Origin of the sequence: Neobacillus sp. SAB-20_R2A (assembly GCF_049568635.1) — a bacterium.
Lineage (GTDB): Bacteria > Bacillota > Bacilli > Bacillales > Cytobacillaceae > Neobacillus > Neobacillus citreus.
The window spans coordinates 5722188-5779858 of the sequence record NZ_CP145895.1 but is presented as its reverse complement, the minus strand read 5'-3'; the positions used below and the strand labels follow the sequence as shown (position 1 = coordinate 5779858).

General features: G+C 46.9%; 57 protein-coding genes (2 of these 57 cut by a window edge). 49 read left to right on the top strand and 8 right to left on the bottom strand.

What is annotated here, in order from left to right:
* From V5M37_RS28230 to V5M37_RS28205, 6 genes are all read left to right on the top strand, one after another.
* Positions 1 to 272: the end of a molybdopterin biosynthesis protein gene (locus V5M37_RS28230; RefSeq protein WP_423802696.1), read on the top strand. The gene continues 1651 nt to the left of window position 1, outside the view; only the last 272 of its 1923 coding nucleotides appear in the window; its start codon lies off the left edge, out of view; it ends in the stop codon at positions 270 to 272.
* The gene (locus V5M37_RS28225) at positions 273 to 740 is read left to right on the top strand and encodes a molybdenum cofactor biosynthesis protein MoaE (protein ID WP_213147930.1); all 468 of its coding nucleotides are present in this window, start codon (positions 273 to 275) and stop codon (positions 738 to 740) included.
* Positions 733 to 966, top strand: coding sequence for a molybdopterin converting factor subunit 1 (moaD, locus tag V5M37_RS28220; protein WP_423800156.1), 234 nt, complete (start codon positions 733 to 735; stop codon positions 964 to 966). The genes V5M37_RS28225 and moaD overlap by 8 nt, the downstream gene beginning before the upstream one ends.
* Before the next feature lie 227 nt (positions 967 to 1193).
* Positions 1194 to 2213, top strand: coding sequence for a thiazole biosynthesis adenylyltransferase ThiF (locus tag V5M37_RS28215; RefSeq protein ID WP_423800155.1), 1020 nt, complete (start codon positions 1194 to 1196; stop codon positions 2211 to 2213).
* Positions 2214 to 2376: 163 nt separating this feature from the next.
* Entirely contained in the window at positions 2377 to 2706 is a 330-nt protein-coding gene (locus V5M37_RS28210; RefSeq protein ID WP_423800154.1) for a YwdI family protein, read from the top strand.
* An 18-nt stretch (positions 2707 to 2724) separates the two neighbouring features.
* On the top strand, positions 2725 to 3096 hold the full coding sequence (locus tag V5M37_RS28205; protein ID WP_213117082.1) for a DUF423 domain-containing protein: 372 nt from the start codon (positions 2725 to 2727) through the stop codon (positions 3094 to 3096).
* Positions 3097 to 3143: 47 nt separating this feature from the next.
* Here V5M37_RS28205 and gerQ read toward each other — a convergent pair whose 3' ends face one another.
* On the bottom strand, positions 3144 to 3611 hold the full coding sequence (gerQ, locus tag V5M37_RS28200; protein ID WP_423800153.1) for a spore coat protein GerQ: 468 nt from the start codon (positions 3609 to 3611) through the stop codon (positions 3144 to 3146).
* Positions 3612 to 3796: 185 nt separating this feature from the next.
* Positions 3797 to 4540, bottom strand: a complete 744-nt coding sequence (hemQ, locus tag V5M37_RS28195) for a hydrogen peroxide-dependent heme synthase (RefSeq protein ID WP_423800152.1) — start codon at positions 4538 to 4540, stop codon at positions 3797 to 3799.
* Positions 4541 to 4786: 246 nt separating this feature from the next.
* Between hemQ and pta the strand changes: the two genes are divergently transcribed.
* A complete protein-coding gene (gene pta, locus V5M37_RS28190; RefSeq protein ID WP_423800151.1) occupies positions 4787 to 5755 on the top strand; it encodes a phosphate acetyltransferase in 969 nt (322 codons plus the stop codon).
* Positions 5756 to 6012: 257 nt separating this feature from the next.
* Positions 6013 to 6843 (top strand): lipoate--protein ligase family protein, encoded by an 831-nt coding sequence (locus V5M37_RS28185; protein ID WP_423800150.1) that lies wholly within the window; start codon positions 6013 to 6015, stop codon positions 6841 to 6843.
* Positions 6844 to 7067: 224 nt separating this feature from the next.
* On the opposite strand, the gene V5M37_RS28180 is transcribed toward V5M37_RS28185, so the two are convergent.
* A complete protein-coding gene (locus V5M37_RS28180; RefSeq protein WP_213147938.1) occupies positions 7068 to 7829 on the bottom strand; it encodes an RsfA family transcriptional regulator in 762 nt (253 codons plus the stop codon).
* Positions 7830 to 8232: 403 nt separating this feature from the next.
* On the opposite strand from V5M37_RS28180, the gene V5M37_RS28175 reads away from it, so the two are divergent.
* The 3 genes from V5M37_RS28175 (at position 8233) to V5M37_RS28165 (ending at position 10485) form a co-directional block, all read left to right on the top strand.
* Positions 8233 to 8454 (top strand): DUF1450 domain-containing protein, encoded by a 222-nt coding sequence (locus tag V5M37_RS28175; protein WP_213147939.1) that lies wholly within the window; start codon positions 8233 to 8235, stop codon positions 8452 to 8454.
* Positions 8455 to 8650: 196 nt separating this feature from the next.
* Positions 8651 to 9946: an HD domain-containing protein gene (locus V5M37_RS28170; protein ID WP_423800149.1), complete on the top strand. Its 1296-nt coding sequence runs from the start codon at positions 8651 to 8653 to the stop codon at positions 9944 to 9946.
* 32 nt (positions 9947 to 9978) lie between these two features.
* A complete protein-coding gene (locus V5M37_RS28165; protein ID WP_423800148.1) occupies positions 9979 to 10485 on the top strand; it encodes a YwgA family protein in 507 nt (168 codons plus the stop codon).
* 115 nt (positions 10486 to 10600) lie between these two features.
* Here V5M37_RS28165 and V5M37_RS28160 read toward each other — a convergent pair whose 3' ends face one another.
* A complete protein-coding gene (locus tag V5M37_RS28160; protein WP_423800147.1) occupies positions 10601 to 10786 on the bottom strand; it encodes a 2-hydroxymuconate tautomerase in 186 nt (61 codons plus the stop codon).
* A 167-nt stretch (positions 10787 to 10953) separates the two neighbouring features.
* Between V5M37_RS28160 and V5M37_RS28155 the strand changes: the two genes are divergently transcribed.
* The gene (locus V5M37_RS28155) at positions 10954 to 11613 is read left to right on the top strand and encodes a site-2 protease family protein (RefSeq protein ID WP_423800146.1); all 660 of its coding nucleotides are present in this window, start codon (positions 10954 to 10956) and stop codon (positions 11611 to 11613) included.
* A gap of 18 nt (positions 11614 to 11631) precedes the next feature.
* Positions 11632 to 12141 carry a YwhD family protein gene (locus tag V5M37_RS28150; protein ID WP_423800145.1) on the top strand — a complete coding sequence of 170 codons (510 nt, stop codon included), beginning with the start codon at positions 11632 to 11634 and terminating at the stop codon, positions 12139 to 12141.
* A 261-nt stretch (positions 12142 to 12402) separates the two neighbouring features.
* Here V5M37_RS28150 and V5M37_RS28145 read toward each other — a convergent pair whose 3' ends face one another.
* Complete coding sequence (locus V5M37_RS28145) at positions 12403 to 14472, bottom strand: transglycosylase domain-containing protein (RefSeq protein ID WP_423800144.1); 2070 nt, start codon at positions 14470 to 14472, stop codon at positions 12403 to 12405.
* A gap of 225 nt (positions 14473 to 14697) precedes the next feature.
* Here V5M37_RS28145 and speE point away from each other — a divergent pair, with 225 nt between their 5' ends.
* The 5 genes from speE to V5M37_RS28120 all read left to right on the top strand — a co-directional run bounded on the left by speE (position 14698) and on the right by V5M37_RS28120 (position 19243).
* Positions 14698 to 15528, top strand: coding sequence for a spermidine synthase (gene speE / locus V5M37_RS28140; protein ID WP_423800143.1), 831 nt, complete (start codon positions 14698 to 14700; stop codon positions 15526 to 15528).
* A 54-nt stretch (positions 15529 to 15582) separates the two neighbouring features.
* Entirely contained in the window at positions 15583 to 16455 is an 873-nt protein-coding gene (gene speB, locus V5M37_RS28135) for an agmatinase (protein ID WP_423800142.1), read from the top strand.
* Between the two features lie 228 nt (positions 16456 to 16683).
* Positions 16684 to 17094, top strand: coding sequence for a DUF1934 domain-containing protein (locus V5M37_RS28130; RefSeq protein WP_423800141.1), 411 nt, complete (start codon positions 16684 to 16686; stop codon positions 17092 to 17094).
* A complete protein-coding gene (gene argS / locus V5M37_RS28125) occupies positions 17091 to 18761 on the top strand; it encodes an arginine--tRNA ligase (protein ID WP_423800140.1) in 1671 nt (556 codons plus the stop codon). The genes V5M37_RS28130 and argS overlap by 4 nt, the downstream gene beginning before the upstream one ends.
* Positions 18762 to 19063: 302 nt before the next feature.
* Positions 19064 to 19243, top strand: a complete 180-nt coding sequence (locus tag V5M37_RS28120; protein ID WP_423800139.1) for an H-type small acid-soluble spore protein — start codon at positions 19064 to 19066, stop codon at positions 19241 to 19243.
* 36 nt (positions 19244 to 19279) lie between these two features.
* On the opposite strand, the gene uvsE is transcribed toward V5M37_RS28120, so the two are convergent.
* Together uvsE and cls are read right to left on the bottom strand one after the other, a co-directional pair.
* Positions 19280 to 20239 carry a UV DNA damage repair endonuclease UvsE gene (gene uvsE / locus V5M37_RS28115; RefSeq protein ID WP_423800138.1) on the bottom strand — a complete coding sequence of 320 codons (960 nt, stop codon included), beginning with the start codon at positions 20237 to 20239 and terminating at the stop codon, positions 19280 to 19282.
* Positions 20240 to 20297: 58 nt separating this feature from the next.
* On the bottom strand, positions 20298 to 21500 hold the full coding sequence (gene cls / locus V5M37_RS28110; RefSeq protein ID WP_423800137.1) for a cardiolipin synthase: 1203 nt from the start codon (positions 21498 to 21500) through the stop codon (positions 20298 to 20300).
* A 185-nt stretch (positions 21501 to 21685) separates the two neighbouring features.
* Between cls and V5M37_RS28105 the strand changes: the two genes are divergently transcribed.
* The 10 genes from V5M37_RS28105 to V5M37_RS28060 all read left to right on the top strand — a co-directional run bounded on the left by V5M37_RS28105 (position 21686) and on the right by V5M37_RS28060 (position 36022).
* Positions 21686 to 23797: a heterodisulfide reductase-related iron-sulfur binding cluster gene (locus V5M37_RS28105; RefSeq protein WP_423800136.1), complete on the top strand. Its 2112-nt coding sequence runs from the start codon at positions 21686 to 21688 to the stop codon at positions 23795 to 23797.
* A gap of 324 nt (positions 23798 to 24121) precedes the next feature.
* On the top strand, positions 24122 to 25309 hold the full coding sequence (locus tag V5M37_RS28100) for an acetyl-CoA C-acetyltransferase (protein WP_423800135.1): 1188 nt from the start codon (positions 24122 to 24124) through the stop codon (positions 25307 to 25309).
* A gap of 251 nt (positions 25310 to 25560) precedes the next feature.
* Entirely contained in the window at positions 25561 to 26412 is an 852-nt protein-coding gene (locus V5M37_RS28095) for a 3-hydroxybutyryl-CoA dehydrogenase (protein ID WP_423800134.1), read from the top strand.
* Positions 26413 to 26613: 201 nt separating this feature from the next.
* Positions 26614 to 27744: an acyl-CoA dehydrogenase gene (locus V5M37_RS28090; RefSeq protein ID WP_423802695.1), complete on the top strand. Its 1131-nt coding sequence runs from the start codon at positions 26614 to 26616 to the stop codon at positions 27742 to 27744.
* A gap of 141 nt (positions 27745 to 27885) precedes the next feature.
* Entirely contained in the window at positions 27886 to 29025 is a 1140-nt protein-coding gene (locus V5M37_RS28085) for an acyl-CoA dehydrogenase (RefSeq protein ID WP_423800133.1), read from the top strand.
* A gap of 140 nt (positions 29026 to 29165) precedes the next feature.
* Positions 29166 to 29798 carry a TetR/AcrR family transcriptional regulator gene (locus V5M37_RS28080; protein ID WP_423800132.1) on the top strand — a complete coding sequence of 211 codons (633 nt, stop codon included), beginning with the start codon at positions 29166 to 29168 and terminating at the stop codon, positions 29796 to 29798.
* A gap of 45 nt (positions 29799 to 29843) precedes the next feature.
* On the top strand, positions 29844 to 33104 hold the full coding sequence (gene icmF / locus V5M37_RS28075; RefSeq protein WP_423800131.1) for a fused isobutyryl-CoA mutase/GTPase IcmF: 3261 nt from the start codon (positions 29844 to 29846) through the stop codon (positions 33102 to 33104).
* 135 nt (positions 33105 to 33239) lie between these two features.
* Positions 33240 to 33437, top strand: a complete 198-nt coding sequence (locus V5M37_RS28070) for a hypothetical protein (RefSeq protein ID WP_423800130.1) — start codon at positions 33240 to 33242, stop codon at positions 33435 to 33437.
* Between the two features lie 133 nt (positions 33438 to 33570).
* Positions 33571 to 34161 (top strand): DNA-directed RNA polymerase subunit delta, encoded by a 591-nt coding sequence (rpoE, locus tag V5M37_RS28065; RefSeq protein WP_423800129.1) that lies wholly within the window; start codon positions 33571 to 33573, stop codon positions 34159 to 34161.
* Between the two features lie 265 nt (positions 34162 to 34426).
* Entirely contained in the window at positions 34427 to 36022 is a 1596-nt protein-coding gene (locus V5M37_RS28060; protein ID WP_423800128.1) for a CTP synthase, read from the top strand.
* Positions 36023 to 36242: 220 nt separating this feature from the next.
* On the opposite strand, the gene V5M37_RS28055 is transcribed toward V5M37_RS28060, so the two are convergent.
* Positions 36243 to 36773 (bottom strand): DUF2529 domain-containing protein, encoded by a 531-nt coding sequence (locus tag V5M37_RS28055; protein ID WP_423800127.1) that lies wholly within the window; start codon positions 36771 to 36773, stop codon positions 36243 to 36245.
* A gap of 181 nt (positions 36774 to 36954) precedes the next feature.
* Between V5M37_RS28055 and V5M37_RS28050 the strand changes: the two genes are divergently transcribed.
* The 21 genes from V5M37_RS28050 to V5M37_RS27950 all read left to right on the top strand — a co-directional run.
* Entirely contained in the window at positions 36955 to 37326 is a 372-nt protein-coding gene (locus V5M37_RS28050) for a response regulator (RefSeq protein WP_213117113.1), read from the top strand.
* Positions 37327 to 37583: 257 nt separating this feature from the next.
* Positions 37584 to 38438 carry a class II fructose-bisphosphate aldolase gene (locus V5M37_RS28045; protein WP_423800126.1) on the top strand — a complete coding sequence of 285 codons (855 nt, stop codon included), beginning with the start codon at positions 37584 to 37586 and terminating at the stop codon, positions 38436 to 38438.
* 106 nt (positions 38439 to 38544) lie between these two features.
* Positions 38545 to 39195, top strand: a complete 651-nt coding sequence (gene fsa / locus V5M37_RS28040) for a fructose-6-phosphate aldolase (RefSeq protein WP_423800125.1) — start codon at positions 38545 to 38547, stop codon at positions 39193 to 39195.
* A 334-nt stretch (positions 39196 to 39529) separates the two neighbouring features.
* Entirely contained in the window at positions 39530 to 40816 is a 1287-nt protein-coding gene (locus tag V5M37_RS28035; protein ID WP_378586571.1) for a UDP-N-acetylglucosamine 1-carboxyvinyltransferase, read from the top strand.
* A gap of 58 nt (positions 40817 to 40874) precedes the next feature.
* The gene (gene glpX / locus V5M37_RS28030) at positions 40875 to 41834 is read left to right on the top strand and encodes a class II fructose-bisphosphatase (protein WP_213147961.1); all 960 of its coding nucleotides are present in this window, start codon (positions 40875 to 40877) and stop codon (positions 41832 to 41834) included.
* A 291-nt stretch (positions 41835 to 42125) separates the two neighbouring features.
* Positions 42126 to 43391, top strand: coding sequence for a transcription termination factor Rho (gene rho, locus V5M37_RS28025; protein WP_213147962.1), 1266 nt, complete (start codon positions 42126 to 42128; stop codon positions 43389 to 43391).
* Positions 43392 to 43593: 202 nt separating this feature from the next.
* Positions 43594 to 43803 (top strand): 50S ribosomal protein L31, encoded by a 210-nt coding sequence (gene rpmE / locus V5M37_RS28020; protein ID WP_423800124.1) that lies wholly within the window; start codon positions 43594 to 43596, stop codon positions 43801 to 43803.
* Positions 43804 to 43925: 122 nt separating this feature from the next.
* The gene (locus tag V5M37_RS28015; RefSeq protein WP_213147964.1) at positions 43926 to 44537 is read left to right on the top strand and encodes a thymidine kinase; all 612 of its coding nucleotides are present in this window, start codon (positions 43926 to 43928) and stop codon (positions 44535 to 44537) included.
* Positions 44538 to 44777: 240 nt separating this feature from the next.
* Positions 44778 to 45242, top strand: coding sequence for a hypothetical protein (locus tag V5M37_RS28010; RefSeq protein WP_423800123.1), 465 nt, complete (start codon positions 44778 to 44780; stop codon positions 45240 to 45242).
* A 628-nt stretch (positions 45243 to 45870) separates the two neighbouring features.
* Positions 45871 to 46944: a peptide chain release factor 1 gene (gene prfA / locus V5M37_RS28005; protein ID WP_423800122.1), complete on the top strand. Its 1074-nt coding sequence runs from the start codon at positions 45871 to 45873 to the stop codon at positions 46942 to 46944.
* Complete coding sequence (prmC, locus tag V5M37_RS28000; RefSeq protein WP_423800121.1) at positions 46937 to 47806, top strand: peptide chain release factor N(5)-glutamine methyltransferase; 870 nt, start codon at positions 46937 to 46939, stop codon at positions 47804 to 47806. The genes prfA and prmC overlap by 8 nt, the downstream gene beginning before the upstream one ends.
* Positions 47807 to 47911: 105 nt before the next feature.
* Positions 47912 to 48868: a stage II sporulation protein R gene (gene spoIIR, locus V5M37_RS27995; protein ID WP_423800120.1), complete on the top strand. Its 957-nt coding sequence runs from the start codon at positions 47912 to 47914 to the stop codon at positions 48866 to 48868.
* Positions 48869 to 49422: 554 nt separating this feature from the next.
* Positions 49423 to 49869 (top strand): GNAT family N-acetyltransferase, encoded by a 447-nt coding sequence (locus V5M37_RS27990; RefSeq protein WP_423800119.1) that lies wholly within the window; start codon positions 49423 to 49425, stop codon positions 49867 to 49869.
* Positions 49870 to 50055: 186 nt separating this feature from the next.
* On the top strand, positions 50056 to 51099 hold the full coding sequence (locus V5M37_RS27985) for an L-threonylcarbamoyladenylate synthase (RefSeq protein WP_423802694.1): 1044 nt from the start codon (positions 50056 to 50058) through the stop codon (positions 51097 to 51099).
* A gap of 144 nt (positions 51100 to 51243) precedes the next feature.
* Positions 51244 to 51801 carry a manganese efflux pump MntP family protein gene (locus tag V5M37_RS27980; protein WP_423800118.1) on the top strand — a complete coding sequence of 186 codons (558 nt, stop codon included), beginning with the start codon at positions 51244 to 51246 and terminating at the stop codon, positions 51799 to 51801.
* Positions 51802 to 51881: 80 nt separating this feature from the next.
* Entirely contained in the window at positions 51882 to 52322 is a 441-nt protein-coding gene (locus tag V5M37_RS27975) for a low molecular weight protein arginine phosphatase (RefSeq protein ID WP_423800117.1), read from the top strand.
* Between the two features lie 240 nt (positions 52323 to 52562).
* On the top strand, positions 52563 to 53009 hold the full coding sequence (gene rpiB / locus V5M37_RS27970; protein ID WP_423800116.1) for a ribose 5-phosphate isomerase B: 447 nt from the start codon (positions 52563 to 52565) through the stop codon (positions 53007 to 53009).
* Positions 53010 to 53117: 108 nt separating this feature from the next.
* Positions 53118 to 53684 carry a TIGR01440 family protein gene (locus V5M37_RS27965; protein ID WP_423800115.1) on the top strand — a complete coding sequence of 189 codons (567 nt, stop codon included), beginning with the start codon at positions 53118 to 53120 and terminating at the stop codon, positions 53682 to 53684.
* Positions 53685 to 53859: 175 nt separating this feature from the next.
* Entirely contained in the window at positions 53860 to 55101 is a 1242-nt protein-coding gene (glyA, locus tag V5M37_RS27960; RefSeq protein WP_423800114.1) for a serine hydroxymethyltransferase, read from the top strand.
* A 160-nt stretch (positions 55102 to 55261) separates the two neighbouring features.
* Entirely contained in the window at positions 55262 to 55891 is a 630-nt protein-coding gene (gene upp / locus V5M37_RS27955; RefSeq protein WP_423800113.1) for a uracil phosphoribosyltransferase, read from the top strand.
* 272 nt (positions 55892 to 56163) lie between these two features.
* Positions 56164 to 57671, top strand: the 5' portion of a protein-coding gene (locus tag V5M37_RS27950; RefSeq protein ID WP_423800112.1) for a S8 family serine peptidase. The gene runs 823 nt beyond the window's last position; the window shows 1508 of its 2331 coding nt (coding positions 1-1508); it begins with the start codon at positions 56164 to 56166; the stop codon falls past the right edge of the window.

The following is a 57671-nucleotide window of genomic DNA, read 5'->3' as shown; positions in this document are numbered from 1 at the left end:
ATTTAGCAGTTGCTGCGGAAGTGAACAGTGATGCTTATGGCGCTGGTCTCGGTATTTATCCGGCGGCAAAGGCAATGGGCTTGGAGTTCGTTCCGGTTTCCGACGAGGAATACGATTTAGTCATGACCAGAAGCTTTTACGAAAGTGAACAGTTCAAGCTGCTAGCGGAAATCATCCATTCCCCCGCCTTCAAGGCTCAGGTGGAGAATATCGGCGGTTATCAAGTGGTGGAAAACGCCGAGCCAAAGCGCTTGGCTGAAGAGGTGAAATAATTGAAGCTTTACGAGATTTCAAAAGAACCAATTAATATACAGGATGTTATCGACAAGGTGGTCCAGCGCGAAGCCGGCGCTATTACTACCTTCATCGGCACCGTCCGGGAATTGACCTATGGAAAAAAGACGTTATTTTTAATCTATGACGCATATGAAGCGATGGCTGTGAAAAAGCTGGAACAGATTGGCCGCGAGATTGAAGAGCGCTGGGCGGGTTCTCAAGTTGCAATTACTCATCGGGTCGGGCGCTTGGATATTACCGATGTGGCGGTAGTGATTGCGGTGTCGACGCCGCACCGGGCTGATGCCTATGAGGCGAACCGCTATGCGATTGAGCGGATTAAGGAAATTGTCCCAATTTGGAAAAAAGAGCACTGGGAGGACGGCGAGGAATGGGTCGGCAACCAGCTCGAAACGAAGGCTTATCCGAGCGGAAAGCCTGAGGAAGGTGATTTAAGTGAATAAAATTTTGTTTTTCGCCCATTTGCGCGATGCGGTTGGCGAGGAGTTCCTGAGGCTTGATGCCAGCGGCAAAACGGTGGCTGAATTGAAGGCGGAACTCTCTGAGAAGTACGATTTGCCGCGGATGGAAACGGTGATGACGGCGATAAATGAAGAGTTTGCTTCTAATGATGAAGTGATTAAGGATGGCGACGAAATCGCGTTTATCCCGCCGGTCAGCGGTGGCTGATTTTTTGATTCGCCGATAGAATGGTCAGATTCGCCAATAGAAAAGAGAAATTCGCCAATAGAACGTCCGAATTCGCCAATAGAATCTAAAAAACCGCCAATAGACAGTGAAATGAATCTGCAATTTAATAAAATGGAACATAGAAAAACAATTTTTCTTTAAAATTTGTAATTTAATGCCCTAAAAGCTCGCCACCAGGCGAGTTTTCTTCGAGAAAGGGGATCTTTATGAACGAACGCTATTCAAGGCAAGTCCTTTTTCCGGGAATCGGCAAGGAAGGCCAAGAAAAAATAAGAAAAAAGCATGTTTTGATTATCGGTGCCGGGGCCCTCGGCTCAGGTAATGCGGAAATCCTGACCCGGGCCGGCGTCGGCAGATTAACCATTGTCGATCGGGACTATGTCGAGGCCAGTAATCTGCAGCGCCAGCAGCTTTATACAGAAGAGGATGTGGCAGAAAAACTACCTAAGGCAGCAACAGCTAAAAAGCGTCTAAAAGCAATTAATTCAGATGTTGAAATTAACGCCATCATCGGCGACGCCACTCCGGAGCTACTCGAGGAGCTAGCTGCGGGGGTCGACCTGATGTTAGATGCGACTGACAATTTTGAAACGCGGATGGCGATGAACGACGTTTCCCAGAAATACAACATTCCTTGGATTTACGGGGCCTGCGTCGGCAGCTATGGGATGAGTTTTTCCATCATTCCGGGTAAAACACCGTGTTTAAATTGCCTGCTGCGGACGATTCCGCTTCAGGGGATGACCTGCGATACTGGCGGCATCATTTCTCCTGCCGTGCAAATGGTCATTGCCCACCAGACTGCGGAAGCGTTGAAGATGCTGGTAGAGGATTGGGATGCAGTCCGCCAGGCCTTTGTCAGCTTCGATTTATGGAGAAATCAATATACAAGCATGAAAATGTCAAAGGCCAAATACTCGGGCTGCCTATCGTGCGGCGAGGAGCGGACATATCCTTATCTCGACCGTGAAAATATGACAAAGACCACAGTCCTGTGCGGCCGCGATACTGTGCAAATCCGTCCTGCCACACCTGGGGAAATTTCGCTAGAAAGGCTCGCAGGCCAGCTTAGCTCGCTCGGCTATACTGTAAAAGGCAATCCATATTTAGTGTCAGTTGAAATGGGCGAGGAGCGGATGGTCATCTTCCAAGACGGCCGGGCCCTTATTCACGGGACAAAAGATTTGACCCATGCGAAAACAATCTATCAAAGGATATTAGGATAAACTAAGAAACCCGAATCTTTAAAGATGCGGGTTTTACATTTTTCAACAAGTTTCACGTGGAACATTTGAAATATGTCGAAAGCTTGTAAAAGACTATTTTTTCGAAAAAAAGCCGATACTCATGTAGAATAAAATAGAGACCGAAAATGAGGAGTATTTGAACGTGAATATATCTGTCCAAAAATTATTAGCCAAAATGGAAGAAGAACTGAATCAGGCACGGGCCAGCCATAAGGAAGAAAGCTTGCGCGAAAGGGTTTACTCTATTAAAATATTATGCGAATTGATATTGGAAGAAAAGCAGACCGGACGGGATGTGCAGCCTGCATCGGCCGTTATTCAGCAAGCAACAGCAACTCAAGTATTCCAGCAGGCGGCCTATCAGCCCGCTGTCTCGCAGCCGATTTTTCAACAGCCAACAGTCACTACACCACAGCCAAAAAAATTGGAACTGGACGATGAGGCTAATGGTGATTCACTGTTTGATTTTTAAAAAGGAGAGAATAATTACATGAAAACTTTTATTGTCATCGGTGCTATTAATGCCTTTTTGGCAGTCGCACTTGGTGCTTTTGGGGCACACGGGCTAAAGGACAGATTAGATGCTCATTATCTTGAGATTTGGAAAACCGGCGTTACCTATCAAATGTTTCATGCAACCGGTATTTTAATCATTGGCCTGCTGCTTGGAAAAGCTGCAACTAGCTCTTTGTTTACCTGGTCAGGCTGGTTAATGCTTGTTGGTATCATCTTATTCAGCGGCAGCTTGTATCTATTAAGCTTAACAAAAATCGGCCCGCTTGGCGCCATCACCCCAATCGGCGGCGTTTGCTTCCTAGCGGCTTGGGTATTGATGATTCTTGGAGCGGTAAAACAATTTTAATCATGAAAAAAAGCATTGAGACCTTATTGCTCAATGCTTTTCTCATATTATCTTGGCGGGTAAGTACCTAATTGCGGCCCTGCGCCGTACGGATATTCATACTCGATTTCTTCAGCAAATGTGATGTAGTCTACGGCTACCATTGGAATCAGGAAGCGGGTGCCTTTTTGCGGATCGCTTAAGATGACATGGTCACGGCCGGCTGCCTCGATAATTCCTCTAAATTCTTTGGCATTCCACTGTGTGTTGCCTTCAAATGTAGCAAATACAGATACGAGCTTGCCTTTGTTTAAGCGTAAAATATTCTCAATATATGATTGTTCAATTGGCAGCATGCCTGGAACGGAACTGCCTCCGGCAGGCGGCCTTGGCGGAACAGCTCCTGCACCTGGAGGAAATCCTCCCGACTGAGTGGGAACAAATCCCTGCCCGCCAGCGATTGGCTGGGCTCCCTGCATTCCGGCTGCACCACCAGTATAGGGCTGAAATCCTTGAGGATTATAATATTGGCTCATTTTTTTCCCTCCTAAAAATATAAATCAATAGCCCAACAATCTATACATACTCGGAAACCTATAATTGGTTCCTACTTCTCGCTGTTTTATTAGTATGAGGGAAAGTTCAGATATATGACTTTAGGACGAGGTGCAAATGAAAAAAGCTCCCAGCTTTTTGAGTTGGGAGCTTTTAAACGAACGAGTTATACGTGTAAGAACTTTGGAATGCGCTCTTCCTCTAACAGGTTGCCGACAAAGAATGCGCCGAATTCGCCGTAGCGGGCGCTGACTTCGTCAAAACGCATTTCATAAACAAGCTTTTTAAATTGCAACACATCTTCCGCGAACAGGGTGACGCCCCATTCGTAATCATCGAAACCGACAGACCCGGTGATGATTTGGCGGACCTTGCCAGCATATTGGCGGCCAATCATGCCGTGGCTGCGCATTAGATTGCGGCGCTCCTCCATCGGCAGCATGTACCAGTTATCATTGCCCTGGCGGCGCTTATCCATTGGGTAGAAGCAGACATACTGTGTTTTTGGCAGAGTAGGATACAGGCGTGCCAAAATTTGCGGGTTCTGGTACGGATCCTCTCCTGCAGGCAGGTAGTTGCTGAGCTCGACAACGGATACATAAGAATGGGCCGGCACAAGGAATTCGGCAAATTTGGTTTTGTTGAATTCGGTTTCAATTTGGTTCAGTTCTTCCATCGTCGGGCGCAGGATCATCATCATGAAATCTGCCTTTTGGCCTACGATTGTATATAAAGCATGGCTGCCTTCTTTGCGTTCTTGGGTGGTGTTCCATTTTTCAATCAGACTTAAAAACTCGTGAATCGCCGCTTGGCGCTCATCTTCAGAAAGCATCTTCCAGGTGGTCCAGTCCACAGTGCGGAAATCATGCAGGCAATACCAGCCGTCAAGCGTTTGTGCTGCTTCACTCATTAAAATCACTCCTATGTAATCATTCTTCTTAAACAACCATAACTATACCATAGTTTGACCAAGGTTTCCCCAAATAAACCTTTAGAGGATATTTTTATGAAAAAAAGAGAATAGTAAAAAGTAGAGTGTCATTTTTTGAAAAAATAAACTTTTCTGTGGAAACGCTGTCTGTGATGAACATCGCTTGAAAAATTAATTTGGTAAAGTATCCTGATTTAAAGGAGTTTTTTTAAAGGAGTGTTTGGTGTGGATTTGTTTGAAGGTTTGAAGAATAAAATTTCTGGACGCGGCTTGAAAATTGTTTTCCCGGAAGGATTGGATGAGCGGATTGTCAGAGCGGCCAGCCGTTTGGCGGAGGAAAATCTGCTTACACCAATTTTGGTTGGGAATATTGAGCAGGTTCAGGCAAAAGCGCAGGAGCTTGGTGTATCCTTGGATGCTGCGGAAATTTATGACCCGGCGAACTACGCGGGAATGGATGAGCTTGTGGCTGCGTTTGTGGAACGCCGCAATGGCAAAGCAACCGAAGAGGATGCCCGCAAGATTTTATTAGATGAAAACTACTTTGGTACGATGCTGGTATATACAAATAAAGCACATGGGCTTGTCAGCGGTGCTGCCCACTCAACTGCCGATACCGTCCGCCCGGCCTTGCAGATCATCAAGACAAAGGCTGGCGTGAAGAAAACCTCAGGCGTGTTCATTATGGTCCGCGATGACGAGAAATATGTGTTTGCGGATTGCGCGATTAACATTGCACCTGACAGCATGGATTTAGCGGAAATCGCGATTGAAAGTGCGAAAACGGCGGAGAAGTTTGATCTTGAGCCGCGTGTTGCGATGCTATCGTTCTCAACGAAGGGCTCTGCGAAGTCGGAAGAAACGGAGCGGGTTGTGGCCGCCGTTGAAGAGGCGAAGCGCCGTGAACCGTCGCTTGTGCTCGACGGGGAATTTCAGTTTGACGCTGCCTTTGTTCCTTCTGTAGCAAAAAGCAAAGCGCCTGGCTCCGTGCTGCAGGGTGATGCAAATGTATTTATCTTCCCTAGTTTGGAAGCGGGAAATATCGGTTACAAAATTGCCCAGCGCTTAGGCGGCTTTGAAGCCGTCGGCCCGATTCTTCAGGGCTTGAACGCGCCGGTGAACGACCTCTCCCGCGGCTGCAACGAAGAGGACGTTTATAAGCTGGCGTTGATTACGGCGGCGCAGGGATTGTAATAGTATTTTGAGGGCTGGTCCGAGGCTGGACTGGCTCTTTTTTTCAGGCTTGATTTGTGATTTGTAGATATCTGGTGGAAATTTGTAGATATAATTGAATTTGTGTAGATATCTTTCAGAAATTTGTCGATATATTTCATAAATACGTTGATATATCCCAAAATTTGTAGATATCTTCCTTCGAGAGGTCGCAAACTATTTTTTTATGAAGCATTTTGATAAAATAACTCCATCATACCGTACAAGGAGCAACCAAAATGGAAGGTTTATTGCGACAACCACAGTGGCGGATTATTGACCAGTCCTCGGTCGGGCCGCATTTTCAGGCGCTTCAGTCATTTGGCATCGATGACACACTTTGTGCCTCGGTCGGAGCGGGACAGGCTCCGGCAACAGCGCGCACGTGGGTGCATCACAACACGATTGTCCTCGGCATACAAGATACAAAACTGCCATTCTTACAGGAGGGCATTCAATTTTTACAAGAAAAGGGCTATCAGTCTATCGTCAGGAATTCCGGCGGACTTGCCGTGGTTCTCGATGAAGGGGTCCTTAACATCTCGTTGATTCTTCCGGAGGCGGAAAAAGGAATCGACATCAACCGCGGCTATGATGCGATGTGGGTGCTAATCCAGCGGATGTTTGCTGATTACACGCAGCAGATTGAAGCGAGGGAAATCGTCGGTTCCTACTGCCCTGGCAGCTATGACCTCAGCATCGGCGGAAAAAAATTTGCCGGCATTTCGCAGCGCCGTTTGAAAAAAGGGGTCGCAGTCCAGATTTATCTTTGTGTAAACGGGAGCGGGTCGGAGCGCGCTGAACTTGTTCGCGAATTTTACAGAAAAGCCAAACGAAATGAGCCAACCAAGTTCGTGTATCCCGAAATCGTCCCGGAAGTCATGGCCTCACTTTCAGAGCTGCTCGGAGTGGAACTTAGCATAGCCGACGTCATGCTTAGGCTCTTAACGGAGTTGAAAAATACCAGTGACCGGCTGTTTGCCGGCCCGTTAAATGAATACGAACTGGAGCTTTTGCCGGGCTACTACCAGAGAATTGTCGAGCGGAACGAAAAGCTGGCGGAGATGTAGCGAATCCGGCAAAGCCTGCTGACGTTACAGCTTTCCGCCAATTGGTGGGCCTTATCCGTAAGTTGGCAGGCCCTATCTGCAAGTTGGGACTGGCGTGGAGTGTATTCACGGAGCTAATTTTTCAAACCAAGCAAAAAAGCCGTTACATCCTTTGTAAAGGATGTCCGGCCTTTTTTGAATAAAGATGCTGTGCGTCTCTCTCCCACTGCTTTCTGTCTAGAGAATTATTCGGCTACCTTTTCGAGGTTCCCGTTGCGGTCCATTTTGAACTTTGTTGCCGGACGTTCCTCTTCCTCAAAAAGAACAAGCTTGCGGGCGCGGTTCATAATCTTCATGAGGGTCTCGTAATCTTCCTGCATCGTTTCGCGGTTATCCTCAAGATCCCTGACTTTCGAGCTCAATTCTTCATTCTGCTGTCTCAGGTCAGCAATTTCTCTTTTTAATCTTTCATTCTCAGTTTTTAATACATCATTTTGCAGATTGGAATGTTTAAAGTTTTCCAAGAAAGCAATGATGGTATCCATTGTGAGACCGGATGCTGATGTTGTCACGGCTGGCCTGTAGGTCTGTACCGGCGCTGTTTGCGCTTGCGTCTGCACCAATGCTTCTACTGCCATTTCAACCGTCATGTCCTGCATTTCAGCAGGGGCCTCAGGCATCACTTCACTCTGAACGTTTAAAACTCCTAAATCTTCGGAGACTGGAACCGGCGGATTGTAGAGAAGCTTTTTCTTGCCGCCCTGATCCTTTCCTAGGATTCTTTGTCTTTGTTTGCGCTGTTTTTTCGCTAATTGTAACGCTTTTTCATAGCGATGGCGGACAACGGCGTTCCATCTGAAACCGCAGGCTGCGGAGGTCCGGTTCAATTTGTCTCCTACCTCTTCAAATGCGTTCAGCTGGGTGCTGCCCTCCCTCACGTGTCTGAGGACGGTTTCAGCCAATAGCAAATCGTCTTCATCTGTCCATGCATCTTGACGAACTTTCATATGTTTTCATCTCCCTAACATAATTTCCAAATGATTTGCCGGGCAAATTCCGGCGAAATTATAAAAAGTTCTAGTCTTATGATGGACAAGTTTTCTAGGCTTTATACCAAAATGGTTAAAAGGATAATAGATTTTTTTGCTAATAGGTAAGTATAATGCAACTATTTTGGTGATTCGCTTTGGATGCCGATTGGCCGCGGTTTTATTGAGAAGTAGAACCCTAATTGCTAAACTTTGCAACTTGCATTGAAATCAGAGAAAATGTAAAATACGTTAGGAGTTAAATGTACGGCACTGAGGTTTTAAATTTTTTTCGAATTGTGATTTTTCTCATTGTAATTTCAATATGGTAGTTGGTTAAACTATTATTTATAGATTGTTTTTGTAGAAAGGGTTGTAATAAATGTCCAATGAATTTCGCGTTTGCGACGATTGTCAAGCCGTAAATTTAAAGACATTGATCCCTCGTCTGAAAGAGATTGACCCGAATGCCGAAATCAAAATCGGCTGCCAGTCTTACTGCGGACCCGGCCGAAAAAAGACGTTCGCCTTTGTCAATAACCGCCCGCTCGCGGCCCTGACAGAAGAGGAATTAATGGAGAAAATCAATAAAAAGCTAAAATAATCACCTTTGAACACTGGGCCAAGGTGATTTTTCTTTTGTGTGAACGGCAGATGTCCACCCGACGGACAATGTCCATGGGCGGTACCTAACACCACAGCCTTGTCGAAAAATACTGAAGAAAATTGTTGAATTTTGGATGATTTACCCTTTTAGTGGGGATATAATAGAAGCAAGAATATCAGGAAGAGGGAAATCAATGTTGTATTCGGCGGAAAAATTAAGCGAAGAAAAAGTGTTTAAGGACCCCGTCCATCGCTATGTCCACGTCCGCGACCGGGCAATTTGGGATTTGGTCGGGACGAAGGAGTTTCAGCGTTTAAGACGCATTAAGCAGCTAGGGACGACCTTTTTGACCTTTCACGGTGCAGAGCACAGCCGATTCAACCATTCCCTTGGCGTTTACGAAATTGTCCGCCGGATCATCGATGACGTGTTCGAAGGAAGGCCGGAATGGAACGACGATGACCGCCTTCTCACGCTTTGCGCAGCCTTGCTGCACGACCTCGGCCACGGTCCGTTTTCCCACGCCTTTGAGAAAGTGTTCGGCTTTGACCATGAGGACTTCACCCGTGCGATTATCCTCGGGAGCACAGAGGTAAACAGGGTCCTCCAAAGAGTCAGCCCGGAGTTTCCTGAGCAGGTAGCCGAAGTGATCGCGAAAACCTCGGAAAAGAAGATGGTCGTCAGCCTGATTTCCAGTCAAATAGACGCCGACCGGATGGATTATCTACAGCGCGATGCCTACTTTACTGGGGTAAGCTATGGGCAGTTTGACATGGAGCGGATTTTAAGGGTGATGCGCCCGCGCGAGGATCAGGTCGTCATTAAAAAGAGCGGCATGCATGCGGTCGAGGATTATATCATGAGCCGCTACCAAATGTACTGGCAGGTTTACTTCCACCCCGTCTCCCGCAGTGCAGAGGTTATTTTGACAAAAATCCTCCATCGCGCCAAGGAATTATTTAAGAAAAACTATTCTTTTAAACATGAACCGATTCACTTTATCTCTTTTTTCACGGAGCAAGTGACGTTAGAAGACTATTTAAAATTAGATGAATCTGTGATTATGTTTTATTTTCAGATCTGGCAGGAGGAGGCCGACCCCATTTTAAGCGACCTCTGCCAACGTTTTGTCAATCGGAATTTATTCAAGTATGCCGAATTTGATCCTGCCAAGGAATATAAGAAGCTCGCCGAATTAACGTTGCTTTTTGAAAAAGCAGGCATTGATCCCGAATATTACTTGGTGGTCGATTCTTCATCAGATCTGCCATATGACTTTTACCGTCCGGGTGAGGAAGAGGAACGGCTGCCGATTCATCTGTTGATGAAAAATGGGGACTTGCGGGAGCTTTCCCGCGAATCAGAAATCGTCGATGCGATTTCGGGAAAACGCAGAACGGACCACAAGCTTTACTATCCGGCTGATTTTCTTGAGGACACTGCCATTGGTACAGAGTGGAAAAAGAAAATTCGCGCCCTTTTACAATAAGTATTGTTAAATGGAGTAGGAGATGACGAACATTGCTGAAAGATCATGCCAAACTGATGCAGGCAATTCTAGTTTCCGGTGAAATAATCGGAAGAAAAAAGCTGCAGAAGATGATATATATTGCTAAAAAAATTGATTTTCCGTTTCAAGACCGCTTCCAATTTCACTTTTACGGCCCATACTCTGAGGAATTGACGACTCGCGTAGAGGAGCTTTGCAATATGGGGTTTCTTAATGAAGTGAAGGAGAAAAAGGGCGGATATTATCAATATCGCTATACATTGACCGATTCAGGCAAGGAGTTTTTAAGTCTAAACGAAGTGGACATGCCTTGTTTGGCGGATTGCCTGACCGATATGAATGACCAGAATGCTAGATTCCTTGAACTGGTTTCGACGGTTTTATATTTTGATAATCTTCCAAAGGAAGAGGTTGCCCAGAAGGTGTTCACCTTAAAAAGCAGCCAGCGCTACACGGATGAAGAAATCGATGAGGCGTATCGATATATTGAGGCATTAAAAGTCAAGGTAACGCAATAAAGGCAATCGTAAAAAAACCGCTTGAATCACGGCCGATTCTAAGCGGTTTTCTTTTGGACTGGATTGCTAGTGTCCACCTCAGGCGGACAAAAGTCCACATGCGGTGCCTGACACCTTATTTGTCGCTGAAGCGAACTCCTGCTCTTGCGTAGTGGTTTTTGCTCATTTCTTCGATGAAGATGGTGATGTTTTCTTTTGGTGCGCCGGTGGTTTCGCTGACAGCGTCGGTTACTTTTTCAACGAGCGCTTTCTTTTGATCCTCGGTGCGACCTTCAAGCATTTTAACAGTTACATATGGCATACTAACTTCCTCCTTTTAATGGGTCATGATTGTAGTGTTCCACAAACGGCCAAAATGTGCAAGAATCGTCGGCACATTTGGTTTTCTTTTTCCATGCGGTTTCATGTATACTTAAAGGAAACTAGAGAGATACCAAGCTGTTTTTTCACGAGAGAGGAGAAACCCATTTGGAAGGTTTTAGTCGCTTTTTCGCATACCCGTTGGAGCTGGTTCCCTACGTCGCGATTACGCTCGTGTTTGCTTTTACATTTCACGAATTTGCCCATGCTTACGTTGCCTATAAATTCGGCGACCACACTGCCCAAAAGCAAGGCCGCCTGACGTTAAATCCGCTGCAGCATCTTGATCCATTCGGGACCATTTTAATTTTTATCGCTGGCTTTGGCTGGGCCCGTCCTGTTCCGGTCAATCGCTTTTTCTTTAAGAAGCCGCGCCTTGCCGGAGTGCTTGTGTCAGCCGCGGGGCCGCTAAGCAATTTGGTGCTGGCTTGCCTCGGCTTTATTATCGCCTATGGGCTGAACCGGTTTGGGGTCAATGCACCAGATCGTTTATATGATTTTTTTGAAATCTTTATTCAGCTCAATGTGGTATTGTTTATTTTTAATCTTCTTCCCCTGCCGCCGCTTGACGGCTACCGGATTGTGGAAGATTTGGCGCCCAATGAAGTCCGGGCCAAAATGACACAATATGAACAGTATGGGATATTAATTTTTCTGATATTAGTCATCACACCGCTCGACAGCTATACGATTCAGCCGATATTTAATGTTGTCGTCCCGTGGGTGGCTGGTGGATTAAGCAATTTCTTTTATGGTTTGTTTTTTTAAAGGAGGTTTATAGCATCAATGGAAGAAAACAAGAAAAAACTAGGTTTTAATATTATTAAAAATGACCCGACAGACGGGCACAAGGGCTATGGCAAGGGGGCGTTGAGCCTTGATAATGTTTCGCCGGTCATTATTGACGTCAATGCCGGAGAAGCAGAGATTGATGTCGGTGCGATGCATGCCCGCAGCGTCGTTGAAAAAGGGATCAAATTCCTCCCGAATCAGGACGATGTGCCAAATGGCAAGCCGTATTGGCTTGTGTGGGTGACGGTTGACCGCAAGCCGGAAGGTCCTTATTATGCTGGAGTGACAGCCTGTTATATGACTGTTGACCGGGAAATTCGCCGCGGCTACAAGTCGCTGCCCGAGCACGTCAACCGCATGGATAAATCGCTGAAGCGCCACATTATCGTCGACCATATGGACGACAAATCGAAAAAGGTGCTAGCCGATTTTCTGCGCGGCCATAACGAAGATTTATGGAACAATTCGACCGATGAACTGAAAAACGGTTTGCAGGCTGATTAGAATATTTTAGGGAAAATCAAGCCCCTTTTAAACGCTAATTATGAACATTTTTTTACAAAAATAAAAGATGTCAAACTCTTGTAGTTTTTTTCAAAAATGGGTAGTATTATAAGAAGTGTGAAAACACTGTAAGACTAGGACAGGAAAAAGCTCCGGGGCTGAACCCGGAGCTTTTTCCGTTCATTTAGCTAATATGAAGGTATAAATTCAACTACGCCTCATGAACCGTCCTATCGGACTCGCCAATCGACGAGTTTTCATTTAACTCCATGGAAGAATGCGTTTGTACCATGGGGTTTTTTGGTCATCGCCATTCTTATCATGCTTTTTCGAACCGCCTTTGCCGATATGCTCGGTGCAATATTCGGTTGGTTCCGTGCCAGTCACGTAGTAGGTGAAGCGGCGGACTGGACAATCCCTGGTCGCCAGCTTGCCGTTCGTCGGGTCGACGTAAAGCCCGATGACACCCTCTTTTGGCGGCTTGAATGCTTTGACGGGCTTGCCGTCCAAAGCCTCCTCCATGAAATTCGCCCAAACGTTCTTCGCATACGTTTTTTCGGCAGTAACATCAAGCGGTTTGCCGATATCATAGCCTGCCCAAACGGCCGTTACCAGCTGTGGCGAGAAGCCGATCATCCAGCTGTCCGTTTCCGTCGAACCGGATTTTCCGGCATAGGGGCGGGTCAAGTCGTTGATGATAGTGCTTCCCGTAACCCTGGCATAGCCGCTTAGCTTTGGATCGAACACGCCGGTCATCATTTGCGTCATGACGAATGCTTTGGCCGGGTCCAACACCTTTTCCTCTTTATTTTCCTTTTCATAAATGACATTGCCATTAAAGTCTTCCACTCTCGTAATCAAGTTCGGGCTGACCTTTTTGCCGCCATTGGCGAACATGCTGTAGGCGTTCGCCATTTCAATCACCCGGACGCCTGAGGTGCCCAGCGCAAGTGACGGCACTTTCGACATTTTGGTCGACAGGCCGAATTTCTTCGCTGTATCAATTAACGTTTCTTCCCCTAAAAAGAGGTGGGTTTTTACGGCAAAAATATTATCAGAAACCGCAAGGGCCTGGGCAAGGGTAATCTCGCCGTCAGCATACTTATTGTTAAAATTATGCGGCGTATAATCGGCCTGGCCGTCATCAAACTGGAATTTTGTAAACTCGCTCCGCATCGTTGACGATGGCGTGAAGCCGTGCTCAAGGGCAGCGTAGTACAGGAGCGGCTTGATGGTCGAACCTGGCTGGCGGACCGCCTGGACGGCCCGGTTGAACGGACTTTTTTCATAATCCCGGCCGCCGACCATCGCCTTAACATTGCCGTTTTTCGGATCCATTGCGACAAGACCGACCTGAATTTCCGAGGATTTTGAGACATACCGATTGACCTGCTCCTCAGCCGCCTCCTGCTGCTTCATGTTCAGTGTCGTATAGACTTTTAGGCCGCCGAGGGCAATGGTCCGGTCATCGAGATGAAGCTGATTTTTCAAGGCTTTTTTGACCGCATCCTGAAAATAAGGGGCGGTCCTTGCTTTAACCGTCGGGTGTTCCCCCACGAAGACAAGGCGCTGCCCGGCCGCAATTTGGGCTGCATCTTTCTTGATGTATCCGTTTTTCACCATGCTTTGCAAAATAATGTTTTGCCGCGCCTTCGCGTTTTCGAAAGACCGGAGCGGTGAATAGATGCCCGGCCCCTTCGGAATGCCGGCGAGCAGGCTTGCTTCTGCCAGCGAGAGGTCGGTTGCTTTTTTACCATAATAATATTGACTGGCGGCTTCGACCCCATAAGCGCCGTTGCCGTAATAAATCGTATTTAAATAGCCTTCGAGAATTTGTTGTTTAGAATAGTTCATCTCGAGGCGGATCGCATAAAAGGCTTCGGTTAGCTTTCGAGTCCAAGTTTTGTCATGCTCGAGGAAAAGGTTTCGAGCGTATTGCTGGGTGATGGTACTTGCCCCCTGAACCTTGGAGAAGGCCTTGATATCGGCGAGAACTGCCCCGGCAATCCGCTTATAATCAAACCCATGATGCTCGTAAAAATTTTTATCCTCAATCGCGATGGTCGCATTGACGAGATCCGGAGAGATATCGTTAAGCTTTGCCCAGTAGCGTTTCTGGCCGTTATTGCTTTCGCCGATCAGCGTTCCGTCGTCAGCGAAGAATAAAGTCGACTGCGGAACGGCGAGCGGCGGCGGTCCTAGTATTTTCGCATAGGCGAGGACGCCGAGGAAAAGTACAAGCATACAAATCATGCCAATCAAGCTGATGATGATTAGAGCACGCAAATATTTAACTGTTTTTCGAAAACCGTGATTCGTCATGACTTCCATGCTAACTTCACCCCCTGTTTTTTTGTAATGCCGTTCTGACGGGAAATTTTGGATTTTGGAAAAAACCGATAGTAATAGTATTGAAAAAATAGACTCTTTTTAAACAATTTTTTGCAGGAATTTGAAACATTTTTGCTAGACTTTTTCATGTGTTTGTAATTCAATAGTTTGGGTAGTATAAATTTGAAGTGTTTATTAGAAAAAAGAGGAAAGGAAGATGGTTAGATGGGCGGACTTTGGTTTACGGAAAAGCAGACCGAGAACTTTGGGATTACGATGAAAGTGAATCAAACTTTACATACAGAACAAACCGAGTTTCAAATGCTGGAAATGGTGGAAACAGCCGAGTGGGGCAACATGCTCTTGCTGGACGGCATGGTCATGACTTCGGTAAAAGATGAGTTCGTTTACCATGAGATGGTCGCACATGTGCCGTTATTTACGCATCCGAATCCAGAGAATGTGCTGGTTGTCGGCGGCGGTGATGGCGGCGTCATCCGCGAGGTGTTGAAGCACCCAAGTGTGAAAAAGGCGACGCTTGTCGATATCGACGGGAAAGTAATCGAGTATTCGAAGAAGTTCCTGCCTGAGATTGCCGGCTGGCTGGACGACCCTCGTGTCGATGTCCGCGTCGATGACGGGTTTATGCACATTGCCAATAGTGAAAATGAATACGATGTCATTATGGTAGACTCGACTGAACCGGTTGGACCCGCCGTGAACCTGTTTACAAAGGGCTTCTATGCCGGGATTTCCAAGGCATTGAAGGAAGACGGAATCTTTGTGGCCCAGTCAGACAACCCGTGGTTTAAAGCGGAACTGATTCGCAATGTGCAGCGTGACGTCCGTGAAATTTTCCCGCTGACCAACCTTTATGTTGCCAACATCCCAACCTATCCAAGCGGCCTGTGGGCATTCACCATTGGATCGAAAAAATACGATCCGCTCGCAGTCGGCGACGACCGCTTCCACGACATCGAAACACGATACTACACAAAAGAACTCCACAAGGCAGCCTTTGTTCTGCCGAAATTTGTGGGGGATTTATTGAAATAAATTGATCCGGTGATGTATTGGGGGGCGTACCCCCGTTAGAAAGGGGAATAAATGATGCGTTTTGATGAAGCGTATTCGGGGAATGTGTACATTAAGAGCCACCCGAATTTTGAGGAGAGTCAGGTTGTATTATATGGAATGCCGATGGACTGGACGGTAAGCTACCGCCCGGGTTCCCGTTTCGGCCCGGCACGGATTCGCGAGGTGTCGATTGGGCTTGAGGAGTACAGCCCGTACCTCGACCGTGAGCTTGATGAAGTAAAATATTTCGATGCGGGCGATATTCCGCTTCCGTTTGGGAATGCCCAGAAGAGCCTTGATATTATTGAAGATTTCATTGACCAGGTATTGGCTGCCGAGAAGTTCCCGTTTGGCATGGGCGGGGAGCACCTAGTTTCCTGGCCGGTTATGAAGGCTGTTTTTAAAAAATACCCGGATTTGGCGATTATCCATATGGATGCTCATACCGACCTGCGTGAAAATTATGAGGGTGAGCCGTTATCACACTCTACACCAATTCGTAAAATCGCTGAGCATATTGGGCCGCACAATGTGTATTCTTTCGGCATCCGTTCCGGGATGAAGGAAGAATTCGAGTGGGCCAAACAAAACGGCATGCATATTTCCAAGTTTGAAGTGCTTGAGCCGTTAAAGGAAATTCTGCCGAAGCTTGCTGGTCGTCCGGTTTATGTCACAATCGATATCGACGTCCTCGATCCGGCGCATGCGCCAGGAACTGGTACCGTCGATGCGGGCGGAATCACCTCAAAAGAGCTGCTTGCTTCGATTCATGCGATTGCCCGTTCTGAGGTAAATGTGGTCGGCTGCGACCTTGTCGAAGTGGCGCCAATCTATGACCCATCCGAACAAACAGCCAATACTGCGAGCAAGCTAATTCGTGAAATGATGCTGGGATGGGTGAAATAACTAGTGGGGGTCATCTGGCTCCGATGATGTAACGCGTAAAAATAAAGGGGAACTGACCCCTACAGGATGCCTGCCCTAGTTTTGGGTAGGCTTCTTTTTGATTTGCAGGCTTTCCAAGTTTATAATAGGAAAAGTATGCGAAACGGCGTGTAAGTCAATGTTATAGACATGGACAGAGAAAAATGAGCTTATCAAAGTTCCTTTTTAAAAAGAAAAAGGAAGTGCAACATGGAGATTCCGGTAAAGGTTAATGTAAAGACGACGATTGATGAACAGGAGACGTTTGAACTGACGGTGTTTGGCCGTTACTTTCAAAAAGATCAGGCATCCTACCTGCAGTATGAGGAAGTGCTGGAGGAGGGGACGGTGCGCACGATTGTGAAAACATCACAAGACGAGGCCCTGATCCTAAGAAGCGGCCCTTTGAAGATGCGACTGCCCTTTCAACTGAATCGGAAGCTTCGCGGCAGTTATGAGCTGGCGTTTGGGACATTTGAGACAACGACAAAGGCGCGGAAGCTGGACTATTCATACGACAATGGCAGCGGACAAATCAGCATCCTATATGATTTTGCCATGCAGGGGACGCCTGCCGGTACATACCATTTAGAAATAAGTTTTCAGGAGGAACAAAAATGAATATTGTGGGACAAGTGCAGCAAAAGATTAAGGAGGAAATTCGGGCAGCAGTGCTGAAGGCAGGGCTTGCGTCCGAAGAGCAGATTCCGGATGTGATTCTCGAAACCCCGAAGGAGAAGGCACATGGCGATTATTCGACTAACATGGCGATGCAGCTGGCACGGGTGGCGAAGAAAGCACCGCGGATGATTGCCGAGGCCCTTGTGGAGAACTTCGACCGTTCCAAGGCTTCCATTGAAAAAATGGAAATCGCCGGGCCGGGGTTTATTAATTTTTACATGAATAATTCGTATTTGACTGAGCTGATTCCGACGATTTTGCAGGCTGGGGACAAGTATGGCGAGACGACAGTTGGCGGCGGCCAGAAAATCCAAGTGGAATTCGTGTCGGCGAATCCAACGGGCGACCTTCACTTAGGACATGCTCGCGGTGCGGCGGTCGGTGATTCTTTAAGCAACATTTTGGCCAAGGCTGGCTATGATGTGTCCCGTGAATATTACATCAATGATGCGGGAAATCAGATTAATAACTTGGCGCTTTCTGTTGAAGCGCGCTATTTCCAAGCGCTTGGTCTGGAAAAAGAAATGCCGGAGGACGGCTACCACGGTGCGGACATTGTGGGGATTGGCAAGCAGCTTGCGGAAGAGTTTGGCGATAAATATGTAAATGTCTCTGAAGAAGAGCGGTTTGAATTTTTCCGGGAGTATGGCTTGAAATATGAAATGAAAAAGCTCCAAAGGGACCTCGAGGACTTCCGTGTCCGTTTTGATGTGTGGTATTCGGAAACATCGCTTTATAAGAATGGGAAAATTGACACGGCGCTGGCGGCATTGCGGGAGAGCGGTTATATTTACGAGCAGGACGGCGCGACCTGGCTGCGTTCTACCGACCTCGGCGACGACAAGGACCGTGTTCTGATTAAGCAGGACGGCTCTTATACGTATTTGACGCCGGATGTTGCCTATCACAAGGACAAGCTTGAGCGCGGCTTTGAAAAATTGATTAACATTTGGGGTGCGGACCACCACGGTTATATTCCAAGGATGAAGGCGGCGATTCAGGCGCTCGGCTATGACCGCGAGGCGCTCGAGGTTGAGATCATCCAGCTTGTTCATTTGTATAAAAACGGCGAGAAGATGAAGATGTCGAAGCGGACTGGAAAGGCTGTAACAATGCGGGATCTGGTTGATGAGGTCGGCCTCGATGCGACGCGTTATTTCTTTGCGATGCGCAGCTCGGATACTCATATGGATTTTGATTTGGATTTGGCGGTATCGCAGTCGAATGAAAATCCGGTTTATTATGCGCAGTATGCTCATGCGCGGATTTGTTCAATTTTGCGGTCTGGCGAAGAACAGGGCTTTGCTGTTGATTCCGGCGCAGATTTTTCAATGGTGGCTTCTGAAAAGGAAATCGAATTGTTGAAAAAGTTGGGCGAGTTCCCGCATGCGGTTGGCGAAGCGGCGTTGAAGCGCGTGCCGCACCGGGTTACCAATTACATTTTTGAATTGGCTTCGACGTTCCACAGCTTTTATAATGCGGAAAAGGTGCTCGAGGCTGGTGAGCCTGAGCGGACTAAGGCACGCCTTGGATTGGTGAATGCTGTGCAGATTACGTTAAGGAATGCACTGGCGTTGATTGGGGTTTCGGCACCGGAAAAAATGTAGTATATATTATCAGATTTGAAATGCCTCCTTTTTTTAAGGGGGCATTTTTATTGGGGGTGGCGAGTAAAATGGGGATTTTGGCGAGTAAATGGATCAAACAGACGAGTAAATTTTGAAATTAGGCGAGTAATTTTAAAAAGTGGTCGAGTAAATCCCAGAAACTGACGAGTAAGCAAAAAATGACGCACAAAATTAGATTAACGGCCCTTGATTTTTATCAAATAGTCCCTAAAAATATGAATACCCTCCAAAAAAATGCAAATAGTAATAGTGTACTTATTTGTGAGGAGTGGACCGAACGCATGAATGTAGGCAGAGCGAAGGAAATTTTGGAATCCGCGGATATGATTAATGTGACCTATGAGGGAACGCCGGTCATTATCCAGCATGTGGATGAAGCATCGAAAATGGCGCGAATATATTCCAAGACGGAACCTGAACATGAGCAGGATGTTCCTGTCTTAAACTTAATTGAAGAATAAAAGAGTCTCCGGGGTCGGGGACTCTTTTTACTGGAGTTATTTAATTTCAAGCGCACCTCCGCTAATCCGTTTAAAGCCGCGAATCTTGCTTAAATCCTCCACCAATTTCAAACAGGCTTGATCCTTCGCTTTTGCCTCAATCATGAAATCAACATCCTGCCCAGCCTCTTTCAGCAATTTTAAAAATGGCATGATAAACTCCGGGTCGACGAAATCCGCATGGGAGCGGAATTCTTTTTCCGACTTGGGAGAGGAGATGTGTACCTTTGGCAAGAGGCTCGGCCGATGGGACCAGGTTTGGAAAATGCTTGATATCAGTTCCTCAAGCGGCTTGGCACAAGGATTGGCCATATGGTGATGGTAATCAAAAACGAACGGAATCGTCTCTTCTTCACATACAGCCAGCGTCTCTTCTGCGGTATACGTTTTGTCGTCATTTTCTAAGGTCATAATATTTTTTATATGAGCAGGCAAGGCTTTCAGGTTTTGATGAAATCGGGAAAGTGCCTGCTGTTTGTCACCATAAGCACCGCCGATATGGATGTTAATCAAGCTTTTCGCCGCAACTCCCATGGCATCCAGCATTTGAAAATGGTAGGTCATGTCGATCACTGCGTTCTCCGTAATTTGCGGCTTTGGCGAGGTAAACAAGGTAAATTGGTTCGGGTGAAAGCTGACCCTTAGGTTGTGCTCTTTCACAAGGTCGCCAATTTCCCGCCACTCGCTGCGAAATGGGGCGACGAAGTCCCAGCGCACCTCAGGATGGGTGGCAAGCGGAACAATCGAGCTGGAGAATCGATACAGCTCCAGCTCATGAGCCACATTATAATGGAGCATCCGCAGTGTGTGGTTCAGATTTTGTTTCGTAATCTCGCGGAGTTTGTCCGCCCGCTCCTCAGAGTTCAGCTGTTGATACCGCGCAAAGGTTAGCGTCTTGGCCGGAGAGGCATCCCACAAACTAATCGCATGCGAAACATACCCAAAGCGAATTCTCATTACTCCCACCTCCCATAAAAATAGTTCACCCCAAATGTTCACGTCAGTGCCTGAGGCCTTATAAAAAGTAAGAAACCAATCCAGCAACAGCTTCTTTCATCGACCTGGCCAAGTTTGGTTTGTTCAGTTGCTCGAGTGTGAGCCGGGTAGAGTCGTGGACGTCTTTGTCCAGTATGCCTTTTATTCGGTCAATAAAGTTTGGGTCGTAGATGTAGCAGTTGATTTCTTGGTTTAAAAAGAGGCTGCGTTTGTCAAAGTTGGCAGTACCGATGTCGGCGACCTTGTCATCAATGACGATGGTTTTGGCATGGTAAAACCCTTTATTATACTGATATACCAATGCACCTACGCGAAGTAGCGTTCGTAAATACTTGAACGACGCCTCTTTTACGAGTGCGTGGTCAGAAACTGCCGGTACAATGATGGTCAGACAGACGCCCCGCTGTACCGCCTTCTGCAGCTCCGCAAAAATCTTCCTACTTGGAATAAAGTAAGGTGTGCCGATGGTAATTGATTTTTCGGCCAATTGGATAAGACTGATGAACATACATTCCAGCTGATCGGCTTCTGTCGGAATAAATTGCTGACGGACAGCGCCCTTAGGCAATTTCGGGAAATATTTCGACTCACCCTGCAAGTCAACCCCCGTGCATCGCTCCCAATCAATCAGAAACTCACTTTGTAGAAAATTGACGCTTTCACTGCTGATTTTTAGATGATAATCACGCCATGGGCCAAGGCTTGGTTCTTCGTCAATATATTCCTTCCCGATATTAAACCCGCCAAGATAGCCAATTCGCCCATCTATAATCGAAATCTTACGGTGGTTCCGGACCTGCATCGAGTAAAAAAGATAAGGGAGCTTCACCGGATTGCTGAAGGCAAACTCGACCCCCGCCGCGCGTAGCTCTTTTATCTCAGCTCCTTTTACTTTCCAGCTGCCAAGCCGGTCCAGCAGCAAGCGAACCTCAACTCCGGTCCGTGCTTTTTCTTTTAAAATTGAAAGAAATTCCTGACTAAATGCATCATCCTTTACAATATAAAACAACACATGGATATGTCTTTCTGCCTCGCGCAGCACGGAGAAGTAGTCGTGAAACAGTTCCTTGCCATGAGGAAAAATGTCAAAATCACCATGCAGGATGGGAGTTTCCATTTTTCTTACAGAAGAATGATGCTTATGTCGCCCTAGACAAAAGTCCAGAATAAGCCATATAATGAAAAGTGAGACAATTCCGAAAAAAATGACGAAAAAATTCATTGGAAAACCTTCCTCCAATCAGTTTCGTTAGTTTTTCCAACAACAAACATTTCTATAAGTTTGCAAAAATTCATTGACTGAATGCTCATTCATATTATAATAGAGTTAAGGTAATTCAGAAAATTTACTATTTTGAACATCTAGTAAAAAAATTAGGGGAGAAATCAACGAAAGGGGCTTATTTCATGAATGGACTTTTATGGGTCAACCTTATTGCCTTCTTGGCCGTAACCGCTTACGCGCTGAGCCTGTTCGTCTATGTTGTCAAAACACGGATCGAATATATGAAGCTTGGCAAAAAGGAAGAGTTTGACAACAATGTCAAAGAACGTATGCGAAAAATCTGGGTCATGGTATTTGGGCAGAAGAAGCTTTTAAAGGATAAAAAGAGTGGTGCCATCCACGTTATGTTCTTTTACGGCTTCATTCTTGTTCAATTTGGAGCGATCGATTTTATTTGGAAAGGGATTGCACCAGGCTCTCACCTTCCGCTGGGACCGCTTTATCCGGCATTTACATTCTTCCAGGAGATCGTCACTTTAGTCATTTTAGTGGCAACTTTCTGGGCATTTCATCGCCGTTATGTTGAAAAACTTGTCCGCTTAAAGCGAGGCTTTAAATCAGGTCTTGTATTAATCTTTATCGGCGGCTTAATGATTTGGGTGCTATTAGGAAACGGAATGGGCATCATCTGGCACGGTGAAGAAACTTCCTTGGCAGAACCAGTGGCATCTCTCATTTCAATCATCTTCGCCGGTATCGGCAAAACAGCAGCAGTGTCCATCTTTTATGTAGCATGGTGGCTGCACTTGATTTTCTTATTGGCATTCTTAGTATACGTACCGCAAGGAAAACACGCTCACTTAATCGCCGGTCCTGCAAACGTTTACCTGAATCGTTTGGATAAAGCAGGTAAATTGAGAAAGATTGACTTTGAGGACGAATCCGCTGAATCATTTGGCGTTGGAAAAATTGAAGACTTCACACAACTGCAAATGATGGACTTCTATGCTTGTGTAGAATGCGGCCGCTGTACAAATATGTGTCCTGCAACCGGCACAGGCAAAATGCTGTCGCCAATGGATTTAATCGTGAAAATGCGTGATCACCTTACCAATTACGGTGCGGCTGTGACGCAAAAGCAGCCATGGGTACCAACTTTTGCATTTTCCGGTACAAAGGGTAACCAGCTAGCGCTTGCCGCTGCAGGACAAGGCGCTTCCGAAACGGCAGCAACTTCCATCTACAGCCCAAGCCTAATCGGCGATGTCATCACCGAAGAAGAAATCTGGGCTTGTACAACCTGCCGTAACTGTGAAGACCAATGTCCGGTTATGAATGAGCACGTTGAAAAGATTATCGACCTTCGCCGTTACCTAGTTTTAACAGAAGGAAAATTGGACGCTGATGCACAGCGCGCGATCACTAACATCGAGCGTCAGGGCAACCCTTGGGGCTTGAACAGAAAAGAGCGCGAAACATGGCGCGAAACCCGTGAAGACGTTGAAGTTAAAACTGTAAAAGAAATAAACAAAGCTGGCGAAGAGTTCGAGTACCTGTTCTGGGTTGGCTCAATGGGCTCATACGACAACCGCAGCCAGAAGATTGCGTTGTCGTTCGCGAAGCTGTTAAATGAAGCTGGCGTCAAGTTCGCTATCTTAGGAAACAAAGAAAAGAACTCTGGCGACACGGTTCGTCGTCTAGGAAACGAGTTCTTGTTCCAAGAGCTTGCTAACAATAATATCGCTGAAATTGAAAAGGCAGAAGCGAAGAAAATTGTGACGATTGACCCGCACGCCTACAATATTTTCAAAAATGAATACCCTGATTTCGGGTTGCAGGCTGAGGTTTATCACCATACGGAAGTTCTTTTTGAACTTGTCCGCGATGGCCGGTTGAAGCCAAAGCATGCAGTAAACGAAACGATTACGTTCCACGATTCTTGTTATCTGGGCCGTTACAACGACGTTTATGATCCGCCGCGTGAAATCTTGAAGGCCATCCCAGGAGTGAAGCTGGTGGAAATGGAACGGAACCGTGAAAAGGGAATGTGCTGCGGCGCCGGCGGCGGCTTGATGTGGATGGAGGAAGAAACAGGACATCGCATCAACGTGGCACGTACAGAGCAGGCATTATCGGTGAACCCATCTGTCATCAGCTCCGGCTGTCCATACTGCTTGACAATGCTGTCAGACGGTACAAAAGCGAAAGAGGTTGAAGACAAGGTTGCTACCTACGACGTAGCTGAGCTTCTTGAAAAAGCTGTCTGCGGCGAGCCTGCGGCAGTGGCATCGTAAGACTGAAAATTGAATTTTAAAATAGCAGAGGTTGATTGCATACACGCGAAAAAATTTTAGGAATTTTGTGTAAAACAATTCAACTTCTGCTATTTTTTTTGTAAAATAGAATAAGTGGATTAAAACGCTTACATTTCCTTTTTTAATTAAATGCGTGGGCAGGGTGATCCCCTGAACCTGCGTTAGTTTTTGCAGCAGTGTTGAGCGAGCGTTCAGTCGATGATGAAATCAGCACGCTCCCACTTTTTTATGTACCAGTGACTGAAAATTGGGAAAAGGCATAATTGTTTTTTGAAATAAAAACAGGGGAAGGGAATGTTTTGAATGAGCAGAACGGTTATCTTAAGCGGGGTTAGAACGCCTTTTGGTAAATTGGGCGGGGCATTGAGCGGCTTTAGCGCCTCTCAGTTAGGCGGTATAGCCATTAAAGAAGCGTTACAACGTGCTAATGTGAATCCGGAAGACGTGCAAGAAGTGATATTTGGATCAGTCCTGCAGGGTGGACAAGGGCAAATCCCATCACGCCAAGCGGCGCGGGGCGCCGGGTTGCCATGGGAAGTGAAAACAGAAACGATTAACAAGGTTTGTGCATCAGGTCTGCGCAGCGTCACGCTTGCTGACCAAATCATCCGCGCCGGCGATGAAGAAGTGATTGTTGCAGGTGGTATGGAATCAATGTCAAATGCACCGTACATTTTGCCAAAAGCAAGGTGGGGCCTAAGAATGGGCGACGCGGCTGTTCAGGATTTGATGATTCACGATGGATTGAGCTGCAGCTTTACCGGTGTGCATATGGGAACGTACGGAAACTCGACTGCTGAAGAGATGTCGCTTAGTCGCGAAGCACAGGATGAGTGGGCATTAAGAAGCCACCAGCGGGCCATTGAAGCAATCGAGAGCGGCAAGTTTGCCGAAGAGATTGTGAAGGTGGAGGTGCCGCAGCGCAAAGGGGCGCCGGTAGTAGTCGAGCATGATGAAGCGCCGCGGAAAGACACTTCTATAGAAAAATTAGCGAAGCTTGGACCGGCGTTTAATGGCGAAGGTACCATCACAGCCGGAAACGCACCTGGGGTCAATGATGGGGCCGGTGCACTCGTGTTGATGAGCGAGGAACGTGCAGAGCGTGAAGGCCGGCGGGTAGAAGCGGTCATTATCGGCCAGGCTGCGATTGCGGTCGAAGCCAAGGACTTCCCGCAAACACCGGGACTTGTTATCAATGAAATTTTACGAAAAACAGGCCGAAACCTTGAGGAAATTGACTTGTTTGAAATTAACGAAGCGTTTGCGGCCGTAGCGCTGGCGAGCGGCCAAATCGCTGGCTTGGATCCGGAAAAAGTCAATGTCAACGGCGGTGCGGTTGCCCTTGGCCATCCAATTGGCGCAAGCGGAGCGCGCATCATCATTACTTTGTTGCATGAGTTAAAGCGCCGCGGTGGCGGGATCGGTATCGCGGCCATCTGCAGTGGCGGCGGCCAGGGCGATGCGATTATGATTGAGGTGCCGAAGAGGTAACTGGTGGAGCTTACTCGCGGATAGAGTGGGTTTACTCTCGGATGAGAGCGAAATACTCGCGGATAGAGTGGCCTTACTCGTGGATAAGGGAGAAATACTCTCGATAGAGTGGCCTTACTCTCAGATAAGGAAGAAATACTCTCGGATAGAGCGAACTTACTCTCGGATGAGAGGGAATTACTCTCGAGTAAAAAAATAATACAAAAAATCGCAGCCGGTCCGTCTTTCGGCCGCGAATCGGAGGGGAAAACATGAAGGTTGAAAAGGTAATGGTAATTGGGGCTGGCCAAATGGGCTCGGGAATTGCCCAGGTTTGTGCACAAGCTGGTTATAAGGTTATTTTAAACGATTTGAAATCGGAGTTTGTTGAGCGCGGACTCGGGGTTATTAACAAAAACCTATCCCGCAACGTAGAAAAAGGACGCCTAACTGAGGAGCAAAAGCAAGAGGTGCTTAGTAACCTGACTCCATCAACAGACCTGCAAGATGCATCCAGCGTGGATCTTGTCATCGAAGCAGCTGTTGAAAACATGGAAATCAAAACAAAAATCTTTGCGCAACTGGACGAAATTGCACCGGCGCATGCGATTTTAGCAAGCAATACCTCCTCGCTGCCGATTACGGAAATCGCAGCAGCAACGAAGCGCCCGGAAAAGGTCATCGGTATGCACTTCATGAATCCGGTGCCTGTCATGAGGCTGGTGGAAATCATCCGCGGCTTGGCAACAGCTGATGAAGTGTATCAGGTCATCGAGGACATGACAAAAACGTTAGCTAAAGTACCTGTAGAGGTAAACGACTTCCCTGGCTTTGTTGCCAACCGCGTGTTGATGCCGATGATTAACGAAGCGATCTATACATTGTACGAGGGCGTGGCCACTAAGGAAGCCATCGACGAAGTAATGAAGCTTGGCATGAATCACCCAATGGGACCGTTAACGCTTGCTGACTTTATCGGTTTGGATACCTGCCTTTACATCATGGAAACATTGCACGAAGGCTTTGGCGATGACAAGTACCGCCCATGCCCGCTGCTGCGTAAATATGTAAAAGCAGGCTGGCTGGGTAAGAAAACCGGACGCGGATTTTATGTATACGAATAAGCTTTGAAGTCGTCAAATTTTACAAAAATAGAAAGATAGAGATAACGGTATGGTCTACTCGGGAGAGAATTTTTTCAAGAATAGCAGTAGGGGTCTTAAAAATAGGAGCAGCAAGATTCAAGCAAAGAATACAGTTTCCTCGAGAAAGGGGCTTTAAAAATGAGTTCGGTCACACTACTTTCTCCAAAAGGGGAGTTCAGCATGAATCTTACATTCACAGAAGAGCAAGAAATGATGCGCAAAATGGTGCGCGACTTTGCAACCAGCGAAGTTACGCCGTTTATAGTAAAAATGGAAAAAGGAGAGTTCCCACGTGAAATTCTCCGCAAAATGGGCGGGCTTGGCCTGATGGGCATCCCGGTTCCGGAGCAATACGGCGGCGCTGAGATGGATTTCACCTCCTATATCATCGCCATCAACGAGCTTTCCAAGGTCAGCGCGACAATGGGCGTGATTTTGTCGGTGCACACCTCCGTCGGCACGAACCCGATTCTTTACTTTGGAACGGAGGAGCAGAAGCAAAAGTACGTACCAAAGCTGGCTTCAGGCGAGTACCTTGGGGCCTTTTGCTTAACCGAGCCGAGCGCTGGATCGGATGCTGCCAGCATGAAGTCGCGAGCGGTTCGCGATGGCGGCCATTATGTGATTAACGGCTCCAAGGTCTTTATCACCAATGGCGGCGAGGCCGAAGTTTACATCGTTTTTGCAAAAACTAATCCGGAATTGGGCGCCAAAGGCGTATCGGCTTTTATTGTTGAAAAAAATACCCCTGGACTGGTGATTGGCAAGGATGAGAAAAAGATGGGCCTGCATGGCTCGAGAACGGTGCAGCTTACATTTGAGGATATGCGCGTTCCGGCTGAGAACCTGCTTGGCGCAGAAGGCGAAGGTTTCAAGATTGCAATGGCCAACCTCGATGCCGGCCGCATCGGAATTGCTGCCCAGGCGCTTGGGATAGCCGAAGCCGCACTGTCGGCCGCAACCGAGTATGCGAAGGGGCGCCATCAGTTTGGGAAACCGATTGCCACCCAACAGGGGATTGGCTTTAAGCTTGCCGACATGGCGACAAATGTAGAGGCTGCTAGATTACTAGTTTATCGAGCTGCGGATATGCGCGGGCAGGGCTTAAAATGCGGCATGGAAGCGTCGATGGCGAAGCTTTTTGCAACAAGAACAGCGGTTGAGGTGGCGACAGAAGCGATCCAGGTTTTCGGAGGCTACGGCTATACCGAGGATTATCCGGTTGAGCGTTACTTCCGCGATGCCAAAGTGACGGAGATTTATGAGGGCACGAGCGAGATTCAGAGGATTGTGATTAGCAAGCATCTTTAAGGATGGAATTGTAGATATCCTTGGAAATTTTGTAGATATATTTTAAAAATTGTAGATATCTTTTGGAACTTTGTAGATATATTTAAAAATTTGTAGATATCCCATTAATATTTGTAGATAAAACTGAGGAGGATACCCAAAATGAACTTCAAATTAACCGAAGAACATGAAATGATTCGTAAAATGGTGCGCGATTTTGCGCAGAACGAGATTGCTCCAACGGCTGCTGAGCGTGATGAGGAAGAGCGCTTTGACCGGGAGATTTTTGACAAAATGGCGGAGCTTGGCTTAACCGGAATTCCATGGCCGGAAGAGTACGGCGGCATCGGCAGTGATTATCTTGCTTACTGTATCGCGGTTGAAGAGCTTTCCCGCGTCGATTCGTCAGTCGGGGTTACCCTTTCTGCACACACATCTCTTGCCAGCTGGCCAATTTACAAGTTCGGTAATGAAGAGCAAAAGCAAAAATATCTTCGTCCACTGGCTGAAGGTTCAAAAATCGGAGCTTATGGCTTAACCGAGCCAGGCAGCGGCTCTGATGCAGGCGGGATGAGAACGATGGCACGTCTTGAGGGCGACCACTACGTGCTGAATGGTTCGAAAATTTTCATTACCAATGGCGGCGAGGCTGACATTTATGTCGTATTTGCACTAACCGATCCATCCAACAAGCAGCGCGGCACAACAGCATTTATCGTTGAAAAGGATTTCGCGGGATTCTCTGTTGGGAAAAAAGAAAAGAAACTGGGTATTCGTTCATCACCGACAACAGAAATTATTTTTGAAGATTGCAAGGTTCCGGTTGAAAATAGACTTGGCGAAGAGGGCGAAGGCTTTAAAGTGGCGATGATGACACTGGATGGCGGCCGCAACGGCATCGCGGCGCAGGCAGTCGGTATTGCTCAAGGTGCGCTTGATGCAGCAGTGGACTATGCGAAGGAACGCGTTCAGTTCGGCAAACCAATCGCCGCCAACCAAGGTATCAGCTTCAAGCTTGCAGATATGGCGACAAACATTGAAGCAGCAAGACTATTAACCTATCAGGCAGCATGGCTTGAGTCCAACGGCCTTCCATATGGCAAAGAGTCCGCTATGTCAAAACTGTTTGCAGGCGATACTGCGATGAAGGTAACAACAGAAGCAGTTCAGGTGTTCGGAGGCTACGGCTATACGAAGGATTATCCGGTTGAACGCTTCATGCGTGATGCAAAAATCACGCAAATTTACGAGGGCACTCAGGAAATTCAGCGCCTTGTTATTTCTAGAATGATTACGAAGTAAAACGAAAAGCGGAAGCGCCTTGACCAGGGGCACGAGGCTAGACGAGCCGGCGAGAAGGCTGCTTTTTAGCCTTCTTGACGGATTGGCTTATGACCCCGAGCCCCTAGGCGCTGTAGCTAGACAAGGGACGGTTCGAGCGTATGAATAAACGGGAGGTTCAGGCCTCGGTCAAAGATGAGCGCCTCGTGCAAAAGAGGCGCGACCAAATGATCAAAGGGGCCGTTGCACTTTTTAAAGAGAAGGGGTTTCATCGGACAACGACCCGGGAAATTGCCAGAGCGGCGGGCTTTAGCATCGGGACATTGTACGAGTACATCCGGACGAAGGAAGATATTTTATATCTGGTGTGCGACAGCATCTATGATCATGTGAAAGAGCAGCTCGAGGAGAACCTTGATCACAAGCAAGGGACATTAGAGAGCTTAAAAGTGGGAATTGCAAACTTTTTTTATGTTATGGATGAATTGCAGGACGAAATCCTCGTCATGTATCAGGAAGTAAAGTCCTTAACCAAGGACGCCCTTCCATATGTGTTAAAAAAGGAATTAGAGATGGTCGCCATGTTTGAAAATATGCTCCATAAATGTGTGGAAAACGGCGAGTTAGAACTGTCGGAAAAACAAATCAAAATCATCGCCCACGATATTTTTGTCCAGGGGCAAATGTGGGGCTTTCGCCGCTGGGCGCTCCGGAAGCTGTTTACTTTGGACGAATACATTGAACTGCAGACGGAGTTTATTTTTAAAGGGCTTGGGGTAAAAAGAGACGGTTAAAAGAAGTAATTCAAGAATTTTAAAATACAAGGGGGCCAAATTGAGATGAGTACAACCGGAAAATATCAGCCGAAGCATCATATTCGCTTTGTGACCGCGTCGAGTTTGTTTGACGGCCATGATGCTTCCATCAATATCATGCGGCGCATCCTTCAATCAAGCGGGGCCGAGGTCATTCACCTTGGCCACAACCGCTCGGTCGAGGAGGTTGTCAACGCCGCCATTCAGGAAGATGCCCAAGGCATTGCGATTTCCTCTTATCAAGGGGGGCATGTTGAATACTTTAAATACATGTACGACCTATTAAAAGAAAAAGGCGCATCGCATATCCGAATTTATGGCGGCGGCGGGGGCGTCATCATCCCAAGAGAAATCAATGAACTCCAAGAGTACGGCATTGCCGGCATCTTCTCGCCGGAAGACGGCCGAAAGCTCGGATTGCAGGGCATGATCGACCTGATGATTCAAGAGTGTGATTTTTCAACGGTTGCTTCGGAAAATATCCCAGAGCAAATCGAAAAGCTGCCGACGGGTGACACGAATGCCGTTGCCAAGTTGATTACAATTGCGGAAAATCATGTTGACCAAAAAAATGAGGCGGCTGCCACGGCTGAGCAGGTTCTTGAAAAAGTGAAGGAGCTTGAGAAGTCGATTCCGGTTATCGGGATCACCGGTACGGGAGGCGCTGGAAAAAGCTCGCTGACCGACGAATTGATTCGCCGATTTATCAACGAGTTTCCAGCAAAAAAGGTCGCGATCCTTTCCGTTGACCCAACCAAACAAAAAACGGGCGGGGCGCTTCTTGGCGACCGAATCCGTATGAATGCGATTTTTTCACCAAACGTCTATATGCGCAGCTTGGCAACCCGTGCATCAAGGAGCGAATTGTCGCTGGCCATTAAAGACGCCGTAGCGGTCACGAAGGCAGCCGGATTTGATCTGGTTATCGTCGAAACGAGTGGAATCGGCCAGGGCGACGCCGGCATCACGGAAATTTGCGATGTCGCGATGTACGTCATGACCAGTGAGTTCGGGGCGCCGTCCCAGCTTGAGAAAATCGACATGATTGACTTTGCCGACCTGATTGTCATCAATAAATTTGAGCGTAAGGGCTCCGAGGACGCGAAGCGCCAGGTGCAGAAGCAGTACCAGCGCAGCCATATGCTTTTTGAAAAGGACCCATCCGAAATGCCGGTGTACGGCACAATCGCCAGCCAGTTCAATGACCCTGGCACGAATGCCTTATTTGCGGCTCTCGTTGAAAAAATTAATGAAAAAGCTGCGACCGATTGGGTGACATCGTACAGCAAAGAGGCGAAGGTTGAAAAGCAAAATATCATCATTCCGACAGACCGCCGTTATTACTTACGGGAAATTTCCGAGACCGTTCGCGGCTATCATAAAAAAGCGGAGCAGCAGGCGAATATTTCCCGGAAATTATTCCAGCTGGAAGGCGCTATCGAAGCGGTGAAGGACCAGCCGGAAGTCGTTGCGGCTCTCGAAGCGGTTAAACAGCAAACCGAAGCGCAGCTGACACCTGAGTCGAAGCTTATCTTGGACGGTTGGGAACAAACAAAAGCAGCTTACACAGCTGACAAATTCGTTACCAGAATCCGCGACAAAGAAATCATTACCATTTTAAAAACAAAGAGCTTATCAGGGCTTGATATTCCAAAAGTGGCTCTGCCGAAATACAAGGATTACGGCGAAATCCTTCGCTGGGTGTACCGCGAGAACCTGCCAGGTTCTTTCCCGTACACAGCAGGCGTATTCCCGTTCAAGCGCGAAGGGGAGGATCCAAAACGCCAGTTTGCCGGCGAAGGCACACCGGAACGGACGAACCGCCGTTTCCACTATTTATCGAAGGATGATTCGGCAAAACGCTTAAGTACGGCGTTTGATTCAGTAACCCTATATGGGGAAGATCCGGATTACCGTCCGGACATTTACGGGAAAGTCGGCGAAAGCGGCGTCAGCGTTTGTACGTTAGACGATATGAAAAAGCTGTACGATGGCTTTGACCTCTGTCATCCGTCGACATCCGTATCGATGACGATTAATGGTCCGGCACCAATCATCCTGGCGATGTTCATGAACACGGCAATTGACCAGCAGGTGAAACGTAAAGAAGCTGAACTAGGCCGCGTTCTGACCGTCGAAGAATTTGCCGCAGTTCGGGCCTATACGTTGAAAACCGTCCGCGGTACGGTCCAGGCTGATATTTTAAAAGAAGACCAAGGCCAAAATACATGTATTTTTTCAACAGAATTTGCTTTAAGGATGATGGGCGATATCCAGCAATATTTCATCGACCATCAGGTGCGTAACTATTATTCCGTGTCGATTTCCGGCTATCATATTGCCGAAGCGGGCGCGAACCCGATTTCGCAGCTGGCATTTACCTTGTCGAACGGTTTCACTTACGTTGAGTATTATTTGAGCCGCGGCATGAACATTGATGACTTCGCGCCAAACCTGTCGTTCTTCTTCTCGAATGGTTTGGATCCGGAGTATACGGTGATTGGCCGGGTGGCGCGCCGCATTTGGGCGACTGTCATGCGTGACAAGTATGGTGCCAACGAGCGCAGCCAAAAGCTGAAATACCATGTGCAGACATCGGGACGTTCGCTGCACGCGCAGGAAATCGATTTTAATGATATCCGCACCACGCTTCAAGCATTGATGGCGCTGCAAGATAACTGCAACTCGCTGCATACGAATGCATACGATGAGGCGATTACGACACCGACCGAGGAATCGGTCCGTCGGGCAATGGCGATTCAGATGATTATCACTAAGGAGCACGGCTTGACGAAGAATGAAAATCCGCTTCAGGGCTCGTTTATCGTAGAAGAGCTGACTGATTTAGTTGAAGAAGCGGTGCTTCAAGAATTCGAACGGCTGAATGACCGCGGCGGAGTCTTAGGCGCAATGGAAACTCAGTACCAGCGCGGCAAGATTCAGGATGAGTCGATGCACTATGAAATGTTAAAACATACGGGCGAACTGCCGATTATCGGGGTAAATACGTATTTGAATCCAAATCCTCCATCCGAGGAAGCGATTGATAATATGGAATTGGCTCGGGCAACGACGGAGGAGAAAGAGCTGCAGATTCACAATTTGCGTGCCTTCCATGATGCGCACGCAGCAGAATCCGCTGCAGCGCTGAAGCGGTTGAAGGAAGCGGCCACAAGCGGCGGCAACATCTTTGCCGAACTTATGGAAACCGTCAAAGTCGCCAGTCTCGGCCAAATCACACGCGCCCTATACGAAGTAGGCGGACAGTATCGCCGAAATATGTAATGAGTGGAGACGTTAATCAAAAGGGGGGCACTTCCCCCTTTTTTGATTTTCAAAAAATATTTTCCAATATTATGATATATCCTATATAATCAATATAGTATTTTACCTCCAGAGGTTATGGGCAGGTGTCAGCTTATGAGAGTAAATCATATCATCATGGTTTTAATAATTACAGCCTGGCCATTATATTATCTTTATGAACTGCAACTAGGTGCTGTTTCGTTCCTGTTGCTGGCCATCTTCTTTTTGTACATATCTCTTAAAGAGCTAAAAATAGTAAGAGAACAGATTAAAAAGGATGAAGAGAAGCCAAAAAAGGAAAAAATCAAGTAAAACAAACAGCTAGAACTAGCATAAACCTCTAGAATTTGTTTATAATGAGGAATATGCGTTTTTAAGGAAAAACTTTGAAATAGCCGTTATTCACTCTACTAAGAGTGTTAAATAGAGAAAGGAAGTGCCGATATTGAGTTTAGCAATGTACTCAAAAGAGGAGCTGCAAGAGTTATCGCTCATCGAAATGGCTTATGAATTTATGAAAAATAGTAAGCAGCCAGTCGCCTTCGCTGATTTAGTGAAGGAAATTACCAAGGCTGCGGGTATTTCTGAATCAGAAATGCGTGCTCGTCTGGCACAGTTTTACACCGATTTAAATATCGATGGCCGGTTCTTGACTTTAGGTGAAAACCGCTGGGGACTTCGCGTTTGGTATCCGGTTGATACCCAAGAGGAAGAAGTTGTCGCAGTCGTCAAATCGAAGAAGAAGAAGAAGAAGGTTGTCGAAGACGAGGATATCGATGAAATCGACGAATTTGAAGAACTCGATGACGAAGACTACGACGATGTCGACGACTTTGAAGAGGAAGATGATCTCCTTGACGATGAAGAGGAGAACCTTGACGAGATTGATGAAATCGACGACGAATTCGAAGATGAAGATGACGTTCTTGAGGATGACGAAGAACTTGAATTCGAAGATGATGAAGAACTTGAAGATGACCTAGAAGAGGAAGAAGAACTTGAACTAGAAGATGAGGAAGAGGACGAGGATCTCTAATCTTAAACATCTTATCTCGGGATGAATAGGCTTGACTTTTTCATCAGCCCCTTGTATCATCTTGTTTGGGCTCCTTAAAAAGGACCATTCGAACGAATGTATACGCGCTCCCTTACAATGCGTAAGAGGAGCGCTTTTTATTTTGATAAAAACCCAGCTGTTATGGGGTTTTTTATTTTTTGGAGCAGCAGAAAAATAATTTTTGCAAAAATACCCTTTAACATTCTGAATAATGCACAAACTGTATCTGAGGGGGAATATTTACATGACAAAGTATATTTTTGTAACTGGCGGTGTTGTTTCATCGCTTGGAAAAGGGATTACCGCCGCATCTTTAGGACGCTTATTGAAAAATCGCGGCTTAAGCGTGACCACTCAAAAATTAGACCCGTACATCAACGTTGACCCGGGAACAATGAGCCCGTATCAACACGGCGAAGTGTTCGTAACCGATGATGGTGCGGAAACGGATTTGGATTTGGGCCACTATGAGCGTTTTATCGACATTAACGTAAACAAGTACAGCAACGTGACAACTGGAAAAATTTATTCCACTGTCCTTCGCAAAGAGCGCCGCGGTGACTATCTTGGCGCAACCGTGCAAGTTATTCCGCACATTACTAACGAAATCAAGGACCGTGTCTTCCGTGCCGGCAAAGAAACAAATGCCGATGTGGTAATTACGGAAATTGGCGGTACTGTCGGTGACATCGAGTCCCTGCCGTTTTTAGAAGCAATCCGCCAAATTAAAAGCGATATTGGCAGTGAAAACGTCATGTATATTCACTGTTCACTTGTTCCTTATATTAAAGCGGCTGGTGAAATGAAGACAAAGCCAACCCAGCACAGCGTAAAAGAGCTGCGCAGCCTTGGCATTCAGCCAAATATTATTGTTGTTCGTACTGAAATGGAAATTTCGCAGGATATGAAAGATAAACTAGCGTTATTCTGCGATATTGATGCAAAAGCAGTGATCGAGTGCCGTGATGCCGATACGCTATACTCCATTCCACTTGCTTTGCAGGAGCAAAACATGGACCAAATCGTCTGCGACCATTTGAAGCTGCAAACTGGGGAAGCGGATATGACTGAGTGGAAAGCACTAGTTGACCGTGTGTTGAATCTTGCCAATAAGACTCGTATCGGGTTAGTCGGTAAATACGTGGAACTTCAGGATGCCTATATTTCCGTAGTTGAAGCGTTGAAGCATGCTGGTTACGCGTTTGATTCCGATGTAGAAATTAAGTGGATTAATGCTGAAGAAGTGACTAGCGAAAATGTGGCGGAACTTCTTGATGAGGTAGATGGAGTGCTGATTCCAGGCGGCTTCGGTGACCGCGGTGTTGAAGGGAAAATTGAAGCGATCCGCTATGCGCGTGAGTCCAAAAAGCCATTGCTTGGCATCTGCTTAGGCATGCAGCTGGCGACCATTGAATTTGCCCGCAACGTGCTTGGCTATAAAGATGCTCATTCTTCTGAGTTCGTACCGGAAACTCAGCATCCGATCATTGACCTGCTTCCAGAGCAGAAGGATGTCGAGGATCTAGGCGGAACGTTACGTCTTGGTCTGTACCCTTGCCGTGTTGTTGAGGGAACAAAAGCCCATGAAGCGTACGAAAATAATGTCGTTTACGAGCGCCATCGTCATCGTTATGAGTTCAACAATCATTATCGTCAAGAAATGGAAGAGGCAGGCTTTGTCTTCTCAGGGACAAGCCCAGACGGCCGTTTAGTGGAAATCATTGAGTTGAAGGATCACCCATGGTTTGTGGCATCCCAGTTCCATCCGGAATTCATCTCTAGACCAAACCGCCCGCAGCCTTTGTTCCGTGACTTTATTAAGGCTACTTTACAGAAATAATTTTTTGAAATAATAAGACCAGTTATCCGGGCGCGGGACTGGTCTTTGTTTTTTGGTTAAAAATGGGTGGTTGGCGAGTGAAATGAGGAATTTGGCGAGTAAATGGTGATATTCGGCGAGTAAAAGTTAAAAACGAGCGCGTAAATCATGAAATCTGGCGAGTAAATTTCAATTTTAGGCGAGTAAATTAAAACGGCCCTCGTTACAAGGACCGTTTCGCTTACATTTCGTATTCCGCCAAGATCTCTTCAATCGTAAATTTCAATCCATAGTACACAAACAAGGCTGCCATCGAGGACGGATAGCCAATTCGGTTCCCAAACTCGTCCGGCAGCAAGCCCTTTGTCAGTCGCAAATCAATATGAACATCAGCAATTTCTGCTAGTCCACCTGTAGAAACATCCATCACAGTGGAAACAGCCACAAACGGAATCCCTTTTTCCTGAAGTTGAGCCGCAATCGACAGAGCAGCCTCATCCGTAGAAGTCCGCGCGAAAATTAATACACGATCGGCGATATCCAGGTCAGCCGCAGACTCCATAGACAAAGCCCTCGCTGATTTTAAAGGCTCAGCACCATCCACCGCTTCAGCTGAAACAGCCTTCATTTCTTTTTCACCATAAATATAAATAGAGCCGTCGCCGACAGGGGCCTGGGCAAGCAGGCGGGCCGCATCCTCAAACGCAAACTCTTCTTTTTCCTCTATTCTTTTAAATAAACCCATTAATTGAGTAGTGAACATTTTTAACATAAAAACCCTCCTCATATGCACTAATATTATAGACCTTTTTATAAAAATGCCAAAATAAATAAATTTCCATAAAATAACATGCTCAGTTTCTAAAAATGATGCAGGATTTTTTCCTCAAGGAGGAGAATTTAATAATGATATATACATATTGAATCTATTAAATGAGGGAAGAGGTGGAAGAATGAAGGAGAAAATTTTAATCGTTGACGACCAGTTCGGCATCCGCATTTTATTGAATGAGGTTTTTCAAAAAGAAGGGTATCAGACCTTTCAGGCTGCCAACGGAGTGCAGGCGCTGGAGATTGTGAAAACACATGACCCGGACCTCGTGCTGTTGGATATGAAAATTCCAGGCATGGACGGGATTGAAATTTTAAAAAGAATGAAAGTGCTCGACCCGGACATTCGCGTCATTATCATGACCGCTTACGGCGAACTGGACATGATTCAGGAAGCAAAAGACCTTGGCGCCATCACCCACTTTGCCAAGCCGTTTGACATCGACGACATTCGTGCTGCCGTCAGAAAACATATCCCGCAAAAAACGAATTAATATATTTTTGAAAAAAAGCAACGTCATATCGTTTGCTTTTTTTCATCCAGCGGAATGACGGCGTTTTCATTATGACACTTTTACAAAACGCTGTTAGATTAATAGCAATTCTTACTTTCTTTTGATATGATACATAGTGAAAAATTGATTGGCTGCTATCTTTTGGAAACGATACATAATCAGCCATATGATGGGAAAAATCAATATGGATAAACTCATTTCTGAAAGATACCGACCGAATTTAAGGAGGAAGAGATATGCCATTAGTTTCCATGACAGAAATGCTCAACAAGGGTAAAGCAGAAGGCTATGCTGTTGGGCAATTTAACATCAATAACTTAGAATTCACACAAGCTATTCTTCAAGCTGCTCAAGAAGAGAATTCACCTGTAATTCTTGGTGTCTCTGAAGGCGCTGGCCGTTACATCGGCGGATTCAAAACCGTTGTGAAAATGGTAGAAGGCTTAATGGAAGATTATAAAATTACGGTACCAGTGGCTATCCACCTTGACCATGGTTCAAGTTTTGAAAAATGTAAAGAAGCAATTGATGCAGGTTTTACATCTGTTATGATCGATGCTTCACACCACCCATTTGAAGAGAACGTGGAAATCACTAAAAAGGTAGTAGACTACGCTCATTCAAAAGGTGTTTCCGTTGAAGCTGAACTAGGAACAGTTGGCGGACAAGAGGACGACGTTTCTGGAAGCATTATCTATGCTGACGCTAACGAGTGTGTTGAATTAGTTAAACGCACAGGTATCGACTGTTTAGCTCCTGCATTAGGTTCAGTACACGGTCCTTATAAAGGCGAACCAAATCTTGGTTTCAAAGAAATGGAAGAGATCGGTAAACTTACTGGTATGCCACTAGTATTACACGGTGGTACTGGTATCCCAACAAAGGACATCCAGCGTTCTGTTTCACTTGGAACTGCAAAAATTAACGTAAACACTGAAAACCAAATTGCTTCTGCAAAAACAGTTCGTGAAGTGCTAGCTGCTAAACCAAACGAGTATGACCCACGCAAATACTTGGGACCTGCTCGCGATGCCATCAAAGAAACTGTAATTGGCAAAATGCGCGAATTCGGTTCTTCAGGCAAAGCCTAAGAAGCGCTTTTTTGTAGTTATGATAAAATAAACCGCCCTACCAATAGGGCGGTTTCCGTGTGTTCAAAGTATATAGAAAATTTAGGCGAAAATGGAGGAGAGCAACATGAAATTTTTTATTGATACAGCCAACCTGGAAGAAATCCGCGAAGCGCATGACCTTGGTTTATTAGCAGGAGTTACCACAAACCCATCCCTTGTGGCAAAAGAAAAAGGTGTTTCTTTTCACGACCGTTTAAGAGAAATTACCGCCCTTGTACCTGGTTCTGTCAGCGCGGAAGTTATTGCCCTTGATGCAGAAGGCATGATCAAAGAAGGCCTCGAGCTTGCTGCCATCGCACCAAATATCACCGTCAAAGTTCCAATGACTCCAGATGGCCTGAAAGCGGTCCATGCTTTTTCAAAAAAAGGCATTAAAACAAACGTAACTTTAATCTTCAACGCGAACCAAGCTCTGCTTGCTGCCCGCGCCGGCGCAACCTATGTATCTCCATTCTTGGGAAGACTGGATGATATCGGTCAAAACGGCTTAGACTTAATTTCCACAATTGCTGACATTTTCGCCGTTCATGACATTAAAACGGAAATCATCGCGGCGTCTATCCGCCACCCGCTGCATGTTACGGAGGCAGCATTAAGAGGCGCGCATATCGCGACCATTCCTTACAAAGTATTGATGGGACTTACTCAGCATCCACTAACAGACAAAGGGATCGAAGCTTTCTTGAAAGATTGGAATAACCGTCAAGAAGCGTAAGATTTTCATGGAAATTTCCGCCTTTTTAAAATGCTGGAATCCCTGTAAAAAAGGCATAATGGTTCCGCTGTTTTTCCATTTTCGTGTAAATTTTTTTATTTGTCATACATGAAAATATAATTTTCGTGTAAACTATAAATTAGACAACCTGTCGGAATTTGACTTATAATGTTGGAAAAATATACCTGTAGCCTTATTTTGGTTTAAAGGTGCTTTTTTTCGGGCAGTCTGCTAGAAAAGCTCGGTGAAAAACAGACTTGCGTCACGGTCAAAGAAGTACCATTCCATTCAATCGATAAATCAATTTTTATATAGGCTTAGAAGGGAGTCGAAAATGGAAAAACTTAAAATTGCGGGCGGATATCCATTAAAGGGAACTGTAAGGGTTAGCGGTGCCAAAAATAGTGCTGTTGCCCTTATACCTGCGACGATTTTAGCGGAATCACCCGTTACAATCGAAGGACTGCCTGATATTTCCGATGTTGAAATTTTAAAGGACTTGCTTGAGGAAATCGGCGGCACTGTGAATATTACAGACGATGAAATGACGGTTGACCCATCGGCAATGATCTCCATGCCGCTGCCAAATGGCAAAGTTAAAAAGCTGCGCGCTTCTTATTATTTAATGGGCGCGATGCTCGGCCGCTTCAAAAAGGCAGTGATTGGGCTGCCCGGCGGCTGTCACTTGGGACCAAGACCGATTGACCAGCATATCAAAGGCTTTGAAGCGCTTGGTGCCCAAATCACGAACGAGCAGGGAGCTATTTATCTGCGCGCGGACGAGCTTCGCGGCGCCCGGATTTATCTGGACGTCGTCAGTGTCGGAGCAACGATTAATATCATGCTGGCAGCGGTAAGAGCGAAAGGCAGAACGATAATTGAAAACGCCGCCAAAGAGCCGGAAATTATTGATGTCGCGACTCTGCTTACCAATATGGGGGCGAAAATCAAAGGGGCCGGTACCGATGTCATCCGGATTGACGGAGTGGACAGCCTTCATGGCTGCCGCCATACCATCATTCCAGACCGGATTGAGGCCGGAACCTATATGATTCTTGGCGCAGCAATGGGCGAGGGCGTGCTGATTGATAACGTGATTCCGCAGCACTTGGAATCGTTGATTGCTAAGCTTCGCGAAATGGGCGTGAATATCGAATCCGGCGATGACCAAGTGTTTGTCAACGGCCCTTCGAACCTGAAAGCCGTCGATATCAAAACGCTTGTTTATCCGGGCTTTCCAACCGACCTGCAGCAGCCATTTACTGCCCTGTTAACAAAGGCAGCGGGCTCAAGTGTGGTAACTGACACTATTTATGGTGCCCGATTTAAGCATATTGATGAATTAAGAAGAATGAACGCCAACATTAAAGTGGAGGGACGCTCTGCTATTATCAACGGACCGATCCAGCTCCACGGTGCCAAAGTCAAGGCGAGCGACCTTCGTGCCGGAGCAGCACTGTTCATTGCCGGTCTAATGGCGGAAGGAATCACCGAAGTAACCGGTCTCGACCACATCGACCGCGGCTACAGCAACCTGGTCGAAAAATTAAACGGCCTTGGCGCCACCGTCTGGCGGGAGGCATTAACACAGGAAGAATTAGAGCACCTTAAAAACACATAATGAGATATACTTATGAATGAACGAAGTCTCATCAGAAAAAAATGGGGGATGGAGAACAATGGAAAGAAGTTTAACGATGGAGCTTGTCCGGGTAACTGAAGCAGCAGCGCTTGCTTCCGCACGCTGGATGGGCCGCGGTAAAAAAGACGAAGCAGATGGAGCAGCCACTTCGGCGATGCGCGATGTGTTTGACACCATTCCGATGAAAGGAACCGTTGTCATCGGTGAAGGGGAAATGGACGAAGCGCCAATGCTTTATATTGGAGAAAAGCTTGGGAATGGCTACGGGCCTCGTGTCGATGTTGCCGTTGACCCGCTTGAAGGTACCAATATTTTGGCGTCCGGCGGCTGGAATGCATTAGCTGTTCTCGCTGTGGCTGACCATGGCTGCCTGCTCCATGCTCCAGATATGTATATGGAAAAAATCGCAGTCGGACCGGAAGCAGTTGGGTTAATTGATATCGACGCTCCTGTCATTGATAACCTGAAGGCTGTCGCGAAAGCAAAGAATAAAGACATTCAAGACGTGGTTGCGACTGTGTTGAACCGTCCGCGCCACGAGCATATCATTGCCCAAATTCGTGAAGCGGGTGCCCGCATTAAACTGATTAATGACGGTGATGTGGCTGGGGCCATCAATACTGCTTTTGATAATACCGGTGTTGATATTTTATTCGGTTCGGGTGGTGCACCTGAGGGTGTTATTTCAGCAGTCGCCTTGAAATGCCTTGGCGGTGAACTGATCGGCAAATTGCTGCCGCAAAATGATGCTGAGCTTGAACGCTGTAAAAAAATGGGCTTAGACGTGAGCCGCATTCTCCGTATGGAGGACTTGGTCAAAGGCGACGACGCTATCTTTACGGCAACAGGCGTAACGGACGGGGAACTGTTGCGCGGTGTCCAGTTCAAGGGCTCTCATGCTTCGACCCATTCTGTTGTTATGCGGGCAAAATCCGGGACTGTTCGTTTCATCGACGGCCGACACAGCCTAAACAAAAAACCAAATTTAGTACTATAGGTAGCGAACATCGGGTGGTGCCTTCCACCACCCGAAATTTGCAGAAATCTCCCCATTCTCCATGAGGATTCCTTCCAGAAAATATTTCCAATAAGGGATGTTTGAAAAATAAGTTGATTAACTTTTCGCTGAGAGGGTAAAATAGAGATTGTTTTATCATGCAAGTTTTCTGCCAATCTATTCATTTCTATCAACTTCTATTCATTTCCTCAACTCTATTATCTTACTATCATTTCTCGCTCCTAATTGACAGCGGATATGAAGGAAAAATTTAAAAGCGTGGTGTACACATTGGAATTAACGATTTCAAGTTTAGAAAATATGAAGCTGAAGGAGCTTTATGAGCTTGCGCGCGAATATAAAGTGACCTATTACAGCAAATTAACGAAAAAAGAATTGATTTTTGCGATTTTAAAATCCCGTGCCGAGCAGCAGGGCTATTTCTTCATGGAAGGCGTTCTGGAAATTATCCAGTCAGAAGGCTTCGGCTTCCTGCGCCCAATTAACTATTCACCAAGCTCGGAGGATATTTATATTTCGGCATCGCAGATTCGCCGTTTCGACCTCCGCAATGGGGACAAGGTATCCGGTAAGGTTCGTCCTCCGAAGGAAAATGAGCGTTATTTCGGATTGCTTCACGTAGAAGCCGTTAACGGTGAAGATCCGGAATCTGCGAAGGAACGCGTTTATTTCCCGGCGTTAACGCCTTTATATCCGAACCGGATGATGAAGCTTGAAACAACGCAAAAGCATCTATCAACCCGGATTATGGACCTTGTGGCACCAGTTGGTTTTGGCCAGCGCGGTCTGATTGTTGCGCCTCCGAAGGCTGGTAAAACAATGCTTCTGAAGGAAATTGCTAACAGCGTTACCACAAACCACCCTGATGTCGAGTTAATCGTCCTGTTGATTGATGAGCGTCCGGAAGAGGTGACCGACATCGAGCGTTCCGTTGCCGGTGATGTAGTCAGCTCGACGTTTGATGAGGTTCCCGAGAACCATATCAAGGTCGCTGAGCTTGTTTTGGACCGAGCAATGCGTCTTGTTGAGCACAAACGCGACGTTGTTATCTTGATGGATAGTATTACGCGTTTGGCTCGTGCTTATAACCTAGTGATTCCGCCAAGCGGCCGGACATTGTCCGGTGGTATTGACCCGGCAGCGTTCCACCGTCCGAAGCGTTTCTTTGGTGCGGCCCGTAACATTGAAGAAGGCGGCAGCTTGACGATCCTTGCAACGGCGCTGGTTGACACCGGTTCGCGTATGGATGACGTCATTTATGAAGAATTTAAAGGTACCGGTAACATGGAACTGCACCTTGACAGACAGCTGGCAGAACGCCGCGTGTTCCCTGCGCTTGATATCCGTCGTTCCGGTACGCGTAAGGAAGAGCTTCTTATTCCGAAGGATCACTTGGATAAGTTATGGGCGATTCGCAAATCAATGTCAGATTCCCCAGATTTTGCCGAGCGCTTCTTGAAAAAGTTACGTCAGACGAAGTCCAACCAGGAGTTTTTCGATCAGCTTGGTGAGGAGCTTAAGGCGCGCCGCTCTTAGGTTTTGAGTTTGGGGCGAGGTCTCGAGCGAACCCGATATTTTGGTTTTGTTTTTTCAAAAAGGCTGAAAATCCCAGCTTGCAAACAATTAGTCTGGCTGTTATAATGTGGTCAGTGTGTTTTTTGTAATTCTGTGACTTGTTAAGACAAGCACTGTATATAACTCTGTTTCGAATGATTCAGGGCGGAAGGAGATGAAAAGAATGAAAGCAGGAATTCATCCAAATTTTAAAACAGTAATGGTGACTTGCGCATGCGGCAACACTTTCGAAAGCGGTTCTGTAAAGAACGAGATCCGCGTTGAGACTTGCTCTGAGTGCCACCCATTCTATACTGGTCGTCAAAAATTCGCTGAAGCAGGCGGACGTGTTGACCGTTTCAACAAAAAATACGGTCTTAAGAATCAACAATAATTCGCGCAAAAGACAGGCAAGATGCAACATTGGCTTGCCTGTTTTTTATTGGCTAATAATAAAAATATGATTTTGTATATGATAAATAGAGATGGTTTCGTTTGAGGAAGGAGACGCCGTTAATGTATGTTATGACGCAAAGCGGATGGGTTGAGGTTATCTGCGGCAGTATGTTTTCTGGAAAATCAGAGGAGTTAATTCGGCGCGTGCGGCGTGCCCAGTTTGCTAAACAAAAAATAGCTGTATTTAAACCGAAAATCGATAATCGCTATCATGACCAGTCTGTTGTTTCCCATAATGGCACTTCTTTTGAGGCGAAGCCGATTTCCCATTCGATTGAGATTTTGCATCATGTGGAAGCGGATATGGATATTGTCGCAATTGATGAAGCACAGTTTTTCGATGAAGGCATCGTAAGAGTTGTCCAGCAGCTGGCGGATTCCGGCCATCGCGTGATTGTCGCGGGGCTTGATCAGGATTTCCGCGGTGAGGCGTTCGGACAGATGCCGAAGCTGATGGCGATTGCCGAGTCAGTGACAAAGCTGCAGGCTGTTTGTGCTGTTTGCGGATCACCGGCAAGCAGGACGCAGCGTTTGATTGACGGACATCCGGCTTCCTACCATGATCCGGTGATTTTGGTTGGTGCCTCGGAAGCGTATGAGCCGCGCTGTCGTCATCATCATGAAGTGCCTAGGACTGCGGCGGTGCGCCAGGCGGTTGAAGAGGGCGTATAAGTTTAGGTTTTATTTTTGAAGGGTGTCAGTGCTGCCATGTTCGCGTGGTGCCGGGCACCTTTTTGTTGTTTTTAGGAGGCCGGCGGCAATGGCTGGATGGAGTGACAGGTATTTATGTGAAATTTCGTAAAGGTGCCTGTCACCTTTTGCTGTATTAAGATTGTGTTTAAGGTTGGAAAGAATTCACTCGGGGATGGCTGCGTGTGGCAGGGCATGCTAGTACCATGGAGGTGTAATTCGATGAAAAAGTGGATGTTTCTTGTCGGTGTCATGCTTTTGTTGGCGACGGGCTGCCAAAATGGCCGTAGTGCTGATGATGATGCGGCTAATGACTTGCGCGGCGACCGACAGACGAGGAATCTTGTGTCCAATCATGATATCAACGACCAGCATATGGTCGAGGACGATGTGACCAACCAAAACCCAAACTTCCTTGACTTGACAGGGACCGGAAGCGGCAGCGAAGCCGGTGCTAACAACCAGGGCAACGATATAGCCAAGGCAAAGCAGGTGATTGCCGATACGCACGAATTTGTGACGGATTCTGTTTGGATTAATGGGGACAGAATGTGGGTGAAGGTTTACAAAAAAGGGATGCTTTCTAGTGGTGATAAACGGGATGCGGAGGCTAGGCTGCATAAGAAGCTGATGCGTGCGTTGCCGCGTTATAATATTGAGGTTAATGTACAGGAAGATAGGAGATAATGGGCATGCTCTGGGGACCAGGGCATGTTTTTTTGATGTGATGTGTATATTTGGAGATTTTAGAGGTATTTTATAGAGTTAAATAAGGGGTTTTTTTAAAAAAAATAACTTACTCGCCTGATTTGGCGGTTTACTCGCCCAAATTTTAAATTTACTCGTCATTTTTATCTATTTACTCGCCAACTTTTAAAATTTACTCGCCAACTAACACAATTCTTGTATTGGAAGTGCCTCTTTTGCATCCTTTAGATGCACGAGAACCTTACCCGCGCATCTAAATTACCAGTTATTTGGATATACTTTCCGATAGGGGACGTTTACTTTCCAATTCAGAGTGGGTACTTTCCAATTTGCCGGTTTTACTTACATTTTTTGAACAAATACTTTCTAAATTTCCTATTTTACTTTCCTGGAGTTTCAATTCGGATACGATACAGAAATTGTGATGCATGAGAACCGTCCCTGTGCATCACCTGTGCATCGATTTGTGAGGCACAAGAACCGTCCCCATGCATCACATTGACGCGGGTTTTTAGCTATACTATAATTAGAATGTTATGGACAATTTTCGGCCCGGTGTTGCGGGTGTTTAGATAGAAGTTTTGAATTTAATTTGAGGTGAATGACTGTGTTTGATCGTCTACAATCGGTGGAGGACCGCTTCGAAAGGCTCAATGAGCTGTTAAGTGATCCGGAAATTATAAATGATTCTAAAAAGCTTCGTGATTATTCGAAGGAACAGGCGGACCTGCAGGAGACTGTGCAAGCGTACCGCCAGTATAAGGATGCAAAATCTCAGCTGCAGGACGCAAAGGTGATGCTTGAGGACAAGCTGGATGCGGAAATGCGCGAAATGGTTAAAGAAGAGGTCAGTGAGCTTGAGGCGCAGATTGAAGAGCTTGAAGGTAAGTTAAAAATCTTGCTTGTTCCGAAGGACCCGAACGATGACAAGAACGTTATCATGGAAATCCGCGGCGCAGCGGGCGGCGAAGAAGCGGCATTGTTTGCCGGTACGCTATATCGCATGTACTCACGATATGCGGAAGCGCAGGGCTGGAAGACGGAAGTGATTGATGCCAACGAGACTGGACTTGGCGGCTTTAAAGAGATTATTTTCATGATTTCAGGCCATGGCGCGTTTTCCAAATTAAAATTTGAAAATGGCGCGCATCGGGTGCAGCGTGTACCGGAAACCGAGTCTGGCGGCCGAATTCACACTTCAACTGCTACGGTGGCAGCACTGCCGGAAGTCGAAGAATTTGATATTGAGATTCATGATAAAGACATCCGTTTTGATACGTTTGCATCAAGCGGTGCGGGCGGACAGAGCGTTAACACCACAATGTCAGCGGTTCGTTTGACTCACATTCCAACCGGTATTGTCGCAACCTCTCAGGACGAACGTTCGCAGCATAAGAACAAGGATAAAGCGATGAAAATTCTGCGTGCACGGGTTTACGATAAATTCCAGCAGGAAGCCCAAGCTGAGTATGACCAAGTGCGGAAATCTGCAGTTGGTTCAGGTGATCGTTCCGAGCGGATTCGGACTTACAACTATCCGCAAAACCGGGTGACTGACCACCGGATCGGTTTAACGATTCAAAAGCTGGATCAGATTATTGAGGGCAAGCTGGATGAGATAATTGAGGCATTGGTGCTCGATGATCAAGCGAGAAGATTGGAAAATGCATCAAATGAGTAAAAAGGTATTCGAAGCTCTGAAATGGGCTTCTTCTTTTTTAGTTGAAGCAGGACGGGATGAGAATGCGGGGGAATTGCTGCTTCGGCATTTTACTGGGATGACGCGGTCGCAGCTGTTTGCGAATGTGCGCGAGGAGCTGGAGCCTGAAGTGTGGGAGCTTTTTGAAAAAGCGGTCCGCGAACACGCATCCGGGGTTCCGGTGCAATATATTATTGGCACGGAGGAGTTCTACGGGCGTACTTTTGTTGTTACTCCAGAAGTGCTCATTCCAAGGCCAGAGACAGAGGAGCTTGTTTACGGGACATTGCAGCGGATCGGCCGGCTATTTAGTGAGCGCGAGGAAATTAGGCTTGCTGATATTGGAACAGGTAGTGGGGCAATTGCTATTAGCTTAAAGCTGGAACAGCCGTCTTTAAAAGTAACTGCTACAGATATTGCTGAATCCTCTTTGGAGGTGGCGAAGGAGAATGCCCGCCTGCTTGGGGCAGAGGTCCAATTCATCCAGGGTGACTTGTTGCAGCCGTTTATAGCGGCCGGTGAGAAGCTAAATGTAGTGGTGTCAAATCCGCCGTATATTCCGGTTGCTGACATTGAGAGCATGTCCGAGGTGGTTACTGATCACGAGCCGCACCGGGCACTCTTCGCAGGCGCGGACGGACTCGATTTTTACCGCCGCTTTATGGTGGAGCTTCCGCAGGTGCTCGCGCCGGGCGCGCTGGTATGTTTCGAGATTGGGGCCGGTCAGGGCGAAGCGGTAGCGGAGCTTTTTCGAAAAGCATTTGAGAATGTTTTGGTTGAAGTAGTGAATGATATTAACGGCAAGGACCGGATGGTGTTTGCTGAGATTGGCTTCGGGGGCTGAGGACCCGGGGCTTTTTTTGTATCTTAAAAATAGTAAAATTTAATAGTTTAAGATTCTGGCATTTTGTCCACAATGGTAAGGCAAAGGGAAGGGACGGTGCTAGAGATGAGAGGGAAACTGGTAGTTTGGGGATATTTGGTGGTTTTATCGTTAGCGACAATGCTAAATTTATATATGCCGAAAACAGAAGCAGCTCAGAAGGAGTCGATTGTGATTCCTGGAGAGGCGATTCGCTTAAGGATTTTGGCCAACAGCGATTTTGAAGAGGATCAGGCGATTAAGCGCAAGGTCCGCGATGCAGTGAACGCACAGATTACACTGTGGGTGCAGGATTTAACTTCGATGGAAGAGGCTCGGAAGGTGATCAAGGGCCATTTACCGGAGATTCAAGCGATTGGGGAAAAAGTGGTCCGTGAATCGGGTTCGGATCAGTCGGTCAAGGTAGAGTTTGGCAAGGTGCAGTTTCCGACAAAGCTGTATGGTCAGTTTTTGTATCCTGCAGGAAAGTATCAAGCTGTGTTAATTACGTTGGGCGCGGGTGAAGGGGCGAACTGGTGGTGCGTGCTGTACCCGCCGCTATGCTTCCTGGATTTTTCAAATGGGGTAGCTGTCAGTGAAGGGTTTGAGGAAAAAGAAACGGCTGCTGTTGCGGAAGCGAAAGAGGAAGCTAGTGTCACCCAGGTGGAAGAGAAGCGGTCCGATGTGAAAACAAAGTCTGTGGAAGGAAAAAAGGAAGTAGCTGTTCAGAAAGAGAATACTGAGGTAAAAAAGGTGCAAAGGCCGGACTTTGAAGAGACGCGTTCAGTTAAGGATAATGATGATGATATACCGGTAATGAAGAGCAGGGATTTTGAAAAAACGGAAACGGCTGTGGTGAAGAAGCAGGGTTCATCAGAAAAAATGAAAACGGCTGTGGTGGAGGAGCAAGATTCAGAAGAAGCCGAAGACATTGTGGTCAAGAAACCGGTAAAGAAGGATAAGCCAGTTTACGTTTCGGAGGACGAGCAGCCAGTAAAAGTGAAATTCTTTGTGGTTGAGATGTGGAATAAGCTTTTTAACTAACAGCTCTTTGAGGGGGCTGTTTTTTTGTGCTTATGAGGCCACCTCCTCTTCTTTTTCAAGCGGTTTTGTCCGAAGATTGCATTGTTTCGGACACTTCTACCGCTTTTTCAAGTGATTCTGTCCGAAGGTTGGACTGGTTCGGACACTTCTGCCGCTTTTTCAAGTGATTCTGTCCGAAGGTTGGACTGGTTCGGACTCTTCTGTCACTTTTTCAAGTGATTCTGTCCGAAGATTGGACTGATTCGGACACTTCTGCCGCTTTTTCAAGTGATTCTGTCCGAAGGTTGGATTGGTTCGGACACTTCTGCCGCTTTTTCAAGTGATTCTGTCCGAAGGTTGGATTGGTTCGGACACTTCTGCCGCTTTTTTAAGCTATTCTGTCCGAAGGTGAACTGATCCGGATATTCCTGATTAAAAATTGAAAGGAGTTGTCCCCATACTCTCTCTCCTAGGTCCGAATGTCCAAAAAATATGCTAGAAATAGCCCCAACCTGTTCTACTTTTTCTATTTTTTCATATTCATAGAGTAGAATCTGAAAAATGGGGTGGATGGGATGCAGGCGTTGATTCGCAAGGCGACTAAAGGGGATTTGGACAGGCTGAAAAGCTTTCTTACGAGGGCTAATCTTGGGACGGATGGACTCAGCGAAGAAACGATAGAATGGTTTTTGCTGCTAGAGGACGAGCAGGAAGAGCTGGTCGGATCGCTTGGAATGGAGGTTTGTGAACAGTTTGGGCTGCTGCGATCGTTGGTGGTCACGGCGGGGCAAGCTGAAAAGGAAATCTTCGTTCTGTTTGACCAAATGGTGAAGCTCGCTAAAGAAAAGGGAATGGAAAGCTTGTTTTTGGCCACAAATAAGGGGGCGGCGTTGCCGTTTTTTGAACTGATGGGGTTTGAGAAGATTGGGCGCGGGGAACTGCCGGTCGGGTTTTATCAATCTGAGCACATTCGGCACGTTTTAAATGTGGATAACTCGTTGTTTTTGAGACTAACGATATAATATTGTGGATATATCGCCAAAGTTATCCACTTTTTCGGGTAAGTTATGCACAATTTGTGGATATCACTTGTGTTTAGGTCTGCCTTCTTTTATACTTTCAAACGTATCATGCGAAAAATATGAGTTTATACGCCGAAATTCGTCAAAATTCGATAAAAAACGAGATAGGTTTTGAAGGTGGATAACATGAACACAAAAGTTTGGAAAGTGGATAAGTATGTGGATAATTTAGAAAGTAATCCACATATTGTGGATGCCGCACATTTTTTAAAGGAAAATGAAGTCGTCGCGATGCCAACGGAGACAGTTTATGGGTTGGCCGGGAATGCCGAGAATGATGAGGCTGTCGCGAAAATTTTTGCAGCAAAGGGGCGGCCTGCGGATAATCCCCTGATTATCCACATTGCTGAACAGGAACAGTTGAACCGCTTTGTTGCGGAGGTACCTGAGAAGGCGGCAATCCTTATGGATAAGTTTTGGCCAGGGCCGCTGACGATTATTTTTAAAATGAAGGAAGGCGTGCTTTCGGAAAAAGCAACCGCTGGCCTCACGACGGTTGGAGTGCGGATGCCGGACCACCCGGTAGCGCTGGCGCTGCTCCGAACTTGCGGGCTGCCGATTGCCGCACCAAGTGCGAATTCCTCAGGGAAACCGAGCCCGACAACAGCCGGGCATGTCCTTGATGATCTTGAAGGAAAAATTGCCGGCGTGGTGGACGGAGGTCCGACCGGAGTCGGTGTCGAATCAACTGTCATCGACTGTACGGAAACCTTTCCGGTCATATTAAGGCCAGGCGGGGTGACCAAGGAGCAGCTTGAGGCGGTAATAGGAGAGGTCCACATCGACCCGGCTTTAAAAAATGAAGCGGCAAAACCGAAGGCGCCAGGTATGAAGTACCGACACTACGCGCCAAATGCGCCGCTCTATTTGGTGTCAGGCACCCGGGAATTTTTGCAGAGGCTTGTTGCCGAAAAACGTGCGGAAGGTTTGCGTGTCGGGGTGCTGACGACAGAGGAGCATGCGGACGAGTACGAAGCCGAAGTCGTCCTCACCTGTGGAAGACGCGCTGAACTCGAGACCGTCGCAGCTGCGCTTTACGATGTTTTGCGTCGATTCAATGAGCAGCAGGTCGATGTGATTTTCAGCGAAATGTTCCCGTATGAAGGCGTGGGATATGCCATTATGAACCGGTTGGAAAAGGCGGCCGGGAATAAAGTGATCAAGGAATAAAAAATAACCATCTAGACCAGTTCTCCTTAAATGGAGGGCTGGTCTTTTTTTAAAAAGGGCTTTCCGCTAATTTCCCAGCTTGGCTTCTAAACCGATTTGGACGTGCATATGCTGAAATAGTTAGTCCAAGGGGGAGAAGTCAGAATGTCTGAAATGGTTGGGGAAATTATCACACTCATGTTGATGGCAGCGGCTCTAGGAATGGATGCTTTCTCAGTCGGCCTTGGCATGGGGATGTACAAATTGCGGCTTCGAAAAATATTTGAAATAGGAATTGTCATTGGAATCTTTCATGTGTTGATGCCGCTAGCTGGCATGACGGCAGGAAGATTTTTATCAGAACAATTTGGAGCGCTGGCCTCCTTTATCGGCGGCCTGCTATTAATCCTTTTAGGGATGCAGATGATTTGGTCGAGCCTGAAGGACGATGATGAAAAGGTAATTACGCCGGTCGGCTTTGGCCTGTTGTTTTTTGCGTTGAGCGTAAGTCTGGACAGCTTTTCCGTCGGTTTGACGCTGGGGATTTATGGGGCAAAAACTGTTTTGGTCCTGATCTGTTTCGGTGTTATGGCCACCGTGCTGACATGGGCAGGCCTGCTTTTGGGCAAAAAAGTCCGGAGCTGGCTCGGTGCCTACAGCGAGGCGCTTGGGGGAGCGATTTTACTGGCGTTCGGTATTAAGCTGATGGCTGTGTTTTTATAAGAAATTTTTGTAAAAGGGACATTTGCAACGGTTTGAATGTGGAAAATTGTTCTATAATAGGTGGGGAAGGGGGCGTACATATGCAGCGGATATTATTTGTTTGTACAGGAAATACCTGCAGGAGTCCGATGGCGGAGGCCATTTTAAAAAATAAACAGCTGGACGGAATCGAGGTCAAGTCCGCCGGAATTTATGCCGCAAGCGGAAACGATGCCTCGGCGAACGCAAAAGAGGTGCTCGCGAACAACAAGATTACGCAAAATCACCGCTCCACCTTGCTGTCCAGTGATGAAATTGACTGGGCGGATTTGATTTTAACCATGACAACCTCGCATAAGTTCGCCATCCAGCAGCAATACCCAAAGGCGATTGAAAAAGTGTTTACATTAAAGGAATTTACCGGCGAAGATTTCGACCACGACGTCACCGATCCGTACGGCGGCAGTCTCTCTATCTATGAAGAAACCTACCAAGAACTCGATAAGCTGATTGACAAAGCGATTGAAAAAATAAAGCCATAGAAAAAGGTCAGGAGTGTTTTACTCTTGGCCTTTTTCTATGTTAGGTAAAGGGACCAAGCGTGGACAAATTGTCATTTTGTCCATGTGGAATGGACACATTTTTTTCCATTGTGAGAATTCTATTGTTTTTCGTATGGTTTTTTACTATTTAATTTCGTTGCGGTGTTCTTGCTTTATATTTTTAAGGCTGTATGTCAAAATTAAGTACAGATTGATGTTATGAATAGGGGGATTTTTGAGATGAGAGTGGCTTTAGCGTCTGACCATGGCGGCATGAATATTCGTAAGGAAATTGCAAGCTTGCTTGAGGAATTAAAGATTGAGTATGTGGATTTTGGCTGCGAATGTGAGTCGTCTGTTGATTATCCGGATTATGCCCTGCCTGTAGCGGAAAAGGTAGCGAGCGGCGAGTTTGACCGCGGGATTTTAATTTGCGGAACAGGCATTGGCATGAGCATTGCCGCTAACAAGGTGAAAGGTGTCCGCTGTGCACTTGTGCACGATACCTTTAGTGCAAAAGCAACACGGGCCCACAATGACAGCAACATCCTAGCGATGGGCGAACGCGTCATCGGTCCTGGACTGGCCCGTGATATTGCCCAAATATGGCTCACTGGCGAATTCGAAGGTGGACGTCACGCCAACCGCGTCGGTAAAATCACGGATTATGAGGAGAAACAACAATAGATACCACATCGGATTAAGCAGCGGAGTGGCTGGGGACAGGTCCCCCAAGAGAGTAAAAAGTGGCGGGGCCAGGACCCTTGGAACATGAATGATGGGAGGTCAATGGGTATGATTCAGCAATGGGAGAACGAACTTGAAGCAATTTTAACGGAATTTAAGAAGCAGGCATCCTTGAGTCCGGGGCAGCTTCTCGTGATCGGCTGCAGCACCAGCGAGGTAATTGGCGAGCGCATTGGAACAGCCGGAACGATTGAAGTAGCCGAAATGATTTTTCGCCAAATGCAAAAGTTCCAAACAGAAACCGGAGTTCACCTAGCCTTTCAATGCTGCGAGCACTTGAACCGGGCACTCGTGGTGGAACGGTCGGTTGCCTTCGCGCGAGGCTTCGAAGAGGTGTCGGTCGTCCCGGTCCGGAAGGCAGGCGGAGCGATGGCAACATTTGCTTTTGAAAAAATGAACGACGCCGTTGTGGTCGAGTTTGTAAAGGCGGAGGCAGGCATTGACATTGGCAGCACCCTGATTGGCATGCACCTGAAACATGTTGCCGTCCCTGTCCGTGTTAAACAGAAGTTCTTGGGACATGCTCATGTGACGCTGGCTAAAACAAGACCAAAACTGATCGGCGGGGCCCGCGCGGTTTACGAACGGACCGATGCTAATTCAAGCTGCAGTTAAAAATATTTGACTAAACACGAACGATTTAGTTGTAGTGTAACTTATTTGCTATATGAAACACGAACGTTAAAAATAACAAAAATGAAATCTTACGTGTTTACATAATAAAAAAACATGTTACAATAAAGAGGGAATTTTCTAACGTCTTTTATTTACATATGAGGGGGAATGAATCATGAACCATTTACCTAAAGCCGATGAACAGGTTTTTCAAGCAATCCAGCAAGAATTGGGCCGTCAACGTTCTAAAATTGAACTGATTGCCTCCGAAAACTTTGTCAGTGAAGCCGTAATGGAAGCCCAAGGCTCCGTTTTAACGAATAAATACGCAGAAGGCTACCCTGGACGCCGTTACTATGGCGGCTGCGAGTATGTCGATGTTGTTGAGGATTTGGCTCGTGATCGCGCCAAGCAAATTTTTGGAGCAGAATATGTCAACGTTCAGCCGCACTCTGGTGCACAGGCAAACATGGCTGTTTACTTCACCGTCCTTCAGCAAGGTGACACCGTGCTTGGCATGAACTTATCCCATGGCGGCCACTTAACACACGGAAGCCCAGTTAACTTCAGTGGTGTTCAATATAACTTCGTTGATTATGGTGTCGACAAAGAAACGCACCGCATCGATTATGCTGATGTTCGTGCAAAAGCCCTTGAGCATAAGCCAAAAATGATTGTTGCCGGTGCTAGTGCTTATCCTCGTGAAATCGATTTTGCGAAGTTCCGTGAAATCGCTGATGAAGTGGGCGCGTACCTAATGGTCGACATGGCGCACATCGCTGGTCTTGTTGCGGCAGGTCTGCACCAAAACCCAGTGCCATACGCTGATTTCGTCACAACGACTACTCATAAAACCCTTCGCGGTCCACGCGGCGGGATGATTTTAACCTCTGAGGAATGGGGCAAGAAAATCGATAAGTCGATCTTCCCTGGAATCCAAGGCGGTCCGCTTATGCACGTTATCGCTGCAAAAGCTGTTGCTTTTGGCGAAGCACTTCAGGACAGCTTTAAGGAATATGCTCAACAAATCGTGGCGAACGCTCAGCGTTTAGCGGAAAGCCTGCAAAAAGAAGGCTTGAAGCTTGTTTCCGGCGGTACGGACAACCACTTAATGCTTGTCGATGTGACAAGCCTTGGTTTAACCGGAAAAGTGGCTGAAAAAGTGCTCGATGAAGTCGGCATTACTGTTAACAAAAACACGATTCCGTTCGACCAAAACAGCCCGTTCGTAACAAGCGGTGTCCGCATTGGTACAGCTGCTGTAACAAGCCGCGGCTTCGGGTTGGAAGATATGGACGAAATTGCTTCCATCATCGCCTTCACCTTGAAAAATCACGAAGACGAAGCAAAGCTTGAAGAAGCGAGCACTCGTGTTGACGCGTTAACAAGCAAATTTACCCTTTACCCTGAATATTGATGCATGGGGACGGTTCTCATGCCTCACTTTTGTGAGGCAGAAAGAACCGTCCTTTTGTTTCAGAAAAATCTAACATCAGTCTGCGAGTTGCTCGCGGGCTTTTTTTTCTGTAAAATGAGACGACTGCAAAAATTAAATCTTTAAAAAAGGGGCGATCGCTGTGGCAAAAGTATATGTTTTTGACCATCCACTCATTCAGCACAAGCTTACTTACATACGTGATAAACATACAGGAACAAAGGAATTCCGCGAGCTAGTTGACGAGGTGGCAACCTTGATGGCGTTTGAAATCACAAGAGACATGCCGCTAGAAGAGACAAACATTGAAACACCAGTGTGCCCGGCCAAATCGAAGGTTCTTTCTGGTAAAAAAATCGGCCTAGTGCCAATTTTGCGCGCTGGAATTGGCATGGTGGACGGAATCTTAAAATTAATCCCGGCTGCGAAAGTAGGCCATATCGGTCTGTACCGCGATCCGGAAACCCTAAAGCCGGTTGAATATTACGTCAAGCTTCCAAGCGATGTCGAAGAGCGCGACTTCATCGTAGTTGACCCGATGCTGGCAACGGGCGGATCAGCTATTGAAGCGATTCACGGCTTGAAAAAGCGTGGAGCTAAAAATATCAAATTTATGTGTTTGATTGCCGCACCAGAAGGCGTTGAAGCTCTGAAAGAGGCGCATCCTGACGTCGACATTTACATCGCTGCCCTTGACGAAAAGTTAAACGACCACGGCTATATCGTACCAGGTCTTGGCGATGCTGGAGACCGGTTGTTTGGGACGAAATAATTCTATAAATAAGGTAATTTTTTAAAAAAGTCGGGTGCTGCCCGACTTTTTTTTCTGGGAAATTGTTGGTTTGTTGCCCTTTTGGGTATTTGTGAGTTACCTTTTTCGTTTTACTCGTCACTTTGTCCAGTTTACTCGCCTGAATTTCAGATTTACTCGCCAACTTTTTACTTTTACTCGCCAAGATAACAAATTTACTCGCCAACCCCTCATATAAACCTGCATACTTTCCCCTTCCAAAGAACACGATATGGAAAAAAGGGGATTTTCACATGAAATTGGTACTCGCGCTGCTTCTCGCGTTCGGAACTGTAAATATTGGGACCACCGGAATCCCGGCCATACAGAAAATCCTAATCCATCCCCCAATCCAAAAATCAACAAAGGATACTGTCTCCATCGTCATGCTTGACCATCCGAAAACAAAACAGGAAATCAAGCAGCTGCTCGCACCCTATAAAGACATCAAGTTGCGCCGGGTCTACCATAAGGCCATTAACGGTTTCTCGATTCAAGGGCCGCCAAGTGCAATCGCCCGTCTAGAGGCCCAGACCCGAAACCGACAGCAAACCCAAATCCAGCATGTCTCCCCGGTAACAGAGTATCGGGTCGAGACCGAGGAAAGCGTGAAGATCATTGGCGGCGAGGAGGCGCGCGGTTTTTTTTCAAAAAAGAATGAGCGGCTGACCGGCCGCGGCGTGACGGTCGGGGTCATCGATACCGGGGTGGACTACACCCATCCGGACCTCGCTCGGAATTATGCGGGCGGCCATGACCTTGTCGATAACGACCAAGACCCGATGGAAACACTCACGCAAGGCCGGGCGACCATCCACGGTACCCATGTCGCCGGCATCATTGCCGCCAATGGAAAAATCAAAGGCGTGGCCCCGGAAGCAAAAATTGTTGCGTACCGCGCGCTTGGTCCAGGCGGCGGGGGAACAACGGAGCAGGTGCTGGCAGCGATTGACCAGGCCATCAGAGACAAGGTCGACATTATGAACCTATCGCTTGGAAACAGCATTAACGGTCCAGACCTGCCAATCAGCCAGGCACTGGACCGTGCTGTCGAGAATGGAATCGTGGCGGTCGCTGCATCGGGCAATTCCGGACCAAATGTATGGACGGTCGGTTCTCCGGGAACATCAGCGAAAGCAATTTCGGTCGGCGCTTCAACGCCTACCATGGAAATTCCCCAACTATTAATAGAAGGAATGCAAAATCCGCTCCGGGTCCAGCCAATGGAGGGGTCGGGGAATTGGGCGCTTGACCGGACACTCCCAATCGTCGACGGCGGCATCGGCCAACCCAGCGAACTGAAGAACGTTCAGGGGAAAATCGTTCTAATGAAGCGCGGCGAATTGACTTTTTCGGAAAAAGCAAAAAATGCCCTTGAAGCGGGGGCTAAGGCCGTTGTGGTCGCCAACAATCTAAAGGGCACTTTTATCGGCAATCTCGATGCGCCCGCTGCTATTCCGATTGGGTCGATCACCAAAAGCGAGGGTGAATTTTTACGAAAAAAATTAAAAAATACCAGCTTGACGGCAAGGCTCAAAGTAAATGAGGAAATTGACCGGCTTGCCGACTTCAGTTCCAGGGGGCCGGTCACGGATACATGGGATATCAAACCGGATCTCGTCGCCCCGGGGGTGGCCATCAATTCGACGATTCCCGGAGGTTACTTGAGCCTGCAGGGGACGAGCATGGCCGCACCGCATGTAGCCGGCGCCTGCGCGTTGATCAAGCAGGCCCACCCGGAGTGGACGCCTGAGCAGATTAA

Excerpts from the sequence above, each read along its gene's own strand:
- cls (WP_423800137.1), bottom strand. The coding sequence starts at position 21,500 with ATGAATTTTTTCGTCATTTTTTTCGGAATTGTCTCACTTTTCATTATA.
- V5M37_RS28145 (WP_423800144.1), bottom strand. The coding sequence starts at position 14,472 with ATGGAAGTCATGACGAATCACGGTTTTCGAAAAACAGTTAAATATTTG.
- V5M37_RS27990 (WP_423800119.1), top strand. The coding sequence starts at position 49,423 with ATGCAGGCGTTGATTCGCAAGGCGACTAAAGGGGATTTGGACAGGCTG.
- fsa (WP_423800125.1), top strand. The coding sequence starts at position 38,545 with ATGAAATTTTTTATTGATACAGCCAACCTGGAAGAAATCCGCGAAGCG.
- speE (WP_423800143.1), top strand. The coding sequence starts at position 14,698 with ATGGGCGGACTTTGGTTTACGGAAAAGCAGACCGAGAACTTTGGGATT.
- gerQ (WP_423800153.1), bottom strand. The coding sequence starts at position 3,611 with ATGAGCCAATATTATAATCCTCAAGGATTTCAGCCCTATACTGGTGGT.
- V5M37_RS28050 (WP_213117113.1), top strand. The coding sequence starts at position 36,955 with ATGAAGGAGAAAATTTTAATCGTTGACGACCAGTTCGGCATCCGCATT.
- V5M37_RS28180 (WP_213147938.1), bottom strand. The coding sequence starts at position 7,829 with ATGAAAGTTCGTCAAGATGCATGGACAGATGAAGACGATTTGCTATTG.
- V5M37_RS28120 (WP_423800139.1), top strand. The coding sequence starts at position 19,064 with ATGAATGTAGGCAGAGCGAAGGAAATTTTGGAATCCGCGGATATGATT.
- V5M37_RS27965 (WP_423800115.1), top strand. The coding sequence starts at position 53,118 with ATGATTCAGCAATGGGAGAACGAACTTGAAGCAATTTTAACGGAATTT.
- V5M37_RS28105 (WP_423800136.1), top strand. The coding sequence starts at position 21,686 with ATGAATGGACTTTTATGGGTCAACCTTATTGCCTTCTTGGCCGTAACC.
- V5M37_RS28100 (WP_423800135.1), top strand. The coding sequence starts at position 24,122 with ATGAGCAGAACGGTTATCTTAAGCGGGGTTAGAACGCCTTTTGGTAAA.
- hemQ (WP_423800152.1), bottom strand. The coding sequence starts at position 4,540 with ATGAGTGAAGCAGCACAAACGCTTGACGGCTGGTATTGCCTGCATGAT.
- V5M37_RS28090 (WP_423802695.1), top strand. The coding sequence starts at position 26,614 with ATGAATCTTACATTCACAGAAGAGCAAGAAATGATGCGCAAAATGGTG.
- V5M37_RS27985 (WP_423802694.1), top strand. The coding sequence starts at position 50,056 with ATGAACACAAAAGTTTGGAAAGTGGATAAGTATGTGGATAATTTAGAA.
- V5M37_RS27975 (WP_423800117.1), top strand. The coding sequence starts at position 51,882 with ATGCAGCGGATATTATTTGTTTGTACAGGAAATACCTGCAGGAGTCCG.
- V5M37_RS28035 (WP_378586571.1), top strand. The coding sequence starts at position 39,530 with ATGGAAAAACTTAAAATTGCGGGCGGATATCCATTAAAGGGAACTGTA.
- V5M37_RS28170 (WP_423800149.1), top strand. The coding sequence starts at position 8,651 with ATGTTGTATTCGGCGGAAAAATTAAGCGAAGAAAAAGTGTTTAAGGAC.
- icmF (WP_423800131.1), top strand. The coding sequence starts at position 29,844 with ATGAGTACAACCGGAAAATATCAGCCGAAGCATCATATTCGCTTTGTG.
- V5M37_RS28010 (WP_423800123.1), top strand. The coding sequence starts at position 44,778 with ATGAAAAAGTGGATGTTTCTTGTCGGTGTCATGCTTTTGTTGGCGACG.
- V5M37_RS28130 (WP_423800141.1), top strand. The coding sequence starts at position 16,684 with ATGGAGATTCCGGTAAAGGTTAATGTAAAGACGACGATTGATGAACAG.
- rpmE (WP_423800124.1), top strand. The coding sequence starts at position 43,594 with ATGAAAGCAGGAATTCATCCAAATTTTAAAACAGTAATGGTGACTTGC.
- glyA (WP_423800114.1), top strand. The coding sequence starts at position 53,860 with ATGAACCATTTACCTAAAGCCGATGAACAGGTTTTTCAAGCAATCCAG.
- V5M37_RS28015 (WP_213147964.1), top strand. The coding sequence starts at position 43,926 with ATGTATGTTATGACGCAAAGCGGATGGGTTGAGGTTATCTGCGGCAGT.
- V5M37_RS28150 (WP_423800145.1), top strand. The coding sequence starts at position 11,632 with ATGGAAGAAAACAAGAAAAAACTAGGTTTTAATATTATTAAAAATGAC.
- argS (WP_423800140.1), top strand. The coding sequence starts at position 17,091 with ATGAATATTGTGGGACAAGTGCAGCAAAAGATTAAGGAGGAAATTCGG.
- V5M37_RS28185 (WP_423800150.1), top strand. The coding sequence starts at position 6,013 with ATGGAAGGTTTATTGCGACAACCACAGTGGCGGATTATTGACCAGTCC.
- V5M37_RS28060 (WP_423800128.1), top strand. The coding sequence starts at position 34,427 with ATGACAAAGTATATTTTTGTAACTGGCGGTGTTGTTTCATCGCTTGGA.
- prmC (WP_423800121.1), top strand. The coding sequence starts at position 46,937 with ATGAGTAAAAAGGTATTCGAAGCTCTGAAATGGGCTTCTTCTTTTTTA.
- speB (WP_423800142.1), top strand. The coding sequence starts at position 15,583 with ATGCGTTTTGATGAAGCGTATTCGGGGAATGTGTACATTAAGAGCCAC.
- V5M37_RS28045 (WP_423800126.1), top strand. The coding sequence starts at position 37,584 with ATGCCATTAGTTTCCATGACAGAAATGCTCAACAAGGGTAAAGCAGAA.
- glpX (WP_213147961.1), top strand. The coding sequence starts at position 40,875 with ATGGAAAGAAGTTTAACGATGGAGCTTGTCCGGGTAACTGAAGCAGCA.
- V5M37_RS28055 (WP_423800127.1), bottom strand. The coding sequence starts at position 36,773 with ATGTTAAAAATGTTCACTACTCAATTAATGGGTTTATTTAAAAGAATA.
- V5M37_RS28205 (WP_213117082.1), top strand. The coding sequence starts at position 2,725 with ATGAAAACTTTTATTGTCATCGGTGCTATTAATGCCTTTTTGGCAGTC.
- V5M37_RS28070 (WP_423800130.1), top strand. The coding sequence starts at position 33,240 with ATGAGAGTAAATCATATCATCATGGTTTTAATAATTACAGCCTGGCCA.
- V5M37_RS28080 (WP_423800132.1), top strand. The coding sequence starts at position 29,166 with ATGAATAAACGGGAGGTTCAGGCCTCGGTCAAAGATGAGCGCCTCGTG.
- rpiB (WP_423800116.1), top strand. The coding sequence starts at position 52,563 with ATGAGAGTGGCTTTAGCGTCTGACCATGGCGGCATGAATATTCGTAAG.
- V5M37_RS28215 (WP_423800155.1), top strand. The coding sequence starts at position 1,194 with ATGAACGAACGCTATTCAAGGCAAGTCCTTTTTCCGGGAATCGGCAAG.
- uvsE (WP_423800138.1), bottom strand. The coding sequence starts at position 20,239 with ATGAGAATTCGCTTTGGGTATGTTTCGCATGCGATTAGTTTGTGGGAT.
- V5M37_RS28160 (WP_423800147.1), bottom strand. The coding sequence starts at position 10,786 with ATGCCATATGTAACTGTTAAAATGCTTGAAGGTCGCACCGAGGATCAA.
- V5M37_RS28085 (WP_423800133.1), top strand. The coding sequence starts at position 27,886 with ATGAACTTCAAATTAACCGAAGAACATGAAATGATTCGTAAAATGGTG.
- V5M37_RS27980 (WP_423800118.1), top strand. The coding sequence starts at position 51,244 with ATGTCTGAAATGGTTGGGGAAATTATCACACTCATGTTGATGGCAGCG.
- V5M37_RS28175 (WP_213147939.1), top strand. The coding sequence starts at position 8,233 with ATGTCCAATGAATTTCGCGTTTGCGACGATTGTCAAGCCGTAAATTTA.
- V5M37_RS28095 (WP_423800134.1), top strand. The coding sequence starts at position 25,561 with ATGAAGGTTGAAAAGGTAATGGTAATTGGGGCTGGCCAAATGGGCTCG.
- spoIIR (WP_423800120.1), top strand. The coding sequence starts at position 47,912 with ATGAGAGGGAAACTGGTAGTTTGGGGATATTTGGTGGTTTTATCGTTA.